Source organism: Halalkalibacter alkaliphilus, assembly GCF_023555415.1.
GTDB classification, from domain to species: domain Bacteria; phylum Bacillota; class Bacilli; order Bacillales; family Bacillaceae_D; genus Halalkalibacter; species Halalkalibacter alkaliphilus.
Window position 1 is genome coordinate 115344 of sequence record NZ_JAKRYL010000008.1, and the last position, 57671, is coordinate 173014.

Annotated in this window: 61 protein-coding genes and 1 riboswitch (1 of these 62 only partly in view); of the genes, 42 read left to right on the top strand and 19 right to left on the bottom strand. The window is 36.9% G+C overall.

The annotated features are described in order from the left end of the window. The first annotated feature begins 32 nt into the window (after positions 1-32). The 8 genes from MF646_RS09685 to MF646_RS09720 all read left to right on the top strand — a co-directional run bounded on the left by MF646_RS09685 (position 33) and on the right by MF646_RS09720 (position 7078). Positions 33-962 carry a DMT family transporter gene (locus tag MF646_RS09685; protein WP_250096295.1) on the top strand — a complete coding sequence of 310 codons (930 nt, stop codon included), beginning with the start codon at positions 33-35 and terminating at the stop codon, positions 960-962. Between the two features lie 117 nt (positions 963-1079). Next, positions 1080-3416: an AAA family ATPase gene (locus tag MF646_RS09690; RefSeq protein WP_250096296.1), complete on the top strand. Its 2337-nt coding sequence runs from the start codon at positions 1080-1082 to the stop codon at positions 3414-3416. Between the two features lie 25 nt (positions 3417-3441). Further along, complete coding sequence (locus MF646_RS09695; protein WP_250096297.1) at positions 3442-3861, top strand: acyl-CoA thioesterase; 420 nt, start codon at positions 3442-3444, stop codon at positions 3859-3861. Between the two features lie 72 nt (positions 3862-3933). Further along, entirely contained in the window at positions 3934-4170 is a 237-nt protein-coding gene (tlp, locus tag MF646_RS09700; RefSeq protein WP_250096298.1) for a small acid-soluble spore protein Tlp, read from the top strand. A gap of 275 nt (positions 4171-4445) precedes the next feature. Continuing rightward, the gene (locus tag MF646_RS09705; protein WP_250096299.1) at positions 4446-4757 is read left to right on the top strand and encodes a hypothetical protein; all 312 of its coding nucleotides are present in this window, start codon (positions 4446-4448) and stop codon (positions 4755-4757) included. Between the two features lie 46 nt (positions 4758-4803). Further along, entirely contained in the window at positions 4804-5634 is an 831-nt protein-coding gene (nadE, locus tag MF646_RS09710) for an ammonia-dependent NAD(+) synthetase (protein ID WP_250096300.1), read from the top strand. 85 nt (positions 5635-5719) lie between these two features. Continuing rightward, positions 5720-6211, top strand: a complete 492-nt coding sequence (locus tag MF646_RS09715) for a DUF4352 domain-containing protein (RefSeq protein ID WP_250096301.1) — start codon at positions 5720-5722, stop codon at positions 6209-6211. A gap of 3 nt (positions 6212-6214) precedes the next feature. Next, a complete protein-coding gene (locus MF646_RS09720) occupies positions 6215-7078 on the top strand; it encodes a PHP domain-containing protein (protein WP_250096302.1) in 864 nt (287 codons plus the stop codon). A 155-nt stretch (positions 7079-7233) separates the two neighbouring features. Here MF646_RS09720 and MF646_RS09725 read toward each other — a convergent pair whose 3' ends face one another. Beyond that, positions 7234-7893 carry a reverse transcriptase-like protein gene (locus MF646_RS09725; RefSeq protein ID WP_250096303.1) on the bottom strand — a complete coding sequence of 220 codons (660 nt, stop codon included), beginning with the start codon at positions 7891-7893 and terminating at the stop codon, positions 7234-7236. Between the two features lie 181 nt (positions 7894-8074). Here MF646_RS09725 and metA point away from each other — a divergent pair, with 181 nt between their 5' ends. The 4 genes from metA to MF646_RS09745 all read left to right on the top strand — a co-directional run bounded on the left by metA (position 8075) and on the right by MF646_RS09745 (position 12070). Continuing rightward, a complete protein-coding gene (metA, locus tag MF646_RS09730; RefSeq protein ID WP_250096304.1) occupies positions 8075-8986 on the top strand; it encodes a homoserine O-acetyltransferase MetA in 912 nt (303 codons plus the stop codon). 237 nt (positions 8987-9223) lie between these two features. Next, positions 9224-10441 (top strand): EAL domain-containing protein, encoded by a 1218-nt coding sequence (locus MF646_RS09735; protein WP_250096305.1) that lies wholly within the window; start codon positions 9224-9226, stop codon positions 10439-10441. A 112-nt stretch (positions 10442-10553) separates the two neighbouring features. Beyond that, entirely contained in the window at positions 10554-11720 is a 1167-nt protein-coding gene (locus tag MF646_RS09740) for an MFS transporter (RefSeq protein WP_250096306.1), read from the top strand. Between the two features lie 146 nt (positions 11721-11866). Next, on the top strand, positions 11867-12070 hold the full coding sequence (locus MF646_RS09745) for a hypothetical protein (protein ID WP_250096307.1): 204 nt from the start codon (positions 11867-11869) through the stop codon (positions 12068-12070). Position 12071: 1 nt separating this feature from the next. On the opposite strand, the gene MF646_RS09750 is transcribed toward MF646_RS09745, so the two are convergent. After that, positions 12072-12455, bottom strand: a complete 384-nt coding sequence (locus MF646_RS09750; protein ID WP_250096308.1) for a YppG family protein — start codon at positions 12453-12455, stop codon at positions 12072-12074. Positions 12456-12470: 15 nt separating this feature from the next. Further along, on the bottom strand, positions 12471-12905 hold the full coding sequence (locus MF646_RS09755; RefSeq protein WP_250096309.1) for an Hsp20/alpha crystallin family protein: 435 nt from the start codon (positions 12903-12905) through the stop codon (positions 12471-12473). 89 nt (positions 12906-12994) lie between these two features. Between MF646_RS09755 and MF646_RS09760 the strand changes: the two genes are divergently transcribed. The 5 genes from MF646_RS09760 to MF646_RS09775 all read left to right on the top strand — a co-directional run bounded on the left by MF646_RS09760 (position 12995) and on the right by MF646_RS09775 (position 17122). Then, a complete protein-coding gene (locus tag MF646_RS09760) occupies positions 12995-13930 on the top strand; it encodes a dipeptidase (RefSeq protein ID WP_275980267.1) in 936 nt (311 codons plus the stop codon). A gap of 59 nt (positions 13931-13989) precedes the next feature. Continuing rightward, positions 13990-14274, top strand: a complete 285-nt coding sequence (locus MF646_RS23560; protein ID WP_476729804.1) for an iron-sulfur cluster assembly accessory protein — start codon at positions 13990-13992, stop codon at positions 14272-14274. A 295-nt stretch (positions 14275-14569) separates the two neighbouring features. Further along, positions 14570-15301 carry a SurA N-terminal domain-containing protein gene (locus MF646_RS09765; RefSeq protein ID WP_250096310.1) on the top strand — a complete coding sequence of 244 codons (732 nt, stop codon included), beginning with the start codon at positions 14570-14572 and terminating at the stop codon, positions 15299-15301. A 178-nt stretch (positions 15302-15479) separates the two neighbouring features. Next, entirely contained in the window at positions 15480-16391 is a 912-nt protein-coding gene (locus MF646_RS09770; RefSeq protein WP_250096311.1) for a chemotaxis protein, read from the top strand. A 431-nt stretch (positions 16392-16822) separates the two neighbouring features. After that, entirely contained in the window at positions 16823-17122 is a 300-nt protein-coding gene (locus MF646_RS09775) for a HesB/YadR/YfhF family protein (protein WP_250096312.1), read from the top strand. Between the two features lie 152 nt (positions 17123-17274). Here the strand turns inward: MF646_RS09775 and MF646_RS09780 are convergent, their stop codons facing one another. After that, on the bottom strand, positions 17275-17538 hold the full coding sequence (locus tag MF646_RS09780) for a YuzF family protein (protein WP_250096313.1): 264 nt from the start codon (positions 17536-17538) through the stop codon (positions 17275-17277). Between the two features lie 256 nt (positions 17539-17794). On the opposite strand from MF646_RS09780, the gene msrA reads away from it, so the two are divergent. Beyond that, complete coding sequence (gene msrA / locus MF646_RS09785) at positions 17795-18325, top strand: peptide-methionine (S)-S-oxide reductase MsrA (RefSeq protein ID WP_250096314.1); 531 nt, start codon at positions 17795-17797, stop codon at positions 18323-18325. 204 nt (positions 18326-18529) lie between these two features. Beyond that, positions 18530-19693, top strand: coding sequence for an alpha/beta hydrolase (locus MF646_RS09790; protein ID WP_250096315.1), 1164 nt, complete (start codon positions 18530-18532; stop codon positions 19691-19693). A 25-nt stretch (positions 19694-19718) separates the two neighbouring features. Here the strand turns inward: MF646_RS09790 and MF646_RS09795 are convergent, their stop codons facing one another. Further along, positions 19719-19964, bottom strand: coding sequence for a DNA alkylation repair protein (locus tag MF646_RS09795; RefSeq protein WP_250096316.1), 246 nt, complete (start codon positions 19962-19964; stop codon positions 19719-19721). 419 nt (positions 19965-20383) lie between these two features. Further along, positions 20384-21616, bottom strand: coding sequence for an aminopeptidase (locus MF646_RS09800; protein WP_250096317.1), 1233 nt, complete (start codon positions 21614-21616; stop codon positions 20384-20386). 123 nt (positions 21617-21739) lie between these two features. Further along, positions 21740-21783, top strand: a riboswitch (PreQ1 riboswitch). Positions 21784-21996: 213 nt separating this feature from the next. Between MF646_RS09800 and queC the strand changes: the two genes are divergently transcribed. The 5 genes from queC to MF646_RS09825 all read left to right on the top strand — a co-directional run bounded on the left by queC (position 21997) and on the right by MF646_RS09825 (position 25301). After that, positions 21997-22665 (top strand): 7-cyano-7-deazaguanine synthase QueC, encoded by a 669-nt coding sequence (queC, locus tag MF646_RS09805; protein WP_250096318.1) that lies wholly within the window; start codon positions 21997-21999, stop codon positions 22663-22665. After that, positions 22662-23087, top strand: a complete 426-nt coding sequence (queD, locus tag MF646_RS09810; RefSeq protein ID WP_250096319.1) for a 6-carboxytetrahydropterin synthase QueD — start codon at positions 22662-22664, stop codon at positions 23085-23087. Before queC ends, queD begins: the two co-directional genes overlap by 4 nt. Further along, positions 23084-23791 carry a 7-carboxy-7-deazaguanine synthase QueE gene (gene queE, locus MF646_RS09815; RefSeq protein WP_250096320.1) on the top strand — a complete coding sequence of 236 codons (708 nt, stop codon included), beginning with the start codon at positions 23084-23086 and terminating at the stop codon, positions 23789-23791. Before queD ends, queE begins: the two co-directional genes overlap by 4 nt. Positions 23792-23809: 18 nt before the next feature. Continuing rightward, positions 23810-24307 (top strand): preQ(1) synthase, encoded by a 498-nt coding sequence (gene queF / locus MF646_RS09820; protein WP_250096321.1) that lies wholly within the window; start codon positions 23810-23812, stop codon positions 24305-24307. A gap of 439 nt (positions 24308-24746) precedes the next feature. After that, positions 24747-25301: a DUF3231 family protein gene (locus tag MF646_RS09825; RefSeq protein ID WP_250096322.1), complete on the top strand. Its 555-nt coding sequence runs from the start codon at positions 24747-24749 to the stop codon at positions 25299-25301. 153 nt (positions 25302-25454) lie between these two features. Here MF646_RS09825 and MF646_RS09830 read toward each other — a convergent pair whose 3' ends face one another. After that, positions 25455-26273 (bottom strand): UTP--glucose-1-phosphate uridylyltransferase, encoded by an 819-nt coding sequence (locus MF646_RS09830; RefSeq protein WP_250096323.1) that lies wholly within the window; start codon positions 26271-26273, stop codon positions 25455-25457. A gap of 261 nt (positions 26274-26534) precedes the next feature. Between MF646_RS09830 and MF646_RS09835 the strand changes: the two genes are divergently transcribed. Both MF646_RS09835 and MF646_RS09840 read left to right on the top strand, forming a co-directional pair. Continuing rightward, positions 26535-27815, top strand: a complete 1281-nt coding sequence (locus MF646_RS09835; RefSeq protein WP_250096324.1) for a UDP-glucose dehydrogenase family protein — start codon at positions 26535-26537, stop codon at positions 27813-27815. Then, positions 27812-28762: an NAD-dependent epimerase/dehydratase family protein gene (locus MF646_RS09840; protein WP_250096325.1), complete on the top strand. Its 951-nt coding sequence runs from the start codon at positions 27812-27814 to the stop codon at positions 28760-28762. Before MF646_RS09835 ends, MF646_RS09840 begins: the two co-directional genes overlap by 4 nt. A gap of 71 nt (positions 28763-28833) precedes the next feature. On the opposite strand, the gene MF646_RS09845 is transcribed toward MF646_RS09840, so the two are convergent. The 4 genes from MF646_RS09845 to MF646_RS09860 form a co-directional block, all read right to left on the bottom strand. Beyond that, on the bottom strand, positions 28834-30783 hold the full coding sequence (locus MF646_RS09845; protein ID WP_250096326.1) for a glycosyltransferase: 1950 nt from the start codon (positions 30781-30783) through the stop codon (positions 28834-28836). Beyond that, a complete protein-coding gene (locus MF646_RS09850; protein WP_250096327.1) occupies positions 30780-31877 on the bottom strand; it encodes a CotS family spore coat protein in 1098 nt (365 codons plus the stop codon). The genes MF646_RS09845 and MF646_RS09850 overlap by 4 nt, the downstream gene beginning before the upstream one ends. 113 nt (positions 31878-31990) lie before the next feature. Then, positions 31991-33940 carry a glycosyltransferase family 4 protein gene (locus MF646_RS09855; protein ID WP_250096328.1) on the bottom strand — a complete coding sequence of 650 codons (1950 nt, stop codon included), beginning with the start codon at positions 33938-33940 and terminating at the stop codon, positions 31991-31993. Next, positions 33937-35037, bottom strand: a complete 1101-nt coding sequence (locus MF646_RS09860; protein WP_250096329.1) for a CotS family spore coat protein — start codon at positions 35035-35037, stop codon at positions 33937-33939. Before MF646_RS09860 ends, MF646_RS09855 begins: the two co-directional genes overlap by 4 nt. Positions 35038-35334: 297 nt before the next feature. On the opposite strand from MF646_RS09860, the gene MF646_RS09865 reads away from it, so the two are divergent. The 3 genes from MF646_RS09865 (at position 35335) to MF646_RS09875 (ending at position 37082) form a co-directional block, all read left to right on the top strand. After that, a complete protein-coding gene (locus MF646_RS09865; protein WP_250096330.1) occupies positions 35335-36336 on the top strand; it encodes an AimR family lysis-lysogeny pheromone receptor in 1002 nt (333 codons plus the stop codon). Next, the gene (locus MF646_RS09870; RefSeq protein ID WP_250096331.1) at positions 36333-36500 is read left to right on the top strand and encodes a hypothetical protein; all 168 of its coding nucleotides are present in this window, start codon (positions 36333-36335) and stop codon (positions 36498-36500) included. Before MF646_RS09865 ends, MF646_RS09870 begins: the two co-directional genes overlap by 4 nt. 330 nt (positions 36501-36830) lie before the next feature. Next, positions 36831-37082, top strand: a complete 252-nt coding sequence (locus MF646_RS09875) for a hypothetical protein (RefSeq protein WP_250096332.1) — start codon at positions 36831-36833, stop codon at positions 37080-37082. 164 nt (positions 37083-37246) lie between these two features. Here MF646_RS09875 and MF646_RS09880 read toward each other — a convergent pair whose 3' ends face one another. The 3 genes from MF646_RS09880 to MF646_RS09890 all read right to left on the bottom strand — a co-directional run bounded on the left by MF646_RS09880 (position 37247) and on the right by MF646_RS09890 (position 39513). Continuing rightward, positions 37247-38530 carry an ATP-binding protein gene (locus MF646_RS09880; protein WP_250096333.1) on the bottom strand — a complete coding sequence of 428 codons (1284 nt, stop codon included), beginning with the start codon at positions 38528-38530 and terminating at the stop codon, positions 37247-37249. 135 nt (positions 38531-38665) lie between these two features. Further along, a complete protein-coding gene (locus MF646_RS09885) occupies positions 38666-39181 on the bottom strand; it encodes a manganese efflux pump (protein WP_250096334.1) in 516 nt (171 codons plus the stop codon). Positions 39182-39276: 95 nt separating this feature from the next. After that, entirely contained in the window at positions 39277-39513 is a 237-nt protein-coding gene (locus tag MF646_RS09890; protein WP_420842494.1) for a hypothetical protein, read from the bottom strand. Between the two features lie 119 nt (positions 39514-39632). Between MF646_RS09890 and MF646_RS09895 the strand changes: the two genes are divergently transcribed. The 3 genes from MF646_RS09895 (at position 39633) to MF646_RS09905 (ending at position 41850) form a co-directional block, all read left to right on the top strand. Then, complete coding sequence (locus tag MF646_RS09895; protein WP_250096335.1) at positions 39633-40754, top strand: cysteine desulfurase family protein; 1122 nt, start codon at positions 39633-39635, stop codon at positions 40752-40754. 69 nt (positions 40755-40823) lie between these two features. Continuing rightward, a complete protein-coding gene (locus MF646_RS09900; protein ID WP_250096336.1) occupies positions 40824-41474 on the top strand; it encodes a nitroreductase family protein in 651 nt (216 codons plus the stop codon). Between the two features lie 85 nt (positions 41475-41559). Beyond that, positions 41560-41850 (top strand): hypothetical protein, encoded by a 291-nt coding sequence (locus MF646_RS09905; protein WP_250096337.1) that lies wholly within the window; start codon positions 41560-41562, stop codon positions 41848-41850. A 52-nt stretch (positions 41851-41902) separates the two neighbouring features. Here the strand turns inward: MF646_RS09905 and MF646_RS09910 are convergent, their stop codons facing one another. Then, positions 41903-42490, bottom strand: a complete 588-nt coding sequence (locus MF646_RS09910) for a hypothetical protein (RefSeq protein WP_250096338.1) — start codon at positions 42488-42490, stop codon at positions 41903-41905. A 293-nt stretch (positions 42491-42783) separates the two neighbouring features. Here MF646_RS09910 and MF646_RS09915 point away from each other — a divergent pair, with 293 nt between their 5' ends. The 4 genes from MF646_RS09915 to MF646_RS09930 all read left to right on the top strand — a co-directional run bounded on the left by MF646_RS09915 (position 42784) and on the right by MF646_RS09930 (position 47909). Further along, a complete protein-coding gene (locus MF646_RS09915) occupies positions 42784-45621 on the top strand; it encodes a 2-oxoglutarate dehydrogenase E1 component (RefSeq protein ID WP_250096339.1) in 2838 nt (945 codons plus the stop codon). A 15-nt stretch (positions 45622-45636) separates the two neighbouring features. Beyond that, positions 45637-46896: a 2-oxoglutarate dehydrogenase complex dihydrolipoyllysine-residue succinyltransferase gene (gene odhB / locus MF646_RS09920; protein ID WP_250096340.1), complete on the top strand. Its 1260-nt coding sequence runs from the start codon at positions 45637-45639 to the stop codon at positions 46894-46896. Between the two features lie 149 nt (positions 46897-47045). Beyond that, positions 47046-47246: a DUF6501 family protein gene (locus MF646_RS09925; protein WP_250096341.1), complete on the top strand. Its 201-nt coding sequence runs from the start codon at positions 47046-47048 to the stop codon at positions 47244-47246. Positions 47247-47306: 60 nt separating this feature from the next. Continuing rightward, a complete protein-coding gene (locus MF646_RS09930; RefSeq protein ID WP_250096342.1) occupies positions 47307-47909 on the top strand; it encodes a DedA family protein in 603 nt (200 codons plus the stop codon). A gap of 162 nt (positions 47910-48071) precedes the next feature. Here the strand turns inward: MF646_RS09930 and MF646_RS09935 are convergent, their stop codons facing one another. After that, positions 48072-49664 carry an ABC-F family ATP-binding cassette domain-containing protein gene (locus MF646_RS09935; protein WP_250096343.1) on the bottom strand — a complete coding sequence of 531 codons (1593 nt, stop codon included), beginning with the start codon at positions 49662-49664 and terminating at the stop codon, positions 48072-48074. 148 nt (positions 49665-49812) lie between these two features. Then, a complete protein-coding gene (locus MF646_RS09940) occupies positions 49813-50070 on the bottom strand; it encodes a hypothetical protein (RefSeq protein ID WP_250096344.1) in 258 nt (85 codons plus the stop codon). 87 nt (positions 50071-50157) lie between these two features. On the opposite strand from MF646_RS09940, the gene recQ reads away from it, so the two are divergent. From recQ to ytxJ, 3 genes are all read left to right on the top strand, one after another. Beyond that, complete coding sequence (gene recQ / locus MF646_RS09945; RefSeq protein WP_250096345.1) at positions 50158-52269, top strand: DNA helicase RecQ; 2112 nt, start codon at positions 50158-50160, stop codon at positions 52267-52269. A 101-nt stretch (positions 52270-52370) separates the two neighbouring features. Continuing rightward, a complete protein-coding gene (locus MF646_RS09950) occupies positions 52371-53216 on the top strand; it encodes a DegV family protein (RefSeq protein ID WP_250096346.1) in 846 nt (281 codons plus the stop codon). A 31-nt stretch (positions 53217-53247) separates the two neighbouring features. Next, on the top strand, positions 53248-53586 hold the full coding sequence (gene ytxJ / locus MF646_RS09955) for a bacillithiol system redox-active protein YtxJ (RefSeq protein WP_250096347.1): 339 nt from the start codon (positions 53248-53250) through the stop codon (positions 53584-53586). 389 nt (positions 53587-53975) lie between these two features. On the opposite strand, the gene MF646_RS09960 is transcribed toward ytxJ, so the two are convergent. Then, the gene (locus tag MF646_RS09960; RefSeq protein ID WP_250096348.1) at positions 53976-55514 is read right to left on the bottom strand and encodes a hypothetical protein; all 1539 of its coding nucleotides are present in this window, start codon (positions 55512-55514) and stop codon (positions 53976-53978) included. A gap of 167 nt (positions 55515-55681) precedes the next feature. Here MF646_RS09960 and MF646_RS09965 point away from each other — a divergent pair, with 167 nt between their 5' ends. Both MF646_RS09965 and MF646_RS09970 read left to right on the top strand, forming a co-directional pair. Then, complete coding sequence (locus MF646_RS09965; RefSeq protein ID WP_250096349.1) at positions 55682-56569, top strand: DUF4349 domain-containing protein; 888 nt, start codon at positions 55682-55684, stop codon at positions 56567-56569. Positions 56570-56645: 76 nt separating this feature from the next. Next, entirely contained in the window at positions 56646-57104 is a 459-nt protein-coding gene (locus MF646_RS09970; protein WP_250096350.1) for a divergent PAP2 family protein, read from the top strand. A gap of 104 nt (positions 57105-57208) precedes the next feature. Here the strand turns inward: MF646_RS09970 and MF646_RS23265 are convergent, their stop codons facing one another. Continuing rightward, entirely contained in the window at positions 57209-57331 is a 123-nt protein-coding gene (locus MF646_RS23265; RefSeq protein WP_275980269.1) for a hypothetical protein, read from the bottom strand. Between the two features lie 250 nt (positions 57332-57581). Here MF646_RS23265 and MF646_RS09975 point away from each other — a divergent pair, with 250 nt between their 5' ends. Further along, positions 57582-57671, top strand: the beginning of a protein-coding gene (locus MF646_RS09975; protein ID WP_250096351.1) for a hypothetical protein. The gene runs 105 nt beyond the window's last position; 90 of the gene's 195 nt are visible here — the first part of the coding sequence; its start codon is at positions 57582-57584; its stop codon lies beyond the right edge, outside the window.

A 57671-nucleotide genomic window follows, 5' to 3' on the forward strand; every position in this document is an offset into this window, starting at 1 on the left:
TACAATGGAAAATAAAAAAAGGAGAAGAGAAAATGGAGAGAAAAAAGCAGTGGATGGTCTATGGAATGTTAACCGTTGCGACAAGTACGTGGGGAAGTGCTTTTATTGCTGGGAAAATTGCTATTGAAAGTTTTGAACCTGCAACCATATCCTTTTTACGTTTCTTTGGAGCAGCGTTGCTTTTGTTTCCAATTATGTGGCTAGTGGAAAAGGATATTCCGAAACCAACGAGAAAAGACTGGGGAATGTTTGCATTGCTCGGACTAACTGGAATTGCCATTTATAATATATGTTTCTTTTTAGCGAGTAAGCATGCGCCAGTGATTAAAAGCTCCTTATTCATTGCAGCAAACCCCATGCTTATTATGCTCTTATCAGGAATCGTGTTAAAAGAGACAATCACGAAAAGAAACATCATTGGACTTTTGCTTGCATTTGCTGGAGTTGTGACGATTATTACAGAAGGAAATATCATGGCATTGGTTCGTTTTCAATTTGAACCTATTGATTTCATCTTGTTAGGAGCAGTAATAACATGGGCATTGTATAGTGTGCTTGGTCGGATTGTTCTTAGAAAGTACAGTTCGATAGTCTCAACGACGTATGCAGTAGGATTTGGCACGTTGTTTTTGCTTCCTTTTTCATTGTTTGAGAAACCATGGGAGCATGTTGCAGCAAGTACATGGGAAGCTTGGTTAGCAATTGCGCATATGAGTGTATTTGTGACAGTTCTAGGTTTCATTCTCTATTACTACGGAATTCAAAAAATCGGTGCAGCGAAAGCCTCAATCTTTATCAATGTTATGCCTGTATCTGCTGTGTTAATGGCTACAATCTTCTTAGGTGAAAAGTTAACTGTAGCGACAATAATAGGAGCTTTCTTTGTTCTATCAGGAGTATACGTTGGAACATCTGTGAAACGTAGAAAGGAAGGTCACATCAAACATGCAAAGACCGGATAATAATGATAAAATTGAAGAATGTGATTTTTGGGGCAAACCCTTAGTAGTCGAAAATTACTGAAATAGGTTGGGACTTTATCTATTTTAGTGCTTCGTTTTTAAGAAAGTGGTGTAAATATGTTACGAGATCGCTGGACGAACGAACAAATAGAAATGTGGCTTGACCGAATGGAACAGGGAAAGGAAGTGTTCCATGAAGGAAAAGTTTGGGAAATTCTTGAACAATTTGATCACACAAATGGTGAAGGTGACGAAAAGACGAAACAGTACAGGTCAAAATTGCTTGCGCTGCTGGCTCATACTAGGTACAAACGAGTGCAGAAGGTTGACCACTTAGTAGAACGTTGGGTGAGGGAGGCATTGGAGCTTGATCACACGAATGCGTTAGCCCATCAGTTAAACGTTGAGACATTCTATGAGTTTTTATATCGTATTCCGATTCCTAACAAATTCCCGCCTATTCGGGAAACCGACCATGGATCTGCTAAGAAAAAGACAGCATATGAATACCATAAAATTGCTGAAACTTTTTTTCAATATGTAGATCAGTACAAGGACCAATGGCAGGTTGTTAAAACGTCCCTTACTTATCTCGAGGACCCAGGTCGTTTGCGCGAAATTGAGCAGGTTATTCGCTTTTTTGATCATTTACAAAAACCGTTCCAAACGATACAATCTGCTACAGCTGAATATGCAAACTCGTTAACTGGCGTGTATTATTCAGCTGCACAATTTAAACAAATTCTTCAAGCAACAAAAGAGATTGAACAAGTTAAGGAAGCATGGACAGAGCTTTTTCCTTCAAAAAAGGTAGTTCAAGAACAAGAGACAGCGTTAGATGAATTACACCGATTGATAGGTTTAAATGATGTGAAGGATAGAGTGAAACAGCTTTACAAATTTTTGCATTATCAAAAAGAACGTCTGCGTCAAGGGTTTCAATCAAAAGATGGTATAAACTTACATATGATCCTTTCGGGAAATCCAGGGACAGGAAAAACGCACTTGGCAAGATTGATGGCTAAAATATATTATGAACTTGGCTTATTAGAGCGGGATGAAGTGTACGAAGTAGACCGTACTCAACTCGTAGGAGCTTATGTTGGTCAAACGGAAGAAAATACAAACAGAGCGATTGAGCGTGCTGCAGGCGGAGTCTTATTTATTGATGAAGCATATAGCTTAAAAAGAGCTGGAGCAGCCGGCAATGATTATGGTCAGACGGCCATTGACACACTCGTCTCAGCTATGACAAGTGGAAAGTATGCGGGAACCTTTGCCGTCATTTTAGCGGGCTATCCAGATGAAATGCGAACCTTTTTACGTTCAAATCCAGGTTTGAGAAGTCGATTTCCTGATCAAAATCAAATAGAAATAGAGAATTACACAATAACAGAACTGCTTCAAATTGCTGAAAAAATAGCTACAGATAATGATTATATTTTAACGAGTGGAGCAAAGCAGGAGTGTCGGAAACGAATTGAAAAAGCACAAGTTGATGAATCATTTGGTAATGCAAGAGCAGTGAAAAATATTATTTTAGATGCTATTTTTCAAAAGGGATCTACGATGTCTTTAGAACACCCACAAACGGAAGACTTTATTCTTCTGCAGGCAGGCGATTTTAAAGAAGAAACCGATCAATCAAGTGGTCAATCAGCTAAAAACGAGTTAAATCAACTTATTGGTCTTGAGCAAGTAAAAAAAGAAATGACACAGCTTACTTCATTTGTACAAATTCAACAGATGCGAAGAGAAAATGGTCTTCAAGCATTACCCCTTCAGGTACATTCTGTCTTTACTGGGAACCCAGGAACAGGGAAGACGACAGTAGCAAAGCTATATGCTAAGTCGTTAAAGGAAATCGGTTTGTTGAAACGAGGACATGTCGTAATCGTGTCTCGCGCTGATTTGGTCGCAGGATATGTTGGACAAACTGCGCAAAAAACAAAAGAAATTATCAAGGATGCTTTAGGCGGAGTCTTATTTATCGATGAAGCTTATTCACTATTAGCTGAGGGGCAAGGCGACTTTGGAAAAGAAGTAGTAAATACACTTGTGCAAGAAATGACAGAACATGAAGAAAACCTTGTTGTCGTGTTAGCAGGATATGGGAATGAAATGCAACGTCTCCTAGATAGCAACCCTGGACTTCGTTCACGTTTTAAGAAGCATATTCATTTTGATGACTATTCCAAATCAGAGTTAGTTCAAATGATCGAAAGGCGTGCTGACCAAACGGGTTATCATCTGACAAATGAAGCAAGAGATCTGTTAAAAGAACAATTGACTGAAGAGGGGCACCCTGGAAATGGCCGCTATGCTATGGATTTGTTTGACCGACTCGTCCAAATTCAATCATTACGCCTCGTTGGCTTTGATCGGGTGAACATGGAGCAGTTAACTGCAATTGAGCAAGAAGACGTAGAGAGGCTTAGAAAAGAAGGAGTATAAAACAGTATTTTGGGGAGGGATACATTTGTTTATATCTACAAGGGAAATTCAAGTGCTATACGCTGATACGGACATGATGGGGGTGATCTATCACGCAAATTATTTAAAGTATTTTGAGCTTGGTCGTGGTGGCTTAATAGAGGATGTGGGCTATAGCTATGTAGGGATGGAGGAACTGGGTTTTTTTGCACCGGTATACGACGTAACCGCTACGTACAAAAAGCCAATTCGTTATGGTGATCGAGCGTTCGTAAACACATGGGTCGAGTTAAATGATGGCTTAAAAACAGTCTACGGATACTCTATTGTTAATGAACAAGATGAAATTTGTGTAGAAGGTTCAACGACTCATATCATTGTAAAGAAAGAAACGTTCAAGCCGACTGCTTTTAAGAAGGCTTTTCCAGACTGGTTTCAAAAATATGAAGAAATTAAGAAAAAATAAAACAAGGTGAATAAGCCTACAGTCGTTATCCATACTAAGCTTGCAAGTTATTTCAATAAAAGGGGTAATGACATGGCTAAACCAGATAACCGTAATGACAACGTAGAAAAGCTTCAACAAATGAAAGAAAACACGGAGCATAATATTGAGGCAGCTGAGGAATCTGTTGCTCATACAGATATGACAGAGGCTCAGAAAAAATCTGTGAGAGAGAAGAATGAACGCCGTAAGGAAAGCATTCAAGGATTTGAAGCTGAAATGGCTGATGAAATGCAAGCAAGACAAAACGGCTATCAAGACGAGCAATAATGGCATGGAGAAATCGCTTGGGAATACTTTTCCAAGCGATTTTCTTGTATGTTAATAGCAGATAAGGGTAACAGAAAGCAAAGAGTCAAAAGCTACTTAATTTATAATGTCAATTTATCTAACAAGAAATATTTTTAAATGGCGAAATTTGGTCTAACTTCGGAAGTTAAGACTAATTTGCCTCACAAGTCCAATTTGATAAAGAGGTTGATCGATGTAAAGAGGGGAAATGGTGTGCTATAATCAACCCAAACAATTCTAAAAGGTGATTATGTATGGCTTTTGGATTAAAAAGAAGAACTCTAATAGAGTGGAAGCGGCTAGCTGAGCAAGGGGAGATTGCTTTTTTAACTCACTTCTGGATAGACGAACGTTTTCCAGGTTGTACGTCTGTTACAAAAGTAGCTTGTGCCGATATTTCTAAGCTTGAAAGTTGGGGAGCTCGGTATGGGTTAAAGCCGGAATGGATTCATCGCAGGGACAAGTATCCGCATTTTGATTTACTTGGAGAAAGGCAAAAAGAGATTTTAAGAAAAGAAGGCTTGGAAGAACAATTATCCAATCTAGGGCACGACTTCCAACAATAGCAATTTCATTGTTATAATAAGATATAAGTTGATAGGAGGATATAATATGGTAACGCAACAGACAATTATTAGTGATTTACAAACAACGTCATCGATTGATCCAAAAGAACAAATCCGTACAAGAGTAGATTTCTTAAAAAGTTATTTATTACATACTGGAGCAAATGGATACGTGCTCGGAATTTCTGGAGGACAAGATTCTACGTTGGCAGGGAAGTTAGCCCAAACAGCGATTAATGAGCTTAATGACGAACATCCGGATAAAACATATTCGTTCTATGCTGTTAGACTTCCATATGGTGAACAACAGGATGAGCAAGATGCACAAGATGCCATTCGCTTTATTGAACCAACAAAGGCGATTACGGTAAATATAAAGGCTGCTGTGGATGCATCTGTAGAAGCATTTAAGGCTGCTACAGATGGAGAACAGCTTTCAGACTTTAACAAAGGAAACACGAAAGCCCGTGAACGTATGAAGGCCCAGTATGATTTAGCAGCCCATTACGGCTGTCTAGTTATTGGGACAGACCACGCTGCTGAGGCAATTACTGGGTTCTTCACAAAGCACGGCGATGGCGCGTGTGATATCGCACCATTATTTGGGCTAACAAAAAGGCAAGGAAAAGCTTTGCTTATGGAACTAGGAGCACCTGAACATTTATACAAAAAAGCTCCAACGGCTGATTTAGAAGATAATAAGCCTGGTTTACCTGATGAGGTAGCATTAGGAATGACATACGAAAATTTAGATGATTATTTGGAAAACAAAGAAGTAGAACAAGACATTGCCTCAAAGATTGAATCCCGTTACGAGAAGACGGAGCATAAACGTCAGCTACCTGTTACAATTTACGATTCTTGGTGGAAATCATAAGTCATAATTAATCATTGTCGATCATAACTTAATTCGAGTGTCTTTATAATGTTTTTTTAGGATAATCGGTTAAGGAGAGAGATTGATGAAAAGGAAAGTTGTATTGTTATTTGGATTATGTGCGTGTTTAGTGTCTCTTGTTGGAGTATATAATTTCTTAGATTTTGGCACAGAGGCATCTCAAGCTCAAACAATCGTTCAACAGTCAAACGATGAAGAAGCTGCCCGTGAAGTGAATGGTGTAAAAATAATGTTAAATGGCATTCGTACAGAAGAATCGTCGCAGTTAGATAGCCATTACGTTATTATAGATTTAGAATTATTCAATAACAGAGAGACAGTTTATGAATTTTCAACATTTAAAATAACATTAGTTGATGAAGAGAATTTTGCACATGGTGTAACTACACAGGTTGAAACAAAGGGAATACTTGGCGGACAATTACATCCTGGAAGAACAAACCGAGGAGAAGTGGCATTTCTAGTTCCAAAGGCAGAAGAGTATGAGCTTGTTTATACAGATCATTTGCGAACAGGACAAGTTACGTGGAAAGTAAATGTTAATGAGGATGAGTAAAAAATGAATGGACCAAAAAATAGTGACCTACATATGCATTCAACTGCATCAGATGGAGGATATACACCAGCCAAATTAATGGAGAAATGTAAAAAGGCTGACTTAGAAATTGTTTCTTTAACGGATCATGATAGTGTTGAGGGCATTGATGAAGCAATTAGAGTAGGGAAAGATCTTGGGATGCAAGTCATTCCAGGTATTGAATTCTCGACAAAGTACAAAGGGAAAAGTGTCCATATTTTAGGATATCAATTCGATTGGAATGATCAAAATTTACGATCATTACTCTCTAATCAGAAGCAGCTGCGAAGGGAGCGGCTTGATACGATCATTCAACGTTTAGAGGCTGTTGGTTTACATATTCAAGCGCAGGATGTGTTAAAGCATGTTGATGGAGGCAGTATAGGAAGGCCGCATGTTGCAAAAGCGTTAATCGCAGCTGGATATGTTTCAGACGTTGCTGAGGCTTTTGAACGTTATTTAGCAGAGGGCAAACCATGTTACGTGGAGAAATCACAAGAAATGACAGTTCAAGAGGCGATTGATTGGATTCATCGAACTGGAGGAGTCGCTGTTGTCGCACACCCTGACTATTATGGAGTTGATCACGATTTGATCGACTGGGTTAGAAACTGGGGGTTAGACGGAATTGAGGTGTATCATCGTGATCATGACAAAGATGCTGTAATACGTTACGAGAAGCTTTGTGATGAAATTGATGAACAGCTAGGAATAACACTACTACGAACAGGTGGTTCTGACTTCCATCATGAAGACTATGGAAGGGTCCCGGAACCTTTAGGTTTAACAAGACTAGACAATCATTTTGCTGAAATATTATTACAAAGAAATAAAATTAATAATTAATTTTCTCGGGAAAAAGGTGACGATTGCTCCGTTTGTGACATATCGCGAGTGTAATCCACGCCCCTCAAGGCTTTTAAAGAATATACCGACTCCGCTCATGGCTTAGGGGGTCCCAAAAGGTTATTGACCTTTTGGGACCCCTTTTCATGAGTGAATCATACTTTTTCAATGACGCTCTCAATTTTTGTCCCTTGAAGTGCTTGAGTAGCCAGTTGATCTGCTTCTTTATTTAAACTTCTATCAATCAATTCATATTCTAACGTTAAGCCAAGCTTTGAAGATAGTTCTTCAATTCGGTCTAACCATTTACTATAATGTTCTTCATAGCAAGGCCATTCACCTGATGCTTGGTTCACAACAATCATGGAATCAGAATGAATGTGAACTGTTTGGTGATGAACATCCATCTCTTCTAACTGTCTAAGTAATCGATAAAGAGCTGCATACTCAGCTTCATTGTTATCTTCTAGAAGGTCAAACGTATCATTGAACCTCACTCGCCAGTTTTTATTATTTTGTTTATAGTATATGGCGAGGCCGATTCCGGCATCTCGAGTGTTAACGTCGAATCCACCATCAATGTATGCATGAACATCATGAGGTTCTGTCTCAAATTGCTTCAAAAATTTCGTTAAATCTTTTTTCGTCCAGGTTGTATCATGATCATCTAAATACTCAATGCTTTTTAACCGTCCCGTTTTTTCTAGATCATCACCTACCATTAAGGCAGATGCAACAGTCATCCAGTCAGACTTCATAAAAAAAGACTGTTTTGTTTTTGCGGGCGAGTAGTACCATTCTAATCGAATTTTCATGAAATTCACCTCATTTAGGTAGAGTTAGATAATTGCAGAATTTCTTTTTTCGTGATAAGTTAAATTATCGAAATGTTACGTTATTTCACATGGTTCTATGATTTTATCATGAATACGAACAATTAAAACAATGTTTTTCTATACAAGTAGTATACGCATTCGAAAAAGGAGTTCATGCATTATGCCAATTAAAATCCCAGATCATTTACCTGCAAAAGAAATCTTAAATGAAGAAAATATTTTTGTAATGGATGAGAGTCGTGCGTACTCTCAGGATATTCGCCCATTAAAAATTGTTATTCTTAATTTAATGCCAATAAAAGAGACAACAGAAACTCAATTGTTACGGTTACTTGGGAACAGTCCTTTGCAAGTGGAAGTTTCTTTTCTCTATCCGACTACGCATGTTTCAAAAAATACGTCTCACGAGCATCTCTATGAATTTTATAAAACATTTGATGAAATAAAAACAAAGAAATTTGATGGTATGATCATTACGGGTGCTCCTATTGAAATGTTAGATTTTGAAGTCGTTGATTATTGGGAAGAGCTGCAAGAAATTATGAATTGGAGTGTCAACAATGTCACCTCAACTCTACATATTTGTTGGGGGGCACAAGCTGGTCTTTATCATCATTATGGAGTGAATAAGTATCCATTAGAAGCAAAGAAGTTCGGAGTATTTTACCATTCGATTGAGAAGCAAAATGTTAAATTGCTACGTGGATTTGATGATGAATATTTAGCACCTCATTCAAGGCACACCGAAGTTCGAAAGGAAGACATTGAACAAGTAAATGACCTTGAGGTCTTAAGTATGTCAGATGAAGCAGGAGTTTATATTGTTGCTTCAAAAAATGGAAAGCAAATTTTTGTAATGGGTCATTCTGAATATGATGTCTGTACATTACAAGAAGAATATGAGAGGGATAAGGAAAAAGGGTTAAATATCGATATGCCTTATAATTACTTCCCAAATGATAATGATCAAAAACTTCCTCGTTTACGTTGGCGGGCTCATTCCAATTTGCTTTTCTCAAATTGGTTAAACTATTACGTGTACCAAGAAACTCCATACGACTTAGGAAAATAGTTCACAGAAGGGGGTGTCTCAAAAGGTCAAAAACCTTTTGAGACATCCCCTTACTTACTTAGAGTGAAAACGGATAAGACAAAAACTCTTATTAATTTTTATTGGTTGTCTGTTCTCACTTATATATCTAAGCTATGATATAATAAATTTGCTATTATGATCGGGTATATATATAAGGTTAGGGAAACGAAAGGCTGTACTTAAAAGGAACATGTCTTTTGAGTGGAGGTGTGTGGAATGGATCCTTTAGATATTATGATGAATAAAGAACGGGTAATTCCTTATTATCAGCCAATCTTTAGTGCTGATAAACAACTTGTAGTTGGATATGAGGTCTTAGCAAGACTTCAAACAAATGAAGACGATAAAAGTTTAGGATGGTTTTTTCAAGATAAGAATATTCCAGATGAATATCGATTAGAATTAGATGATCACATCCAAAGGCTAGCTCTTGATCAATTTATTACAACGGATCAGAAATCATATTTGTTTCTTAATTATGATACGTCAATACTATTAAAAGATAATGGTGAGACGTTTATTAAATGTTTGGAAGCCTATCAGCAAAAAGGCTTAAAACTAGAGCAAATTGTCTTGGAGTTAAAAGAGGATGACGTTGCTGAGTATTTCTATGACAATAAGCATTTTTTTTATTATATTCAAAGTTTTGGATTTAGGCTTGCTCTCGATGACGTCGGTCATAATGGCAGCAATTTGGATCTAATAGCTATGTTAAAACCGAACATTATTAAGGTCGATGTGGCATTTATGGAAGATGAAGAATTCCCGCATTTGTATTCTGAAGTTCATCAATCGCTTTCCATGCTTTCTCGAAAAATAGGTGCAACGTTGCTCTTTGAAGGAATTTCGAATTTTAATCAACTTAATTATTCATGGCGCAATGGTGGTCGTTATTATCAAGGATACTATTTGAGATCACCGAACGCTACATTTATTGAACCTGATTGTTGCAGAGAGAAAATGCAAAAGGAATTTCAACATTTTATTGTTTATGAACGCAAAAAAATGCAATCGCAGTTTACTTTAACAAATAAGTTAACGATGCAGTTGAAACAGACGATGAAAACCATCAGTCCCGATGACACGTATGATGAACTGATAACAAAAGTGGCAAATGATTGTGATCGCTATGCATTCCGTATTTATGTGTGTGATGCAGAAGGGTTCCAACAGTCGTCTAATGCAGAAAAAAATAATGAAAATAAGTGGGTTTTAATTGAAGAAGGGCGCTTTAAAAACTGGAGCTGGCGACCTTACTTTCTTGAAAATATTGTTCGGATGAATATTGAAAAAAGAGGCTTTTTATCAGATCTATATACGGATATTGAGCGTGATGAGAGAATTCGTACTTACTCATATCCGATTACAGATAACTTATTTTTATTTCTTGATATTCCATATACGTATTTATTTGAACAAGAAGGATTACTTTGAGAGTTAGTCTGATTTAGTTGGAATTCACAACTAGATCAGACTTTATTATTGTCAATGATCACTATATGAACTCTATGAAACTATTGGTGTATCATTGTTAAGGAGGGCTTGTATGAATCACCGCTCGGTTTACCGTTTAATGGCTTATCTCTTTTTTGCTCATTCTACGATTACAATTATTAATGGCTATATCCCGGTATTCTTTAAATCGCAAGGGCTTACAGGTTCACAGGTTGGTTTACTGATGGCAATTGGCCCATGTGCAACGATTATTGCACAACCTATGTGGGGATATTTAAGTGACAAGTATAAGAGTATTAAGAAGATGATATTAATTGCCTTAATTGGATTAAGTGTTACCACGATTACGTTTATGTTTGTGAACACGTATGCAGGATATTTAGTCATGATGTTTATCTTGTTTTTCTTTGTTTCACCAACGACTGCATTGGGTGATTCCCTTGCTCAAAAGACATCGGTTCAGAAAAAAGTTAGCTTTGGACGAATTCGGTTATGGGGGTCGTTAGGATTTGCGATTACTTCGCTTGTTGTTGGCTATGTGTTAACATGGATAGGTGTCGAAAAAATAATGTTACCAATGTTATTCATGGCTTTAACAGCATTAGCAGTAGCTTTCTCTATTAAGGATGTACCAGGAACCAATAAACCTGTAACCGTATTAGATGCTGTGAAATTAACAACAAAACCTTCGCTCTTTTTGTTCTTGCTTTTGGCATTTTTCATCTCTGTGTCACATCGAGCGAACGACATTTATCTTGGACTTTATATAGTAGAACTTGGCGGACCTGAAGCTATGATTGGCTGGGCATGGTTTGTCGGTGTAATAGCTGAAGCACTAATATTTGCTACAACTGCTTATTGGTTTAGAAAATGGTCTCCATTAACATTTGTCATTCTTGCAGGTGTACTTTACGGTGCACGTTGGATATTGATGGCATTCGTTGAAAACCCATGGTGGATCCTCCCAATCCAATTGTTACATGGATTAACGTTTGCTGTATTTTATATTGCTGCCTTTCAAATTATTAATAAATTAATACCTGAACATTTACTAGCAACAGGTCATGTCCTTTTTATTACCGTTATCTTTGGACTCGCGGGAATTATTGGTTCTTTGTTTGGAGGTTTCGTTATTGAAGCCACTTCAATCCCGACACTTTATTTAATTGGTGCAGGGAGTGCTTTTATTGGTTCGATCGGTCTTGTTATTTTTCAAAAAAAAGCAAGTTCCAATCATAAAAATGAGGTGTCTTTTTAATAAGACACCTCCTACTTTAGAAAATGAAAGGATGAGTTAGTTTGAAGATTATTCTAACGGAACGCGCAATTGATTTTTTTAATAATACGGATGTTCATGAAAAAGCCATTCGTGTTAGAGCCTATGATACGTTTGAGTGAAGTACGATGGTTGCGTACGACCTCACTCTGGATGAGTCGAGGCTTAATGATTCACAAAAGGAGTTAGAAGGACTCACTTTTGTTTACGATGACAAAACAATTGAAGAAATTGGTGCATTTGTAAAAATTGATTACGTTCCTTCGCAAGGGCTTAAAATGATTAATGCTAATCAAACGCTAGCTTATGCTTTGCAACTAAAAACATTGTAACTTACTTCTTAGCAAAGAGGCTTCCAATTGTCTTAACTATAGGTGAAGCTTGATGAACTGTTTTGACAACTTGGTCAACGGTGCTTACCGTTTTGCCCATATCAAATTTCCCGCTTTCATTCGTAAATGCGGATTTGAAGAAAGAAGGCTTATTTGGTTTATAGCCAGGGTGTTTGCCCATTCCCATACCAGGTGGAAACGGTGGTCTCGGTCGGCCCGGACCTTGCTGCATTGGTTGTATAAATCCATTCATCTGATGTGGTGGTTGATGATGAAATGGTTGTTGGCCAAATGGAGAGAATGGCTGTTGATATTGTGATGGATTGTGAAATTGTGGTGGCCTTTGCCCCATTGGACGCTGATGATTTTGATTAGGTTGAAACATTCCTAATCTACCTCCTTATTCAATTGGTATTTGTTTACGTTTGTTAGGAATAATGATTTGTAATAGACCATTTTTATAAGTGGCTTTAACCTCTTGTTCATTAATGAAAAAAGGCACAGGAATGACTCGCTGTCTCGTTTGTGTTTGGTTGACTCGCTCTGTTATTCCACTTTTATCATCTATATATTCAGAGCGTTCGTCCTGTGTGACCTGAATTCTGACTGCTTGGCGGTAAATATCTAGGTTAATTTGGCTTTTGCTAACACCAGGAAGTTCAGCTTCAATGATTAAAGAATCATTCGATTCGAAAACAGTAGTAGGAATAGGTGGCAAAAATAACGGATTATCATTAATATGCTGCATCGTATTTTGAAAAAAGCCATCTATAGTCTTTAAAATGTCTTGGTAGTTTTGAGGAAGTTTTTTTGACCAAGGTTGTTGATCTGACATCTTTGTCACCCCTTCTTAAGAGATTATTAGTATATATATATGAGAGAAAAAAGTAATGGTGCAGGCAGAATAATTAAAGGAGGGATTATATGAGAATAAGAATTATTGATTCCCATTGTGATGCGTTGTTAAAATTGTGGGAGCATCCAGAGCGCAATTACTTGACTGATGTTGATATTGATGCAAATGTCGAAAGGCTAAAAGCAGGCAATGTTCATGTTCAACTATATGCTATATTTGTTGAACCGTTTATTAAACAAGATCAGAAGTTTCAGGTTGTAATGGAGCAAATAGAAATCTTTTATGAAAAGGTTTTGAAATCTAGTTCTAGTATACGTCATATCAAAGAATGGTCAGATTTATCCTCTTTAAAAGAAGATGAAATTGGAGCAATCTTGACGCTTGAAGGTGTAGATGCAATTGGTGATGATTTAACAAAGCTTTCTATCCTATATCAATTAGGTGTTCTATCAGTAGGATTAACATGGAATCAAGCAAACCTTTGTGCTGATGGTGTAGGTGAACCCCGTGGAGCAGGTCTCTCTACTTTGGGGAAAGAACTTGTATGTTTGAACAATGCAAACAAAGTGCTGACCGATGTTTCTCATTTAAGTATTAATGGTTTTTGGGATGTGATGGAATTAGCCAAATATCCGGTTGCCTCTCATTCTAATGCTCGTTATATTTGTGATCATCCAAGAAATTTATATGATGAACAAATTCAAGCACTCGTACAAAAACAAGGGTACATTGGACTCGTGTTCTGTCCAGACTTTGTAACTAGCAATGAATATGCAACAATTAAGGATCTTCTGTTGCATGTAGATCATATGTGCAGTCTAGGTGCAGAAAATTATATTGGGTTTGGCTCTGATTTTGACGGAATTAGTAACAAAATAATCGATTTAGAGCATAGCGGGGTATATGGAAACTTAATAGAGGAATTAATAAAACATTATTCCGCTTCTCAAGTTCAAAAATTTGTAAGAGGTAACTTTGAGCAATTAATAACTCGAATTGTATGATTTTCTTACAAGCTTTTAGTATACTTAATCTTAAGTAGTAGAAATGGGGTGAAACAAAGGTGAAAATTACAGATCGAGCAAAGGATTTTCTTGTAGAAACAATGAATGAACATGGATTAAATACAGTTCGTGTTGTTTTTGCTGGCATGGATTGAGGAGGTCCTAAATTAGGCCTGGCTCTGGATGAACCAGCAGAATCGGATCAACAAGAAGTGATCAATGGAATAAATGTAGCTATTGAAAAAGACATAGTACAACAAGTAGCAGACTTGACTCTTGATTATCAAGAATCAGAAAGTGGAGCTGGTCTTGTTATGCTTGGCGGTGACCAAGACTGTTGTTAATGATGGGAGAGGTGTCGCTTTGGCCCTCTTCTTTTAGTGAGAGCAAAAAGTTAGTATTTTTTAGTCCCTTCTTTAGGTACGTTTTTTTTTACATAGTTTTTCAAATAACTTAGAGCTGGAATAGATGGACCTTGTCATAACGAGTGTGAATGTGTTCAGCAATTTCATAAGTTCTCATAATTGCCTTCGATTTTGGTGATGCCAATAGGTAATTAGAAGGACTCACACTGAAATTGAATTATTTTTATGTTACAATAACCAAAGGTTTTCGAGATGAGGAAGGAGTTTGATTGAATTGAAAAAATTTATAAGAGGAATTGGTATTTGTGCACTAGCATTTGGACTAGCTGCCTGTGGAGGAGATGAGGAAGCTGCACCAGAGGAGCCAGTTGCTTCTGAAGAGCCTGTTGAAGGCGAACAAGAAATGGATTCATTTATCGATACATCGGACATCCCTGATGTAATTGCAATTGTAAATGGGGAAGAGGTAGACAGAGAGATTTATGTCTCTACGTTAGAGCAAGAAGCGATGCAGCTTGCTATGCAAGGAATTGATGTTGACAGTGAGGAAGGTGCTGCCTATTTAGATCAAGTGAAAGATCAAGTTCTAGATAGAATTATTAACTCTATTCTAGTTACCCATGCTGCAAATGAAGAAGGAATTGAAGCAACAGAAGAAGAAATTGACATGGGTGTAACAGACTTAATGGCACAGTTTGGTCTTGAATCTGAGGAACAGCTCCAAGAACTATTAGAAGCACAAGGTGTTGATATGGAAGAGCTTCGTGCTGATGTTGCTGAAAACGTGAAGAGCAATAAGTACGTAGAGCAAAAGGTTGCAGAAATTGAAGTTTCTGAAGATGAAATTCAAGCCTTCTATGATGAAGCTATTGCAGCTATGCCGGAAACAGAAGAAGCAGAACTTCCAGGTTTAGATGAAGTGCGTGGAGAAATTGAACAACAGTTGCAAATGGAAAAGCTTCTTTCTAATTTGAGAGAAGAAAGTGACGTAACTGTTAACGTGTAGAACCAAAAACAGAAGACTCGAACGAAGCAGCTGATTTTAATTGGCTATCGTTCGAGTCTTTTTCTTATTGTAAGGATTTCTTCTAAATTTTTCTTGCGACAAGACGGTTCCTCTTATAAAATATAGGTAATTCGTCTTGGTTCTCGTAGGAGAAGTGGGTATATGGGGGATGTATAAAATGATTTATAGTAATAAGCAAGGTATTTTACTAGAAAGTGGTACAAATGAGTTGGAGATAGTAATGTTCCAAATAGGAAGAAGTACATTTGGGATAAATGTATTAAAGGTCAGAGAAATCATTAATCCTCTCCCTATTACGGATACACCGAATAATCATGAGCATGTGGAAGGTGTCATCTGCCTGCGACAAGAAGTCATTCCGGTTGTTAATTTAGCAAAGGTGTTACATTTGCCAGAATCAAAACAGCCAGAACAAGATAAATTTATCATCACAGAATTGAATAAAATGAAAGTTGCTTTTCATGTTCATAGCGTTTCTAGAATTCACCGAATTTCGTGGGAACAAATAGAAAAACCGAGTGAACTATCTCAAGGAAGTTCAGGTCATACGATTGGAATTGTGAAAATGGAAGAGATGATGGCATTGCTTTTAGACTTTGAGAAGATTGTGGTAGATATAAATCCTGATGCGGGGTTAAGTGTTGATCGAGTGAAGGCGTTAGGTGATCGACAGCGTTCTTCTAAGCGTATTGTCATCGCTGAAGATTCAACTACTTTACGTAAATTATTACAAGATACATTATCGGCAGCAGGGTATGAATGCCTTCAGTTTTTTGAAAATGGAAAAAGTGCATGGGACTACCTTTCTTCACTTTCAAAAGATGAAATTAAAAGCAAGGTAGATGTAATTATTACAGACATTGAAATGCCATTAATGGATGGACACCATTTAACGTTGAAGATTAAAGAAAATCCACTTCTTTCTCATGTCCCAGTCGTGATTTTTTCTTCGCTTATTACTACAGACCTTTATCATAAGGGTGAAAAAGTAGGAGCTAATGCCCAAATTAGTAAGCCGGAAATTGTTCAGCTCGTAGAAAGATTAGATGAATTAGTGGAACGTAATTAAAAGTAAGGAAAACCGTCTCAGGAAGCCAAGAACAGAAATGGCAAAGGCCGTTCGCAACGCTTCCTAGGTACGGGCTTTTAAAAGGTGCAGCGACTCTGTAAATTGTTACGGGGGTAGCCCAAAAGGTTAAAATCGTACCTTTTGGGCTAGCCCCCTTGTTTTTTTTGTAAGGATTTCTCCAACTGCTTTTTTTGTTCTTCTGTAAGCAGACCCATTTTATTAAACAAATGAGCATAATACAATGTGCGTTTCGTTATACTCATTTTCATTCCTCCTTTTATTATATATTATGCACACTTATAAAAAAGTTGACAGTGAGAAACTTTTTTTGTGAAGGTAAATAGCTAGAGAGGTCTTTCATAGACAAGGCATGAAATATATTGATATGATGTGTAAGAAGAAGTATGGTGTGTAAATAGGGAGTGACGTAAATGAATATTCAAATTACAAAACCGGCATTGCAATGGTTTAAAGAAGAGCTTAATTTAAAAGGTGAAGGGGAATATGTACGTTTTTTTGCAAGGTATGGAGGGTGTGGGTCCATTCAAAGTGGATTTTCATTAGGTATTAATCAAGAAACACCTTCTGTCATTGGTGCAAAAGAAGAGGTTGATGGAATCACTTTCTTTATCGAGGAAGAGGATCTTTGGTATTTTAAAGGTCATGATTTAAAAGTGAAATATAGCCGAAAGAATGAAGAGATCGACTTTGTATATGAGGTACAAGAATAAACTCACATATAAAAGAGGAAAGCATGTCCATTGATTTTGAAGGTGTCCAAAAGGTCCACATGACCTTTTAGGACACCTTCTTGTATATGCATACAATAACTGCTCTATTAGTTTTGTTATTTATTTAGTATACGGCTGCATTGTGTTTTTGATTATTCTTCGTCTCTATAAATTGAAGGCTTAACCCATACAATTTGCTGGATCCGAACAAAAAATGGGCAATTTTTCACATCAATGACAACATGGTCTGCCTTTACATCAGCAACCACTCCGCGAACAAGCCCTTCTGTTGTTTGAATAACGACATTCGTACGTAATAGAGATTGGAACGTTTGAATCATGAAAGGATCTACTCCTGCTACCATTTGTGGACGGTTATGCTCTGTAGACTGAGGGGTAACGTTTTGATAATGCATGAAAAATGTCCTCCTTTAACTTTAAAATCCACTGTTATCCTATGCAGGTGCCCTCACATTGTTTAGGCTTCTGCCTAATAATGAAAGATTAAATGGAATGTACCGAATGCAATTCAAAAAGGAAGGAAAAAGTACAAGAAAGGAGCTATTCTTGTGCAAATAGGTTACCTATGTAGTAGTTGAAGTGAAAAAGAAAAGATAAAGTAACAATTGAATGATAAAATTACCAATAATAATAAAAAAGAAGGGGAATAGTATGAGTGAATTAACGTATGAGAAGGCGACATTTGCAGGGGGCTGCTTTTGGTGCATGGTACAACCATTTGATGAATTACCTGGTATCATAAAAGTAGAATCAGGATTTATGGGAGGCCATGTTGATCAACCTACATATGAACAAGTCAAATCAGGGAAGAGTGGACACTACGAAGTGGTTCAAATTACATATGATCCGAAACGCTTCTCCTACGAGAAATTGCTTTCTCTTTATTGGCCGCAAATAGATCCTACTGACCCTGAAGGTCAATTTCATGATCGAGGACCGCAATACCGGACGGCTATCTTTTATCATAATCAAAGTCAAAAGGAAAAGGCCATAAATTCAAAAGTTGAATTGAAGAATAGCAAACGTTTTGCAAAACCTATTGTGACAGAGATTTTAGAAGCTTCGACTTTTTATGCTGCAGAAGAGAAGCACCAGCATTTTTATAAAAAAAGCTCATCTGAATATAAAGAAGATCGGAGGAAATCAGGCCGTAATGAATTTATCAAATCGCACTGGGAGTAACACTTCCATAAAAAATTAACCAGATAGTAGCATCTGGTTAATTTTTTATGAAGAACAGAAAAAGCGTATTTATCACAATCTAAAAAAACTTGCGTAAAATGTGTAAAAATGTATAAAAAATTGTGATAATGTCTTATCGAAAAAACCTTTTTCTGATATAATAAAAGTATAGAAATAGTCTGATTTTTTAACGGGGGTGACGCTGTGAAAATAGTATTTGAGAAATTAGGCATATGGATGATGATTGCGTCACTAGGGTTTGTAGTTAGCTCCCTTTTTGTTATCCTTTTTGTTCATTATTGGTCACATACAGAGGCAGGAAAAGTACCTCCAAAAACAGCTGTTTTGCTTCATGCTGTTCATCATAACCTTGTTACACCAGATATGAGAGCGCCAAGATTTCTATCTAGTAGCGGGACACCTAGATTTACGAATGAAATGATCGAGATTCCAGTCTCTGATGGAACAACAGTCGAAGGTAGGATGTATCGGCCAATTGAAGAAGGTCCTCATCCAATTATTATGTATTATCACGGTGGCGCCTTTATGGAAGGATACGGTAGTATTCATACCCATGATAATATTGTTCGCGCGTTAGCAGCGAGAACGAATAGTATTGTCATTGCTGTAGGTTATCGTGTAGCGCCGAAGCATCCATTCCCGGCAGCAATAGAGGATAGCTACGATGCTCTTGTTTGGGCACATCAATATGCAGAAGAACTTGGTGGCGACCCTGCTAACATTGCTGTTGCTGGGGATAGTGCAGGAGGAAACATTGCAACGGTTGTTTCTCTTATGGCCAGAGACCGTAATGGTCCAGACATTAAAGCACAAGCTCTTCTCTATCCACTAACCACTTTTCAGGACATAGAGTTTGACTCTAGAACGACTTATGATAGTGGGTATTATTTGCTTTCTAGGAGTGTGATGTTACGGGCACGTGATACGTATACACCGGATGAGTCGTTATGGATTCATGCCTACACTTCGCCATTAGATGCAGAAGATCTCTATAATTTACCACCTGCTATAGTCATTACGGCAGAATTTGATCCTCTTCGCGATGAAGGGGAAGCTTATGCAAAGCGCCTTGCAGAACATGGCGTTCCAGTACAAACGATTCGTTATAATGGTGTGATGCATGGATTCATATCTTTCTATGAAGTGATGTATCGTGGCAATCATGGCCTTAATCAAACGTCGAGATTTTTACGAACAGCATTTGAAGAGGAGCCGACATATAAGCCATATCAACTATATGTTTATGAGGGAACAACAACGAGATCGATGAAAGTGAGAGATCAAGCAGAAGCTTACGCGATAGGAAGTTTTCTATTAGGAAAGCAAGCGTTATCAATATTTGATTAAAGTAATAGGAGCCTATTGTTGGCTCCTATTGTTGTTGTTGTGCTCTTTTTACAAACATTCTTTCTTCCTCAATCAAACCACAGGTTGCACATTGAACCCGCAATTCCGGACCACGGTAGGTCATGTGCAATGGCCCTGCATTATTGTTTTCATATTGTTCAATAATATCGCCACTCTTTGCGTCCATTTTTACAGGTGTCGCCACTTGTTGAATTAAATTAAAGCGTGAACGATTTGTTTTACAGTTTGGGCATAAATATGGATTAGTCATAACTATCCCTCCTTTACGGTTAGTCTTTCCAAATAACAAAGTGAAAGGAGAGGTAAGTTTAGGTAAAAAGGCAAAGAGGCCCTTCAAATTTGATAGCGGATGGATCCTGATTCCGCTAAAAGAGAGAAAAACGATTCTAAAAGGGTAAAGTGGATCCTGGTTCCTTTAAAGTCATTAAATCATTGGGAATGTAGATCGAAACAGGGGAATAACGGAACGAGGATCCGAAACCTTACTTAAAACAAGGGTTTTAAAGGAAATAGCGGAACGAGGATCAGTCAAAAACAGCGAAGCGGATTCTGATTCCGCTATTAAAATAGGAATTCAATGTTAATGGGTTTTATCCTGAAAAGTTGCAAAAACACGGGGGTGTCTCAAAAACAGACTTTGAGACACCCCCGTTATTGATTAATTATTTTTTAAAACGCCCAATTCCCATCGCGGAAGATCGGCTCACGCTTTCCGTCTTCGTACACTCCATCGATGTTCATATCTGCTGAACCGATCATGAAGTCAACGTGTGTTAGGCTTGTGTTTAAGCCGTTTTGTTCGAGTTCTTCTTTGTTCATGTCTTTTCCACCTTCAATGCAAAAAGCATAGGCTGAGCCGATTGCTAAGTGGTTTGATGCGTTTTCATCAAATAGCGTATTGTAGAAAAGGATATTCGTATCAGAAATCGGTGATTTATGAGGTACGAGGGCTACTTCTCCGATAAAACGTGCACCTTCATCCGTGTCTAGTAAACGCTTCAATGTTTCATATCCTTCTTCTGCTTTAAAATCAATGACTTTTCCGTCTTTAAACGTAAGAGAGAAGTTATTAATAAGTGTTCCGCCGTAATTTAATGGCTTCGTACTTGATACCGTTCCGTTTACCCCCGTTTTCTTAGCTGATGTGAAAACCTCTTCTGTTGGCATATTTGCAACAAATTGCACACCATCCTTATTCACACTTCCTCCGCTTACCCATAAGTGAGTTTCAGGTAATTCAATCACTAAATCCGTACCCTCAGACGTGTAGTGGAGTGCATGGTAATGCTTTTCATTTAATGCATTCATTTTATCATCAAGTAAGGACAAGTGCTCCTGCCATGCTGAAACCGGATCTGCTTGATTAATGCGAGTAGCTGAAAAGATTGCTTCCCACAGTTTTTCAACGGCGTTCTCTTCTGAGTCTTCAGGAAAAACTTTTTTTGCCCATCCGGCTGAAGGAACTGCAACGATAGACCAACTAATTTTGTCAGACATAATGTATGAGCGGAAGCCTTCCATTGCTTTGCCGCTTGCTTTGTTTGCATTGGATACTCGTTCAGGGTCTGCATCTTTAAGTAAGTCTGGATTGGAACCGGTAATGCTTAAGAAAGCAGCTCCATTTTCGGCCATTTCTTCATAGCCTTTTGCCACCCATTCTGGAAATTCATGAAACGCTTCATCTGGGGCTAGCTCATATTTTGTCTTTGTTAGCTCTTCATCGCTCCATTCAACATGAACATTTTTTGCGCCAGCTTCATATGCCTTTCTTGCTACGGCACGCACGTATTCTGCAGCATTTAAAGGAGTTCTAACGACAAGTGTTTGTCCTGGCTGAATATTTACCCCGACTTTTACCGCAAGTTCGGCATATTTTTCTAAATTTTCTTGAAAGGTTGACATATCATCAGTCCTCTTTTCTATTATGTATAAATTTACCTGCGTTATCTATTTTATCAATTTTGCAATAAAGTGAAAAGAATAGCGACCTAGAATACTTTTGTGCTATTATATATAGTGGAAAAAAGACAAGAGGTTCGCAAACTCCCTCTATAAAAAACTAAGGTGTTAACTGTACAGCCAAAAGAGTACAGTTTTCTTGTCGTTATTTAAAGACAATATTTTGTTCATTTTCAGGTCTACTCATTAATGTTCCCTAATAGCTAGACAATATGAGTGGAAAAGAACAAATATACCCGTTTGGAGTTATCGAATGCTCTTTCTTCAAGGAGAGTTTAAGTTGAAGTTCGACTGTAAACTTTTAAAAAAAGGAGAAATGAGACATGAGAAATGAAAAAGCGGTCGTTGTTTTTAGTGGTGGTCAAGATAGTACTACATGTTTATTGTGGGCTCTTGATCAATTTAAAGAAGTAGCAACAGTTACTTTTGACTATGGACAACGCCATCATGATGAAATAGAATGTGCACGTGAGATTGCCGAAGAATTAGGTGTTTCTTTTCATGTGTTAGATATGACATTAATTAATCAATTATCAGCTAATGCTCTTACTAGACATGATATCGAGGTAAAAGAAGGGGAGAACGGAGAACTACCATCTACATTTGTTCCTGGTCGTAACCACTTATTCTTATCATTTGCCGCAGTATACGCACAAGCTATTGGTGCACGTCATATTATTACTGGTGTATGTGAAACAGATTTCAGCGGATATCCTGATTGTCGAGATAGTTTTGTCAAATCTTTAAATGTCACGCTAAATCTAGCAATGGATGAGCAATTTGTCATTCATACACCGCTTATGTGGTTAAATAAAGCTGAAACATGGAAGTTAGCTGACCAATTAAATGCGCTTGATTTCATTAGAGAAAAAACATTAACTTGCTATCATGGTATACGTGGTGATGGATGCGGAAACTGTCCATCGTGTAATTTGCGCAAGAATGGGTTAGAAACCTACCTTTTGGAAAAACAAGGGGGGATTGACGTATGATGCAGCAATTCTACCCTCAGGTGCCTCACACGTATCGCTATGAGTTAAATAAAGATATGCATGTAGCAGCTGCTCACTTTATCCCAAATGATGCAGCGGGTCAATGCAAAAATATGCACGGACACACATATTTTATTAATATTACAATTGGTGGAGATACTCTAGATGAATTAGGGTTTCTCATTAATTTCAAACGAATTAAGGACATCGTTCATAAACGCTTTGATCATACTGTTTTAAATGATCATCCTGAATTTAAAGAAGTGTTTCCGACAACGGAAAGGGTAGCTGAGCAAATTTGGAAGGCTGTTCAAACCGAGTTGCAAACTCAGGTTAACAAACCGAATTGCCTGCAAGTTGTCGTTCGCGAAACACCGACTAGTTACGTCGTTTATCGGCCGAAACCGGAGGAGTTAGCATGAAGATTCCGGTAATGGAAGTGTTTGGTCCAACGATACAAGGGGAAGGGATGGTCATTGGTCAAAAGACGATGTTTGTTAGAACTGGTGGCTGTGATTATTCCTGTTCCTGGTGTGACTCTAGCTTTACATGGGACGGATCTTCCAGAAGTGAGCTATTGGAAGCAGAGTCAATTATTGAGCAATTAAAAAAAATCGGTGGTGATTTATTCTCGCATGTAACGATTTCAGGAGGAAATCCTGCACTTCATAAAGGTATTGCAGAACTTGTGGACCTTTGTCATGAACAAGGCTGGAAAGTGGCAATTGAAACGCAAGGATCTATTTGGCAAGATTGGATGAAGAAAATTGACGATATCACCATATCACCGAAGCCACCAAGTTCGTTGATGGAAACTGACTATGAAAAGCTTGATTATTATATAAAACAGCTAGAACAAAGCAATATGAGTTTAAAAGTCGTTGTCTTTGATGATAAAGATTTTTATTTTGCAGAAAACATTCATACACGCTACCCGCAAGTACCGTTTTATTTGCAAATCGGCAATGAAGATATCGCTACGACAGATGATCGTGCTTTATTAGCAACATTATTAAAACGTTATGAATGGTTAATTGAAAAAGCGACAAAATCGCTAGTTATGAATGATGCTAAGGTATTGCCACAGCTTCATACCCTGATTTGGGGAAACAAACGTGGCGTGTAAAGAAGGAGAGAAAAAACAATGAGTGGAAGAAAAAAAGAAGAACTAGAAGGGGTAACGTTACTTGGAAATCAAGGAACAGCCTATGACTTTTCCTATAACCCTTCTGTCTTAGAAGTGTTTGAAAATAAACATCAAAATCGCGATTACTTTGTAAAATTTAATTGTCCTGAGTTCACTTCATTATGCCCGATGACGAATCAACCAGACTTCGCTACAATCTATATTAGCTATATTCCTGATGTGAAGATGGTTGAAAGTAAGTCATTAAAACTATATTTGTTTAGTTTCCGTAATCATGGTGATTTTCATGAGGACTGTATGAACATCATTATGAATGACCTCATTGAGCTAATGGACCCTCGATATATTGAAGTATGGGGCAAATTTACTCCCCGTGGTGGAATTAGCATAGACCCATACACGAATTACGGTAAGCCTGGAACGAAGTATGAAAAAATGGCAGAGCATCGAATGATGAATCATGATTTGTATCCAGAGACGGTTGATAATAGATAAATGCATAATGTCTTCTAAGCCAAGAAATAACCAATTGGGTAACTACCCATAATTAGAGTGCCTTTTACTATAAAAGGTGCTTTTTTTTATCTTTTTTATCTTGTTTATGATGGAGGTGTCTCAAACGGTTAAAAACAACCTTTTTGAGACATCCCTATTTGATTTATTATTGATATCGTAAAACTTTTAGGAGGTACGAAAGGCTAATTAAATTTAAATTTATCTGGTCAATAAATCGCTTTAAACTTAATATTAATGTTTTCAAAAGACATAACATTTTAACCGCCCCCTTATAAAAAATTATGGCCTAGAAAGTCTAAATTTATTATAGAAAGTTAATAGGAGATAATGTTTTTGGTGAAAATTATTGATAAGGGAATTAAATTTGGATTGTGGCTTAAAACTAAGCTTAGATTTAATTAAGGAGTAGGTGAAAAGTTTGTCAAACCCATTTGAGGCTATTTGGAATATCGTGAATAAAGAAATAGACAATACGAACGAAAAAAAAGCACCATTACATATTGGTGAGGCAATGGATTGTTGGACTTATTTGACTTCATTAGCGGAGTTTATAAGGTTTGAAGAGGCTGGGTTAAATACATCAACAGATGATGAAGTAATAGAAATGTTAAATGATGCTATAAGAATGTGTGAGAATCAATCTCAGAAATTAAGTGGTTTTATGAAAAAAGAGGGAGTTCCTTTACCAGAAACTTCTCCACCAAAGCCTAAATCAGAACCTAATGCAATTCCATTAGGAGTAAAATTGTCAGATGAAGAAATCACAAATGGAATTACTTTAAAACTTACTGCGTGTCTCATGATGTCTGCAAAAGGAGAAGTCAATTCTATACGTACAGATATAGGTATAATGTGGTATAAATTTCATACAGAGATGCTTACTTTTGGAGTGTCGTTAAAGGCATTAATGATTAAACGTGGTTGGTTAAAAGTACCACCTTATTATTATCCACCTGGACAACCATCTAATTAATTAAAAAGATTCTTTAAGATTAATCTGGTGAATACAAAGTTATATTAAACTAGTATTAATCAGATTATCTTTTTATTGAAGTGACTAATTAGTTCTAGCCAATAAAAAATTGATAGGCGACATATATGTGATTGGATATATGCCGCAACTTATTCAGCCCTCGTGATTCTTCATCATCCTCATTTGCATTAATAAATTGTAATAGTCATCTCCAGAACCGATATCGTATCGTTCTCCTTTTATCTCATAGCCATAACTCTTACTTGTTTCGAGCATCTCTTTCAGAGCGTCAGTTAACTGTATTTCACCGCCACTTCCTGGTTTTGTTTTAGATAAATACATAAACACACTTGGGTCTAGTACGTAACGACCAATAACAGCTAAGTTTGATGGTGGAGATGTTTCTGGTTTTTCAACGAGGTCGTTTATCTCATGTAACTGATTTTTGAAAGGTGTTCCACCAATAACTCCATAGTTTTTTAATGATTCCTCGTGAACTTCTTTTACTCCAATTACATTTGACTGAACTTCAAGATAGGCGTTCATTAATTGTCCAATGACAGGCTTTTCTTCTATGAAGATATCATCGGGTAGAAGAACAGCGAAAGGTTCATCGTTAACAAATGGTTTCCCTAAGCGAATGGCATCCCCCAGCCCTCTTGCGACCTGTTGACGAACAAATTGAATATGGACATCTGGAACAGAAATCGATTTTATTAAATGACTTTTATTGTTTCTTTCCAAAAAAGTTTCAAGTTCAAGAGATCTGTCAAAATAATCTATGATCATATTTTTGTTTCTTGAAACAATAATCAATATCTCCTCGATGCCTGAAGAAATAGCTTCTTCAACTATATAATGGATAGCTGGTTTACCATCAATAGGGAACATTTCTTTTGGAACCACTTTTGTAATTGGGAGGCTTCTCGTACCGTATCCTGCTGCTGGAATAATAGCCTTCTTTACTTTCATTTATTTCCCCCCTATACTTATGACTTTTTTATACTATTCGGCCAAGCAAGGAAGAGAAAGTTGTCTTACAAAATTAAAATTATTAACATAGGATTTTTATTTATAGAATTGGGTCTTTTCAAAAGAAGTCCGTAAACATAATTTGAAAATAACAAATGAAGTAGACTAACGTTTATTTTCCTATAACTAATTCACTACTTAGGCCCTTTTTCAATAATATATATAAGATCAATTTAATTTCTGTTAAGAGGAGTCGACGTTATGGATGTATGTGTGATTGGGGCAGGATATGTAGGTTTGACAACCTCTACCGTATTGGCGAATTACGGACATCAGGTCTATTGTGTAGATAAGCAAAAAGAAAGAGTAGAAATGCTAAGAAGAGGCGAGATACCTATTTATGAACCAGGGCTAGAAGAAATGCTTGTGAAAAATACAAAGAAAGGTAATTTGTTATTTACGACAGATTTAGAAACAGCTGTAAATAAAAGTGATTTAATCTTTATTGCAGTTGGAACACCACAGGACAATGATGGGAGAACGGACCTTCGTTTTTTTGAAGGGGTTACAAACGAGCTAGCTCCATTAATAGATACGTATAAACTCGTTATTACGAAAAGTACTGTACCTCTTGGGACGAATGAAGAGTTGGAGCGAAAACTAATTGAAAAAGGTGTATTAAAAGAAAACTTTGACGTTGTTTCTAATCCGGAATTTCTTCGTGAAGGTACAGCTATCCACGATATGCTTTATCCAGATAAAATTGTTATAGGAGTTAAAGAATATAGGGCTGTACAAACATTACAAAAGCTGTATCGCTTTATTGATGCCCCGTATATTGTTACTAGTCTAAGTGGGGCGGAAATGATTAAATATGCCTCTAATGCTTTTTTAGCAGTGAAAATATCATTCATAAACGAACTTGCAAAAATTGCAGATGTTTATAATGTAGATATTACAGATGTAGCACTAGGAATTGGTATGGACCCAAGAATAGGTCATCATTTCTTACAAGCAGGGTTAGGCTACGGCGGCTCATGCCTACCAAAAGATTTGTCTTCCCTAGAACATCAATCAATTAAAAAAAATATTACCCCTCATCTCTTACAAGCTGCCCAAACAGTAAATGACAGTATCATAGACCATTACATTGCTAAACTCAAAAAAGAAATTCCCGACTACCAAAATAAAAAAATCACTGTATGGGGTGCCACATTTAAGCCGAATACAGATGATTTAAGGCATTCTCAAGCACTTAAATTAATCGACCGACTTGTAAAAGATGGCTCTCAAATTCGTTTATATGATCCGATCGTATCTCCGAACATTCACAATACGATCACATACAAGGATATGTATGACTCGATTAAAGATGCCGATATCTTAATTATCGCAACGGAATGGAAGCAATTTATTGAGGCCGATTGGAATAAAGTAAGTGAACGAATGCGTGGTGACATAGTAGTAGATTGTCGAAATTGTCTACAACCATATACGCTGAAAAAAAATGGATTAATATATTTGGGGGTTGCAAGACCATGAATATACTAGTGACTGGTGCTGCAGGCTTTGTTGGGTCAAATCTAGTGGAGAGGTTACTTGAGGATCAAAATGTGAAGGTGATTGGTATCGATTCATTTATCGGTCCTACTCCAGAAAACATTACGAGACAAAATCTAAAGTCGTTATTAAATCACCCGCGTTTTACCTTTTATGAAGAAGATCTTTTAAATGTAAATTGGAGGTCATATCTAACTGGTGTAGATTATGTGTTTCATTTAGCTGGGATGCCTGGGGTTCGTTCCAGTTGGGGTCCTGATTTCCAAAGCTATGTTACTAATAATATCGATGTAACTCAAAGGTTGCTTGAAGCAAGCAAGCATGTTCCTATAAAGAAATTTATTTATTCATCAACCTCTTCCGTCTATGGAGAAAAAACAGGGAAGGTGTCTGAAGATGCAATTTTAGAACCAATGTCTCCTTATGGAATAACCAAATTAACGGGAGAATATCTATGTCATGTTTATCGTAAAAGTTTTGGGGTTCCTACTGTCATATTAAGATATTTCACAGTCTATGGTCCAAGGCAAAGAAGTGATATGGCCTTTCATAGATTTATTAAAAATATCATGACAGATAAACCGATTACCATCTATGGAGATGGCAAACAAACTCGCGATTTTACTTTTATACGAGATTGTGTCGTTGCAACAGCATCTGTTTTACACGCAAAAGGAGTCATAGGAGAAACGATAAATATCGGTGGAAAAGAACGAGCATCGGTATTAGATATTATTAAGGAATTGGAAAAGTTATTAAATAAAAAAGCAACCTTACATTTCGTAGATGCAGCAATCGGAGAGCCAAAGCATACGTGGGCAGATATAAAAAGAGCGGAACAACTGTTACAATATAGACCAAAAGTTGATTTGAAGACAGGATTAAAAGAAGAGATTAAATATGTTAAAGGAATATATTTTAATAGTTAAAAATAGTCAGCGTTGAGGGCACTGTAGGTTTACCTTTTCAGTGCCCTCGTTTGCTAGCTGGCTTCTTAGATCTATAGACCTCTTCTGCGCCGTTGATTACGTTGTTTTTTAGATTCTAACTTTTGGAAAAGTTTAGCTGTAGTAATGTCATTTACTGTTTCTATAAATTCTTTTTTCTTCTCTGTTGGAGAATGTTTGGACATAAGAAGGCTATAGATATCCGTCATGACGGCATTCACAGCATCTTTTTCATGTTCTGTATCATCATTTTTTTCTATTTCTGTTTTTTGCTGAACCCTTGATAATAGGATATCTAACAAATCTTCTTGTTTCGGCAGTTCGGATAAGAATAGTTTCCGCAATCGTTTCTTTCTTGGAATAGGCTTCTCTAAGAGTTCATTAGCTATCGACTCTGAAGAATTCTCTTCATCTGAAGCGACTTGTTCATTAAGATCTTCAATGACGTCTTCAATCGAAGTAGCCTCTCCATCGGATGAAAAAGCAACTGAGGTATCCTCGAAAGAATCCTCTTCATCTGAAGCGACTTGTTCATTAAGATCTTCAATGACGTCTTCAATTGAAGTAGTCTTTTCATCGGATGAAAAAGCAATTGAGGCCTCCTCGATAGAAGTCTCGTCATCTGAAGCGACTTGTTCATTAAGGTCTTCAATGACATCTTCAATCGGAGTAGTCTTTTCATCAGAGGAGAACGACATTGCACCATTCTCGAAAGAACCTTCGCCATCTGAAGCAACTTGCTTATTTAAGTCTTCAATTACTTCTTCTAATTCCGACGATTGAACAGAGTTCACTTCTGTTCTTTGATCGACTTCATTCACTTGATCTACTTCCTTAACCGCAATTCCTTGTTTGATTCTATTTTCAACTTCATCCCACACACTTTGAATTTCATTAATTACTCGATCCCATGTGTAGTGTTTTTCAGCTAGCTTACGACCGTTAGAGCCTAGCTTTTCACAAAGAGAAGGGTTAGAAAGCAAAGAAGTAAGGTGTTCCACAAATGGGTCAGGTTGTTCAGGATAATCGATAACAAACCCATTTTCATTTTGGTTGATAACTTCTGCATTCCCACCTCGATTGGTCGTAATGATAGGCAGACCTGAAGCCATAGCCTCATAATGAACGCGTGCTAGAGGCTCTTGCCATTGAGAGGTACAAACAAAAACATCTGAAGCGGCAAACCATTCTTGAATTTTAGTAGGGTGAACAAATCCAGTATTTATGACTGGGATAGGTAAACGTGCTGCAAGGGCACGGACGTAGCCAATATAGTCCGTTACTTCATTCACACTGAACCATTTACTCCCAACAATAACTAGAGCTGCATCAGGATGTTTTTTAGCTACATCAGGCATTGCACGAATAAGAACATCCACACCTTTATTTGGAGAAAGTCTACCGGCAAATAAAATCACTTTTTTGTTTTCGAGATTGTGTTCTTTACGAATCTTTTGGCGCATTTCTTTTGCTTGATCTGATTTCGGTGGAACGAATTGGGAGATATCAACTCCGGAATAGATTGTTTTTAATTTGGCTTTTGCCTTTGGGAACCGATCTGAAATGGTGCGACCGATATAATCACTGACTGTAATAATTTTATCTAGTTCTTCAACCACTGAGGCAGCTTCTTCTTGATCTATTTTTTCAGGCTTGAACATATCATTATGCATACTCAATATAATTCTAGCATTCGGTGCCGATTCTCGTACTGGGAGGACAAGTCTCGGTCTATTAAAGATATGAATCACATCAAACGTATTATCATTAAGGAATTCTTTGACTCCTTCACGGTATACTTCAATGAGTCCACCAGGTTTTCTAACATACCGAATGTTGTTAACTGTTTCGTCTTCGGGAAGAGAGGAATCTGTTGTTCCTAAGATGGTTAGGTCGTGTTTATTTTTTAAATGAGAAGAGACGCCGTCGATATAGGTTTGGATCGCTCCCCCCCTAACAGCTGGAACCGGAAGCTTTTCAGTACAGATTAATAGTATCTTCATTCCGTAAATGCTCCTTTCCATTCTTTCAGCTCTTCTAACACAGGCCATTTTGATTGATCGAGTTCAATAATATTCTTAACGATAGTATTTACTTCTTCATCTAGAAAAACGGTAGGGTCATAAACCATATCTTTTACTTGTAAATAAAATTCATTTGGTAGGCACATGTCGATCCAAAGAATATGGTAAAGATCTTTATCAATTGGATTTGTTTCATGATATGCTTCAATCATGCCTTTTATCCATTCTAAGTCCCAAGCTCCAAGCTCTTCCATTTGATTTGTAATTAACTTGCGTAAGTCCCTTATCGGAAGGTCATACGCAACACCGTCTAAGTCAATTAGCCAAACTCCGTCAGGTCCAAGCTGGCCATTTGCCCAACCGTAATCTTGATGGACCAATCCCCATTCTTTATTACCTTTTTTTACTAACTTTTTATAATTAGAACTTTCTAATTGACTTAAAGCTTTTTTTGCTTGATCTTCAAACATGTCTAACACAGAAAGAATGGTTGAACTAGCTGGCATTTCTGGATAGGCGGTTGTGATATCCCGAAACCAGTTCATTTTCTTAATCATCTTTTCATATTTCTTCGGCCAACGATAAAGTCGGGATGGTTTTTCTGCTCCATAAGGAGGCTCATATCCTTTTGAAAGGCGGTGAAAATCTCCAAGGCCAGCACAAAGTAATTTTGCTCCTTCTAAATCTTCCGAGGCTTCAGTGAGGTCAATCCATTCGGCTATAAACCAAAGCTTTCCACCCATTTCAACATAGTCGTCTCCAGTTTTTGTCTTGAAAATAGGAGGGACTCTAGCACTCTTTTCTTCAACTAAATAAGCCTGTGCGCCAAGACTAAACAAACTTCTTGTTGGGCGCCGATGTAAGACCTTCAAACTAAATGGTCCACGGTTTGTTTCTATCTTCCAAATAAGCCCCCCCTTATCGGCTTTTGTTGCAATAACCTCAAGGTTTCTAACAGTGAGATCGTAATGTGTCAACACTTGATATGCCATCTCTTCAATATAGGAAGGTACATAGGAGTCGTCATTTAATGTACCGTCTACATCCCAAGGAGTGATGAGTTTTTCGGACATTTTTTTCCCTCCATTCCTTTTATCATTACTAAGGTATTCATCTATAGGAAAAACGTATAGATAAGCACCTACTTTAATAAAAGAAAGGAGGGATTTTAACTATTTTTGTACATTTATGAGGAGGAGTTTCTTCTTTTGTGCAATTTACTTAGCAATTTCGCTGTTGTTAACGCGTTTATTTGATCGAATAGCTCATTTGAATTTTCTTTAGGTTGAGGTAACGAATGATTGTGAAGTAGATTATAAACTTGGCTGAATCGATCTTTGTTTGCTGATTTTTTGCTTCGTTGTTGTTCATGATTATTAAAAGCTGTTAACTGAGCAGCATTTCGTTTTGTTACTAGCTTAGATTTTGGCTTAAGGCGATGCGTTCTTTTTCTAGTTCTTTTTCTTCTTTTATTAAGTTTCTCTGATACTGCTTTTATATCTAGCATGTTGTTGAATGTCTTATCATCTGAATATTGTTCTTTGGACATGTTATTTACTAAGTCAAGTACATCTTGTACAGTCGTTTCTTCATCGTTGTTTGTTAAATCAATTTCTTCTTCTAGATTATCTAGGAAACTAGACTGTTTATCTGTTGCGTAATCTTCAATTTCGTCTTCAAAGGAATTGTTGTCAGAAGCGATTTCTGTAGTAGTGCTTTCTTCATAAGTAGCTTCAGAACCGAATTCTTCTTCTGAATCCTCTAGGTTTTCTAAAGTAGAAACCTCTTCAACAGCCTCTTCGTTTTCAAATACATTTTCTTCATTTATTACTTGCAGATGCTCTACTGTAGAGCTGTCCTCAAGAGTGGAAGTGTTAACTATTGCCACTTCTTCTTCGGATTCTGCAACATGTTGCTCTACAGGATCGGCGTTGCTCTCACTTTTGCTTTGTTCCTCTGGGGTTACAGGAATATTGTTTTCGATCTTATTTTTAATGTCATCCCAGACACCGGAAATATCGGATATCACTCGATCCCATGTAAACTTTTCTTCAACTAATTTTCTACCGTTCAACCCGAGCTTTTTCGAAAGTTTAGGGTCTGAGAGAAGAGGAATGATGAGCTCTGCAAAGGCTTTTGGATCTTCAGGTTGTTCAACAACAAAGCCATTTTCATTCGGTGTAATGACTTCAGGATTTCCTCCTCGTTTTGTCGTTATAACAGGTAGTCCCGAAGCCATTGCTTCATAATGAACTCTAGCTAGTGGTTCTTGCCATTGAGAGGGACAAACAAAGACATCGGCGGCTGCAAACCATTTTTGGATTTCACTAGGGGCTACAAAGCCTGTATTCACAACTGGAATTGGAAGTCTAGAAGCGAGCGCACGCACATAGGCAACATAATCACTGACTTCATTCACACTAAACCATTTACTTCCAACGATAACTAGTGCTGCATCAGGATGTTTTTTTATAACCTCTGGCATTGCTTGAACCAGGACATCTGCTCCTTTATTTTTTGAAAGTCTTCCGGCAAATAAGATAACTTTTTTTCCTTCAAGATTGTGCTCTTTTCTAATTTCTTGTCGCATGTCTCGAGCATCTTTTGAATGAGGGGGAGCAAATCGATTTATATCAACCCCTGAGTAAATGGTCTGGATCTTTGGTGCGGCTTGGGGAAATAAATCAGTAATTGCTGTACCAATATAATTACTAATTGTAATAATTTTATCGAGTTGTTCTATCGCAGCTGCGGCTTCCTCTGGTTCAATTTTTTCCCTTTTAAACATGTCATTGTGCATACTTAACACAATACGAGCATTTGGTGCACATTCGCGAACGGCAAGGACCAATCTAGGTCTATTAAATATATGGATTAGATCAAAAGAGTCTGGTTCGCTTTGTAAAAATTGTCTTACACCATCTCGATAATCCTCAAGTAAGCCTCCAGGAGTACGGACATAGCGAACATTGTTTACTTTCTCATCCATTGGCAATGAAGGGTCAGAAGAACCGAGAATGGTAAGTTCATGTTTTTTACTTAAACTTGAGGATACACCATCAATATATGTTTGAATCGCCCCGCCTTTAACTGCAGGTACAGGCAGCTTTTCTGTACAAATCATTAATATCTTCATGTTGATTTAACTCCTTTCCACTCCCTTAATTCTTCAATTGCTGGCCATTTTGATTTGTCTGTTTCGGCAATAGTATTGCAAAGGGTCTCAACTTCAGTGTCTAGAAAGAGAGTAGGCTCATAGACCATTTCCTTTACATTTTTGTAAAACTCATTTGGTAGAGACATGTCTATGAGAAGTATTTCATATAGTGCATCTTCAATTGGATTTGCTTCATGGTAGGATTCAATCATACCTTTCATCCAATTGACATCCCAGTATCCCATATCATCCATCTGTCCGGTAATAAGTTTTCGTAAATCCCTTATTGGAAGGTCATACGCGACACCGTCTAAGTCGATAATCCACATCCCATCCGGTCCCATTTGGCCGTTTGACCAACCATAATCTTGATGGACTAAACCCCAAGCTGTATTTCCTCGTGCAGCTAACTCATAATATGAAGAGTGTTGTAATTGTTCATAAGCTTTTTTTGCTTGTTCTTCAAACATATCAACATGGGCTAAAATTGCTTTACTAGCTGTCATCTCTGGATAAACGTTGGCGATGTTTCGGAACCAATCCATCTTCTTTATTGTCTTTTCATAAGATTTAGGCCAGCGATGAATTCGCGAAGGGTTTTCAGATCCTTTTGGAGGGACATAGCCTTTTGATAAGCGGTGAAATTCTCCTAGCGCATGACAGAGTAATTTTGCTCCTTCTAAGTCATTGCCAACTGGGTAAAGTGGTTCGACCCATTCAGCAACAAACCAAAGCTTTCCGCCCATTTCAACGTAATTTTCTCCCGATTTTGTTTTGTACAGGGGAGGCACTCTAGCGCCTTTTTCCTTCACTAAATACTCTTGAGCTCCAAGACTAAAACGACTTCTTCCAGGACGGCGGTGTAAAATTTTTAAGCTAAATGGGCCTTTATCTGTATCCATTTTCCAAATAAGGCCCCCTTTGTCCGCTTTTGTTGTAATAACTTCAAGATTACTTACTTTCAGATCGTAATGAGTTAAGACAACTTCAGACATATCCCAAATATATTGCGGTACAAAAAAGTCATCTTCCAGAGTACCATCAATATCCCAAGGCACGATAAGTTGTTCTGACATAATAATCCCTCCAGTTTCAATTAAGGTCACTAGTACCATATTCATAAAAAGAGACAATCGTATAGATAAGCACCTAACTATGTAGAAAAAGGATGATTTTTGTGGAAATTAAAGGTAGGAAATTAGTTGAATAAATTACTAGACTATTCAATTAAATAGGGATAAAATGTTAATTAAATAATAAATAAGTTCTGAATTTTTGAAGAAGATTAATAATTTCTCAAGCCTTAATTGACTAAAGTAGGTAAGGTAGCATATATTTGGATTAATAAATACAAAATAAAGGTATGATAGCTAATGGTTATGAAACAGATTACTGCAGAAACTTTTAGTGAAATTGACAATCTAGAAGAGTATGTAAACAACGTAGATCCTAACTCTTATTTAGCTAGAGTATCACTGGAATACTTAGTCATTAATAGCAAATCCGATTTAGTAGAAACGTTAATTGGTAGATTACTAGATAGCTCTAGTGAGGAGAGTAGGGAATGGGCAGAGGTTTATAAGATTGATCATCTCGTCTACAAACAAGAGATGAATCTAATCGAAGCTATTCAGCAGTTAACGTATACAACCGTAAGAGCTCCAGAACTCTCAACATTAATTAAAGTCTTTCAGCTATATAATTATTCAAGTCAGAAAGAATTCGAAATGATTGCTTCATTAAGCGAATTAGTAAATGCAGAGATCAGCAGGTTAGAGGAAGGGTTTATGAAGACATCGTTGTTGTGCCGTTATATGGTTACAATGCAAAGTGTCTATTTACATTTAAACGATGTTGAGAAGTCGAGAGAATGTGGTATTGATATATTAAAGATCGCTCTAACTCAAACAATGAAAGTTGTTGCTCTTACAGGGCTAGGTAACTCTTTTATCTTGTCTAATAAAGAAAAAGCTTTAGAGTATTTTAATAAATCATTAACATTAGCAGTTCAAATGGGACATGAAATGTTAACGATAGAGGCGCAAAGAAGTTCTAATTTCACTTATTGTTATTGGGAGCAGCCAGAAAAAGTAATCATAAACGAGAAGTCCTCAAATAGTTTAGCTGGAAAATTAGAAGAGATTTTTCACTTAATAAAGAGTAATGAAAAAGAAAAAGCTTTATTTTTATTAGATCAAATAAAATTTAAGATTGATAATGATTATTTTAAAGCCTTTGATCAATATTATCGTGGGTTAATAAATAGAGAATCAAAGTACTTTGAGAAATCTATAAAATATTTTGAAAAAGCAGGAGATTATTATTATAGGAAAATCCCCCTTAAAGAGCTGAACTATAAGGAGGTGAAGACATGAAAAAAATCATATTTACTCTTTTGGTATTTACAGGTTTAGTAGTAGGTGGTTCACTATCTAGTCTATCTGTACCTAGTGATAATATTCGAATTAATAGTGAACCTACAGAGCTAGCTGTTCCTAGTGATAATATTAGAATCAATACTATCGACACTGTGTATTAATCTTAAAAGAAATAGTAATACATATAATCTGTCTATATTAATTAGACAGATTTTTTGATGATTTATGCTATTTTCTTAAAGATTGTTGCTGTGAAGAAACGTTTTTTCTCGTAGTGAAATGGAGCGGAAGTCACTCGACACCTCCCCGCGGAAAGCGAGTGGCTGGAGCGCAATGGAACGAACATGTGGAGAACACGTACCCATAAAAACAACAAAGTATGAAAACAGCCTAATTTTAAAAACAACTATTGATGAATATTTCCCTCCTTGATTCCTCCTATCTAAACTATTATGATTATAGTAAATTTAGTATGGAAGAAGGTAAGGTCGATGAATATCCCTAAATATCCGATGGATTTTAATGACAGCATAAGAAGTAAGAAAACGAGTGAGGAAGACCTTAATCATAAAATTAACGCTGAAATAGAAAAGATGATCGGATTTATGAATGAGAATCATACAAACAATCATTCTGTGGCTTTTGAGGATGTATTAATTATTATTGATCGAATATATGAGGATGATGACAGTTATTTTGAGATCTCTGTTGCAAAACAACATAGTAGAGGTATTGTTAGATAAAAAAGTTGACTAGAATGTAACAGAAAAAACAAGTGAAAGTCTCATTGGGCTTCCACTTGTTTCTTTTTGTAAGGAACAGGTAATAACATTGATATTTCCGAGGCAAGCGCAGGAAGTGATAAAAATAGACAAAACATTCTGCCATTTTGTCGATTGCTCTGTTTTTAACTGTATGGTGCATGTAAGGGCAATTCAATGGTAAATGTTGTCCCAGTTCCTTCCTGGCTTTCAACTGTTAGTGAGCCCTCATGTGATTCAATGATCTTCTGACATACTAACAAGCCAAGGCCAGTTCCTTTTGGTTTCGTTGTGTAAAAAGGCTCTCCTAATTTCTTTAAGTTTTCTTTAGAAATTCCGGGACCTTCGTCCTTTACAGAAAGAATGACACGCGAGTCTGCTTTTTCTACTGTAATCGTGATTGTACCTTGATTCATTACTTCAATTGCGTTTTTTATTAAATTAATTAGAACTTGCTTAATTTTGGTGTCCTCACAATAGATATAGAGGTTATTCGTTTTGAATTCAGTAATAATGGAAATGTTCTTTAAAATAGCTTGAGTTTCTAATAACATTTTCACATCATTTATAAGCGGCAGAATTTCATGCGAATGCCGCAAGTCTGAATGAGGTTTGGCTAAAATAAGCATTTCATTAGAGACTTGTTCAATTTTATCAAGTTCTTCTTCAATAATCTTGTAATATATCTCTTTGTTAGTAGATTCTTTAATAAGCTGAAAGAATCCTTTGATTGACGTTAAAGGATTTCGTATCTCATGAGCTATACCAGCTGCAAATTGACCTGCCATTGAAAGTTTTTCAGAACGGATCATCAAATCTTCTGTCTTTTTCTCACGTTTGATTTGCTCATAGATAGAAGGGAAGGCAACCGATTTTTGATCTCGATTATAGAGATTAGATGGTACTAACGATGTATCCGTCATAAAGTATTCATGGAAATATAACATATCTTCAAGCATGGAAGCGGATAATTTTTGACCATCATACGCACAAACCATTAATGTGTTATTCATCTTCTCTACGAATTCGTTACAAGTGCATTCATACGCTTTAAGTATATCAGCTTGAACATCGTATTTACTATTAACATTTCCCCATATTCGTATAGGTTTTGTAGATTGCAAGAAAGGCTTTATATACTGTCGGTAGTTCCGAATGGTTTGCTCAATACCATCTTGAAAACAATAAAAATGATCTGCATTCAAAAAAAGTATTTGCTCGGAGAGTTGCTTTGTTTCTAACAAAGGAATCAATTTATTCATATGTTCTTTTGAATCAATAAATACGACATGTTGGTCCTTATCTAGACCTTCTTGAATAAAACTGACAGCATTATTTACGTATGCATCTAATTGACTATAACTATAAAGTATATGACAACCTGAAGATAGACGTAAGGTTGAGGTGAATTCAAAATCTCGTGAAGACATACGAAAATTATTCCTTTCCATTTAAGCCTTTTTATTAATAGTAATAGTTAGTGAGAGAATTGTCTAACTAATCTTATGAAAGAGGTTACCTCACAAGGTATCGTTTTAACCTATTTGGGATAACTCCTAAATCTGTTAAAAAAGTAGCTTGCTTATGCCAAGCAAAAGGAAAAGGATACTCGGGATATAGGCCATATATCGAATAATAAATCGACTTTTTATTTCGTGACCATGGATGACGCCGATAATAAATGCGAAAAAGATGATCATTCCTGCCATTGGTGCAAACCAAAATGAACGATCCGACAATCCGGCTTGAATACCGTATCCAAAACTATCAACATTCATTAATAGTGCGATCATCACGAAATATGAACGTCGATAAAGAGGTATTTCATAGATAAGATTAAACACGGCTATTCCAATAAGAAGTATTCCTGCCATCGTTTGAATAATCGAAGTAGGAACTAAATCACCGATAAATCGCCCAATGCCCATGGAAAAGAAAACGACAAAAGCTGAAAAAAGGGCTATCATTGCCACGACTAGTAAAGGAATACGGATTTTCTTTAGTCCAAATAAAAATCCAATTGCGAAGGCGTCAATGCTAACAAGCATGGAGAGAAGAAGAAGCAAAATAAAAGCAAGCATATACTCACCCCGATGAAAGTCGTTCAAGTAAATATATGCTTGCCTGTCTTGTTTAGAAGCGTGTGGGAAAAATAGGTAATAAAATTGGAAACTGGCTATTTGTAGCCGTTTTGCAATTCTTGAGCAACTGCATGTAAAAGTTGTTGATATTCGGAAGGGTTTTGAAACTGTATCGGCTCCCAGTTTTTCTTTACCCAAGCAAGAAGTTCATGGCCATTTTGAAAGATACGGTCACTTGTATCAAAAGTCTGTAGCTTAAAGATGCCGTCTTTTGGTTCAACAGTAACGTAACATGGAACCTTACTTTCGTTTGATTCTAATTTCATCTCCACATAAATCAACTCCTATTTTGAGTTTTCTTTAGAGTGTTTCGAAAACGAATAGTTATACATGATGTACCTCGAGCTGATACACTGTGGTTATGAAAAAGAAAGCGGAGGTTTAATAACAAATGAAACAAATTTATTTAGATTACAACGCTAGTACCCCTCTTATTCCAGAAGTGGTTGAGGCTATGACTCCTTTTTTAAGCGAGCACTATGGAAATCCATCTACGAGTCATTTTGCTGCAGTAGAAGCAAAAAAAGTAATTGAAAAGGCAAGGGAACAAGTAGCAAGTCTAATTGGAGCTCAAAAGGAAGAGATTATCTTTACTAGTGGTGGTAGTGAATCAAATAATCACGTAATTAAGAATGTCTTTGAAAAGTATCAAAGTAAAGGAAGGCATATGATTACGACAACAATTGAACACCCGGCTGTACGTGAACCATTACGGTATCTTGAGAAATTTGGGGCTGAGGTCACTTATGTGGATGTAAATCAATTTGGACAAGTTTCTGTAAAAGAGATAGAGAAGGCCATTCGTCCAGATACGATTCTGATCACAGTTATGCATGCAAATAATGAAGTCGGGACGTTACAACCGATTGAAGAGATTGGGGAAATTGCTCGTGAAAGAGGGATACTATTCCATACAGATGCAGCACAATCTATAGGGAAAGTTCCTGTCGATGTAAATCAGCTACATGTTGACTTTTTATCAATAGCTGGACATAAGTTGTATGCACCAAAAGGTGTAGGTGCACTTTATATACGTAAGGGTGTGAAGCTTGATCCGTATATTCATGGAGCGGGTCATGAGAACGGTATGAGGGCAGGTACAGAAAATGTTCTCTTACTCGCAGGACTAGGAGCTGCTAGTGAAAGTGCAAGTCGTTATTTAGAGGAAGGGACAGATATCCTTAAGCAAAAAAAATATTTCCTTTCATTGCTTAAGCAAGCTTTTCCTCATCAAATTCGAGTGAATGGTCATCCCGACGAATGTTTGCCAAACACTTTAAATGTGAGTTTTGCAAATAGGATCGGTCAGGATATATTGGATGCAGTTCCAGAAGTTGCTGCTTCAACAGGATCAGCTTGTCATTCAGGTGAGGTGACATTATCACCTGTTTTAAAAGCAATGGGCGTAAAACCAGAGGATGGAAAAGGAACAATCCGTTTTAGTCTTGGCAGGAATACGACAAAACAACAGTTAGAAGAGACGGTTAAGTTACTTCAATATCGATTAGGTTAAGCATTTAATTTTACAGAAAACGTATTGCTTCGATAAGATACAGGTACAAGAAAAAAGGAGTGTCCCATCATGTCTATAAGCTTACGTCAACAAGAAAAAAATGTTTTGTACAATATAATGGAAGAACGTCATTCGGTAAAACATTACGAGTCTAATTATAAGATCTCAAAAGCAGAGCTTGAGGAAATGCTCACAGCTGCGATTACCGCACCATCTGCTTGGAACTTACAACATTGGCGGTTCTTAGTTATAGAAGATCAAAAGAAACAAGAGGAGCTACTCCCTATTGCATATTACCAACAGCAAATTGTAGATGCATCTGCTGTAGTTGCCGTGTTGGGAGATTTAGAAGCAAACAAAGAAGCTGAGGGAGTCTACCAAGAAGCTGTCAAAAAGGGATTCATGTCTGAAGAAATAAAAAATACACTCGTTGATCAAATCAACGGAGCGTATAAAAGAGGGGGTAGCTTTGCTCGAGATGCGGCATTTCTAAATGCATCGTTAGCAGCAATGCAGTTTATGCTAGCAGCAAAATCAAAGGGCTATGATACTTGTCCAATTGGTGGCTTTAAACAACAGGAATTTATTAATAAATTTCATGTACCGGATCGTTTTACACCAATTATGCTAATTACGGTTGGGAAAGCAGCAAAAGATGCTTATCCATCTTCAAGAAAAGCATTGGATAAAGTTGTTACGTATAATTCATTTCAAAGGTAGTTCAGAGGTTGGCTAGTTCATAGAGAACCAGCCAACCTCTAAATAGTTTAATTTAGAATAAAAGTTAGAAAGTGAGAAAATGATAATGATTGATTTGACGTTTGAAAAGTATTCAGAATGTACGTTTTCTAATTTGCGAATAATTGACTCATACAATGTCGGGCAATGGAAACATTATATTGTTACATTTGAAGGGGAAATCCCTGAGGAATTACAGGAGCCAGAAGCGCTTGTTATTGTAGGGCAGACAAATGATATTTTACAAATTATTTTACGAGAAGAGGGGTGTGATTCTCCGTTATTTCAATTTACAGAGAATGAAAAGAATCAAATTTCAAATTGGTTTCAAGCGCATCGGAATCATCAACCTAAATAAAGAGGGGGGTGTCTCAAGAGGTCAAAAAACAAACCTTTTGAAACACCCTCTTCTAATTTTGTAAAGTTTTGAAATAGTGGACAACTGCTGAGGGATTTGACTGCAAATTTACACCCAATTTCTTTAACGATTCTTCATGCGTTCGTTGAAAAAGAGATTCTTCATGTTTAATCAGATGCGTCCAAGACTGAAGCGATTCTTTTTCCTTCTTGTTTAAGTGAGCTTCAATTGAAAGGCAAATAAATGAACGACAAACGGAGTTCTTAAATGAAGGGTCAAGTGAACACCCTTTTTCATATTTGAAAAATTGACAAACCGAATAAGAATGTCGCAGGTCATCTGCTGCTAATTTTGAGAGCGACTCTTTGTTTGCAATGTGTGTATAGTCAGGATGAACTTGTGCTTGAACTGTTATATGAAATGGCGAGATATGAGCTTTTGGATGTTGTAATATACAATTTTGAAAAAAGGCTTCATCTTTGTTTATCATTTTAGCAATTTCAAGCAAGTAAAATGTTGGACTATAAGAACAACATCCGACTTTTGGAATGTTGTTACTAGGTGGTTGAAAAAATTCATCCTCACATTGTAAGCATGCAGAAGAAAGGATTTGTTTGTTGATATTGTCGAACTGAATCATTAATTTCATTCCTTTTTTTAAAAACTAAATAAAAAAGTGAAAAAATTTCCTTTTTTTATGGAAAAACTAGATTTTCTTTAAAAAAAGATTTACACTTTTTAGTGTAGAGTACATCTTAATTACTACTCTCTATATTGTAACGTTCTTTGTCAATGAGTGAATGAAATAAATCTATGAATAAGTAGATATATTCTTTAACAAATGTGACAATTATGTTAAGATGGTAATGAAAGCGTTACAATTATAAAAATTCATAGATTTAACTTGAAGTTAAACTAGGAGGTAATCATCTTATGTCAAGCAAGGGGCACAAAGCGGAAGAGCCATGGCAAGGGTTTCATGGTCCAAATCTTGGCGTAGCAATTGAGCTTTACGAAGAGTATTCCAAAAATCCAGAAGCTGTAGAAGAAGATTTGCGAGAATTATTTGATATTTGGGGTCCACCACCTTCAGAAAATGATAGTAAACCAAGTGCTACCCCAGATGTTTCTGCTGCCTCACCTAATATGGTTAGGAATTTTGTCAGTGCAGTTAAATTAGCGGATATGATTCGAAGAAAAGGGCATTTAGTTTCAGACATTAACCCGATTTTTAAACAATCAGAATATCCTCAAATTTTAGAGTTAAGTCACTATAATTTAACTGAAGAATTCTTAAAGCAAGTACCTGTTGATATGATCTGTGATTATGCACCAGCACATGTGAAAAATGGGTTAGATGCAATTAACTACTTAAAAGAAGTTTATACAAAAACCACTGCATTTGAATTTAACCATGTTCATGATATGGAAGAGAGAGAGTGGTTAATTAAAATGGTTGAGTCTGGTATGTATGTACCAAACTTAACAAAGCAACAACGTCTTAACCTTCTGACAAGATTAACGCAAGTAGAAGGTTTTGAAAAGTTTGTACATCGTACGTTCGTAGGTGCAAAGCGCTTCTCAATCGAAGGATTAGATATGTTAGTACCAATGCTTGATGAAGCTGTTCGCGAAGTTGTTCATGAAGGAACGCAAAATGTTCTTATTGGAATGGCGCACCGTGGACGATTAAATGTGTTAGCTCATACGTTAAGCAAACCATACAAGATGATCTTCTCTGAATTCTTACATGCACCAAGTAAAAATTTAGACCCAGCTGGGGTATCAGCAGGAATAAATGGTTGGACAGGAGATGTAAAGTACCACTTAGGGGCTGATCGTCAAATTAGGGAAGAAAATACAGCTGAAGCTACTGTATCACTAGCAAATAACCCAAGTCACCTTGAATTTGTTAGTCCGATTGTTGAAGGGTATGCAAGAGCAGCTCAAGAAGTAAGAACTTCAAAAGGGTTCCCTGAACAATCAGTAACAAAAGCGTATTCTGTCTTAATCCATGGAGATGCAGCGTTTCCTGGTCAAGGAATTGTTACGGAAACATTAAACCTTAGCCGATTGAATGGTTATCAGACTGGCGGGTCTCTTCATATAATAGCAAATAACAACATTGGATTTACAACTGAGACATATGATTCGCGTTCTACTACATATGCCAGTGATCCAGCGAAAGGGTTCGAAATTCCAATTGTCCACGTCAATGCGGATGATCCAGAAGCTTGCTTAGCTGCGATCCATTTAGCTGTTCAATATCGCAAGCGTTTCAAAAAGGATTTCCTCATCGATTTAATTGGCTATCGCCGCTTTGGTCACAATGAAATGGATGAACCAGCTGTGACACAACCGGCAACATATAACATTATTCGTAAGCATCCAACAGTACGTTCAATTTATGCAAATCAGCTTACAGAAAAGTCAGTTATTGATAATGGGTATGGAGATAAGTTAGATAAAGAAACTCAAGATTACTTACAATCTCAATATGATGATGTGATTGCCAACAAATCAAATCAACCAAAAGAGATGTCTCCACCTGATTATGTCGTCAATGGCTTACCTAGAGTGAAAACGAGCGTTCCATATAATACACTTAAGGAAATTAATGAAGATTTGTTAGCTTGGCCAGAGACATTTAATGCTAATGTTAAGCTTGAGAAAATTTTAAAGCGTCGTCTTCAAGCATTTGAAGAAAATGCAAAAATCGATTGGGCGTTAGCAGAGACGTTAGCGTTTGCTACGATCTTACATGATGGTACTCCAATCAGGTTAACAGGGCAAGATTCAGAGCGTGGGACGTTTGCTCACCGTCATTTAGTTTTACATGATCGTGAAACAAATGAAGTGCATACCCCATTACAGACGTTTGAAAAAGCTAATGCATCATTTGCTGTATACAATAGCCCGCTTTCAGAACAAGCGGTAGTCGGTTTTGAGTACGGTTATAATGTGCAAGCTCCAGAAACGCTTGTTCTATGGGAAGCTCAGTTTGGAGATTTTGCAAACGGAGCACAAGTTATGTTTGACCAGTGGATTTCAGCAGGTCGTGCTAAGTGGGGACAAAAATCAGGTCTTGTTGTTTTATTACCGCATGGATACGAAGGTCAAGGACCAGAACATTCAAGTGGTCGTGTAGAACGATTCCTTGTTCTAGCAGCTGAAAATAACTGGACGATTGCTAACTGTACGTCAGCAGCACAGTATTTTCATATTTTAAGAAGACAGGCAAAAATTCTTGAAAAAGATTCCGTTCGTCCACTTATTATTATGACGCCAAAAAGCTTGCTCCGGAATCAAGTTGTTGCTTCAACTCATGCTGAATTTACTGAAGGCGAGTTTAAACCTGTATTTGAGCAACAAGGACTTGGTCAAAAAGCAGATAAAGTAGAGCGAATTATTTTATGTAGCGGGAAAGTCTCGATTGACCTATCTGATCGTATCGAGAAGAATAACAATCAAAACTGGGATTGGCTGCACATTGCTCGTGTAGAAGAGTTGTATCCATTCCCGAAAAAGCCAATTAGAGAATTGTTCGCTCGCTTCAAAAATGTAAAAGAAATCGTTTGGGTGCAAGAAGAACCAAAAAATATGGGGGCTTGGCCATATATCGAATCTCGTATTCGTGAAATTACACCTGAAGGAACAGCCGTAAGTTACATCGGAAGAACGCATCGTTCTAGTCCAGCAGAAGGTGACCCAGTCGCACATAAAAAAGAGCAAGAACGTATTGTAACAGAGTCTTTGACACGTAAACAATAAGAGGAGGCCTTTTCCGTGATTGAGATTAAAGTACCAGAACTTGCAGAGTCGATTACAGAAGGAACCATTGCTCAATGGTTAAAACAAGTTGGAGAGCACATTAACCAAGGTGAATATATTGCTGAACTTGAAACAGATAAAGTTAATATTGAAATTGTAGCGGAGCACTCTGGTGTTATCAAAGAATTTAAAAGAGAGCCAGGTGACACAGTTGAAGTTGGTGAAGTAATTGCAGTCATCGACGAAAGTGGTAGTGCTGCAGGTGAAACGAAAACCGAAGCTGTTCAAGAAGAGCCTAAAAAAGAAACGGTACCAGCAGCAAAAGCAAAAGCAGAAGTAGAAGCAAGTACACCATCTTCTACTGACCGGCCGCTTGCATCTCCTGCAGCTAGGAAGTTAGCGCGTGAGAAAGGCATCGATTTAAGTACTGTATCAACTGGTGACCCGTTAGGTCGTGTCCGTAAGCAAGACGTGGAATCTCATGGAACAAAGGCTCAGGCGACACAGTCTGCACCTGCTCCATCAGCACCTAAAAAGAGTCCGGCAGCACCTGTTGCGTCTGATGACCCAGCTAAGCCAGTAGAACGAGTGAAAATGACTCGTCGTCGTCAAACGATTGCAAAACGTTTAGTTGAATCACAGCAAACAGCAGCGATGTTAACAACTTTTAATGAAGTTGATATGACAGCAGTGATGGATGTTCGTAATCGCCGTAAAGATGCATTTGTTGAGAAAAATGGTGTGAAGCTTGGCTTTATGTCCTTCTTTACAAAAGCAGTAGTAGGCGCGTTGAAGGAGTTCCCATTACTAAATGCTGAAATTCAAGGCGATGAGCTATTAATTAAAAAATACTATGATATTGGCTGTGCCGTATCAACAGATGAAGGCTTAGTAGTTCCTGTCCTTCGTGATGCAGATCGCTTAAGCTTTGCAGGAATCGAAAAAGGAATTGGTGAATTAGGTAAGAAAGCACGTGATAATAAATTATCTATTGCTGATTTACAAGGTGGTACATTTACGATCACAAATGGTGGAGTATTCGGATCACTAATGTCTACACCGATCTTAAATGCTCCTCAAGTTGGAATTTTAGGAATGCATAAAATTCAATGGCGTCCTGTAGCTCTTGATAAGGAACGTTTTGAAAATCGTCCAATGATGTATATTGCTCTATCATACGATCACCGTATTGTTGATGGAAAAGAAGCTGTAGGATTCCTTGTAAAAGTTAAGGAGCTTTTAGAAGACCCTGAATCACTTTTACTTGAAGGTTAAATAGAGGAAAGAGGCTGACTTAGGTCGGCCTCTTATTTTGATTAAATATTAAAGTTTCGTAACAGCTACGTAAATAAGTTGGCAATTTTTTATGATAGTCAGTATAATGGAAGCATACATATAGAATAGTGGAAAGAGAGTTGAGTTTTTTGTTACATCAAACATGGTCTAATAAAGAAACGATCCGCACGATTGAGTGCGTTCATACAGATGCGAAAAAATATATGGTTAACCGTGCATTAACCAAAGGGAAGTCTTACGAATTAAAGAATGAAACAGACGAGTTTTATTTTGTAATTGATAATACTGGGAAAATTGGCGGTTATTATAAAGATTACTTCAAAGGATAAGGCAGCGGTTGCTGCCTTTCTTTTTCTTAATAAGACAAGAAAACAAGGAGGAGGTGTTTGATGGATACATTGATTTTTATTGATTTTATTAAACAATATGGCTACATTGCATTGTTTTTTACTGTAGCAATTGGCTTGTTTTTCTTTCCTGTACCAAATGAAGTATTGTTAATGAGTGCTGGCTTACTAGCAACAACTAAACTATTAGATCCTGTTCCTACGTTTCTTGTCATTTTTAGTAGTATTATCTTACATGGAACGATCCTGTATGTAATAGGAAATGCAGTGTACCAACATTCGAATTTTGAAAAGAAAAATCAATCAATCTGGCATTCTCGTGCAGAAAAAGGAAGAGAGTTACTAGATCAATATGGTCTCAAAGCCGCTAGCTTTAGTTATTTCTTTCCTTTTATTCGTCATGCAGTCCCCTTTAGTATTGGGATGTCAGGCATTTCGTATCGCCTTTTCGCTATGATTGGTTTTAGTTCTGCATTTATATGGTTATCAATCTATTTCTTCATTGGTTATTATTATGGATCTTCAATCAGAGATTGGAACAGCTTTATTCAAAACCTAATTTATACATTATTTGCCCTATTAGCCATTGTTATTGTTGTGCAAGTAATAAAAAGACGAAAACAGCGACAGCGCCGTATGCTTTAGTATAAAGCGTGAGCGATAGCTGTTTTCTTTTTATCTAATTTGGTATGAAATGGCTCAGTTAGAAGAAAATCAATGATACAATAACAAAGAAAATCTTAAAATCAAAGTATTACTTTTTAGATACAATAAAAAGGATGACTCCAAGCCATCCTTTAGAAAACCTTATTTCTTTGTTGTTTCTAAGTATTCATTAAATGTCATTTGCTTATCAGTGACACCATCAGACGTTAATTCAATAACGCGATTTGCAATTGTTTCATTAAACTGATGGTCATGAGAAGTGAAAATCATCGCACCTTTGTAATTAATGAGTCCGTTGTTCACCGCTGTAATGGATTCTAGGTCTAAGTGGTTGGTTGGTTCGTCAAGAAGAAGAACATTTGCACCGCTTAGCATCATTTTTGATAACATACAGCGAACTTTTTCTCCTCCAGATAAGACGTTTGCTTTTTTCTTTACTTCTTCTCCAGAGAAGAGCATACGCCCTAGGAACCCACGTAGGAATGTGTCACTGTCATCTTCAGGTGAATATTGACGTAGCCAATCAACTAAGTTTAAGTCACTTCCTTCAAAATAAGCAGAGTTATCTTTCGGGAAGTATGCTTGAGACGTTGTGACGCCCCATTTATACGTTCCACTATCTGGTTCCATTTCCCCAGTTAAAATTTTGAAAAGAGTGGTTTTGGCAATTTCATTATCACCGACAAGGGTAATTTTATCTTCTTTATCCATCGTAAAGCTAACATTGTTAAGAACTTTTTCACCATCAATTGTTTTTGTAATTCCTTCCACTCGTAATACATCATTTCCAATTTCGCGTCCAAGAGAAAAATGAACATATGGGTATTTACGTGATGATGGTTTAATGTCATCTAGTTCTATCTTATCAAGCAATTTTTTTCTTGAAGTTGCTTGTTTAGATTTTGATGCATTTGCACTAAAGCGGGCAATGAAGCTTTGAAGTTCCTTAATCTTTTCTTCTTTTTTCTTATTTTGGTCTTGCGCCATTTTTTGAGCAAGTTGACTTGACTCATACCAGAAGTCATAGTTCCCAACATAGATTTGGATTTTGCCGAAATCTAAATCAGCAATATGTGTACAAACCTTGTTAAGGAAGTGACGGTCGTGTGAAACGACGATAACCGTATTCTCAAAGTTAATAAGAAATTCTTCTAACCATTCGATCGCTTTAATGTCTAAGTGGTTGGTCGGCTCATCTAATAGAAGCACATCTGGTTCTCCGAATAATGCTTGAGCAAGAAGCACCTTTACTTTTTCAGAACCTGTTAAGTCAGCCATCTTCTTTGAATGAAGCTCTTCCGAAATGCCAAGCCCTTTAAGAAGAATAGCAGCTTCAGATTCTGCTTCCCAACCATTCATTTCTGCAAATTCACCTTCAAGCTCTGCGGCCTTAATACCATCTTCATCAGAGAATTCTTCCTTCATATAAATCGCATCTTTTTCTTGCATGACTTGATACAGGCGAGCATGTCCCATAATTACTGTTGTTAAAACTTCTACTTCTTCGTATTCGAAGTGGTTTTGCTTTAACACAGCAAGTCTTTGTCCAGGCTTCATATGAACATCACCTTGCTGTGGTTCAATTTCACCTGAAAGAATTTTAATAAAAGTTGATTTTCCAGCACCATTTGCGCCAATTAATCCGTAGCAGTTTCCTGGTGTGAACTTAATATTTACCTCATCAAATAATTTGCGGTCGCCGTATTGTAATCCAACATTTGTAACGGTAATCATAAATATGTATGCCTCCAATGTCCATAATCGAATGAATTATACCATTCATTGTGGACAAGGGGCTAGTATTCTAACGATTTTTTTGAAATAAACCTACTTTTGTCTTTACTCGACCGATGATTTGGATCATGGTACGATGGAAAGTGTGTTATATATACCAGAAAAAATAAACGGCTAAACCAGCTATTGTTGCGAGCATCGTAATGGTTAGCAGTTTTGTGGAACGCATTGTGTAGTTCACAATAATGGCTCCTAAAAGTACAGCAAAATAAAGTGAAAAGTCTAAAGGGAACAAGCGAATCGCTGTTACGAATCGTTCACCTGTAAATAACATGATGAAAATAGGTGCAAACATAATTAAGGAAACAATGATTAAACAGAATGTATTTTTTTGTTTTAATGTCATGTTCATGATATCACCTCAGAAGTGTTATTCATTTATAAAGTGTCCAACGATCACTTTCTCATTCAAAATAGAAAAGAGGAACTGTTGATGGAGAAAAATAAACTGCAGTTAGCGCAGGAAAAGTTGAAATCGATATATGGCTATGATCAATTTAGAGATGGACAAAGAGTCATAATCGAACAAGTGTTAGAAGGCATTGATACAATTGGAATCATGCCGACAGGAGGTGGAAAATCACTATGTTATCAAATTCCTGCTTTAGTTTTGCCTGGAGTAACGCTTGTGATCTCCCCGCTTATTTCATTAATGAAAGATCAGGTTGATGCCTTAAATGAGTTGAATATACCTGCTACGTATTTAAATAGTACATTAAGTGCAAGTGAAGAGAGCACCCGTCAATCGCGTATTAAGGAAGGTCATTACAAACTTGTCTATGTGGCTCCTGAGAGGTTGAATCATCCATCTTTTCAACATCTGCTTGAGCACATTTCACTCTCATTAGTTGCCATTGATGAAGCGCACTGTATGTCTCAATGGGGGCATGATTTCAGGCCTAGTTATTTATCTGTTTCATCATGGCTTGATGAGTTATCTCAAAAAGTTACAGTCTTGGCATTAACGGCAACGGCGACAAAGCAAGTTTGTTTTGACTTACAACAATTTTTACATATTGATCAACAAAATGTGATAACAACTGGTTTTGAACGAACGAATTTAACATTCCAAGTAAAAAAAGGAGTAAGTAAACAAAAATTCATGTCTTCTTTCTTAGCAGCAAGAAAGAATGAGTCGGGGATTATCTATGCTTCAACAAGAAAAGAAGTCGAGCAAATTTTTGACGAACTGGCATCAAAAGGCTTTGATGTTGCTTGTTATCATGGAGGGATGTCTGAGAGTCAGCGCTCAGCTAATCAAGAGGCTTTCATACATGATGAAGCTAAAATAATTGTAGCAACGAATGCGTTTGGAATGGGTATAGATAAGTCGAATGTGCGGTATATTCTTCATTACAATTTACCGAGGACGATTGAGGCTTACTATCAAGAAGCTGGAAGAGCAGGGCGTGATGGAGAAGCGAGTGATTGTGTTCTATTATTTAGCCCGCAAGATGTTAGAACCCAATCCTTCTTAATTGAACAATCTGATCGTACGGATGATAGAATGGAAATGGAATATAAAAAATTGCAGCAAATGACTGGATTTTGCCATACGGAACGTTGTTTGCAACAATATATTTTACACTATTTTGGTGAAGATACTAATAAGACTTGTGGAAAGTGTTCGAACTGTGTTCAAGCAGGTGAGAAGGTAGATCGAACGAAAGAAGCACAGATGGTTTTTTCAACAGTTAAACGAGTGAGGGAACGTTTCGGAAAAACGATGATTGCTCAAATTTTAGTTGGATCATCAAATCAAAAAATTAAACAATTACAGTTAAACGATGTTTCAACATATGGCTTAATGAAGGATTGGACTCAAAAAGATGTGGCTGAATTTATTGATATTTTAATGGCAGAAGAATATTTACGAGCAACAGGAACGTCATACCCAACGATTCAATTAACAGAGAAAACATTGCCAGTATTAAAAGGCGAGGAACAACTTTTTATAACTGAAACGTTAGCACCAGCAGAGCCACAAGAACAAGATGATGTTTTTGAAGCATTACGACAATTGCGTAAGCAACTCTCTACCGATAGCAATATACCTCCATATATGGTTTTTTCAGACCGCACCCTAAAAGAAATGAGTCGATATATTCCTGTAACGATGGATGAGTTGTCTGAAATTTCCGGTGTCGGTGAACAAAAAAAAGAAAAGTATGGACAAGCTTTTTTAGAGGTATTAATACAATTTAAAAATAATCAGCCTGTATTGAGTGAAAGACAATCAAAAAAAAGTAGCGGCTTCTCAAAGAAAGGGCAGTATTTAGAAACTGCAAAACGTTTTAAAGAAGGTGCATCAATCGAGCAATTAGTTGAAGCCTTTTCTTTAACGGAGCAGACGATTGTCAAACACTTAATTCGTGCAGAACAAGAAGGAATAGAGTTACAATTAGCTCAATTTGTAAAGGAGGAACATCGCCTCCTTATAAATGAAGTAGCAAAAGAGGTAGGAACAGATTTTCTTAAGCCAATTAAAGAAAAACTCCCAGACCATATCACGTATCAGGAAATCCGCTTCACTTTAGGAAAGTAATAACGGATAGGTACAAAATTTTATGATATGATGAGTCAGAATAGGCAATTTAATGCAATTTTTTCATAGACGTGATGAAGCTATAAAAGGGGAATGTAGAAATGACAATTAAGATCGTAACAGATTCAACTTCTGATTTAACGAAAGATCTTATTCAAACTTATGGGATTGAGGTTGTCCCATTATCTATTTCAGTGAATGGACAAACTTATTTAGATGGGATCGATATAACAAAAAGTGATTTTGTGAAATTATTAACCTCATCCGAAGAGCTTCCAAAAAGTTCGCAACCTTCTGTTGGTTATTTTGAGGAGACATATCTTCGGTTATTAGCCGAACCTGATACAACACACATCATTTCAATACATCTTACGGAAGGAATGAGTGGTACATTTAATTCTGCACGAACGGCAGCGGATATGATCGGAGAAAATGTAACGGTTATTAATTCACAGTTCATCTCCCATGCACTGGCTTTCCAAGTGATTGAAGCAGCAAAGATGGCTAGAGATGGACATAGTGTTGAAGAAATTGTTGCCAGGTTAGAAAAAGTTCGTGAGCATACTTCTTTATATTTAATGGTGGATACGTTAGAATATTTAGTAAAAGGTGGTAGAATTGGAAGAGGCAAAGCATTGCTTGGATCCATTCTGAAAATCAAGCCAATTGCCTCTCTGGCTGATGGCGTGTATACACCTGTGAACAAAGTGCGTACTCATATGCAAATGATTGAGTATTTTAAGAAACAATTCATCGAAGAGACATCCTCATTAAAGGTCAAGGCAGTCGGGATTGCTCATATTGAGGCGGAATCACTTGCCAATAAATTGAAAGATGCATTACAACTGAAACAAATCCCAGTGACAATTACGGAAACGTCTCCTATTATAAGTACACATACAGGACCTGGAGCAATTGCACTTATGTATTATTCAGAAAAAGAATAAATATTATAATTGGAAAGGATCGAACAAAGTTATGAGTATTCGTGAACTAATCAGTATTGACGACTGGAAAGAGCTCAATCAATCATCAGGAGAAAAGCCTGTTTTATTGTTGAAGCATAGTACAACTTGTCCTATTAGTGCTGAAGCATTTAAAGAATTTCAAGCCTTTCAAAAAGGAGCAGAGAATGAATTTAATTATGCTTTAGTAAAAGTGATTGAACAACGTCCTGTATCTAATGCCATTGCAGAAGAAACAGGAGTGAAACATGAATCACCTCAATGTTTCCTCATAAAAGAACAAGAGGTAACGTGGGTTGATTCACATTGGTCGATTACAAAGAGAGCGATTGAAAAAGCTATAAATCAATAAGGAAAAAGAGTGACAACATAGGTAAAGCTATGAGTCACTCTTGTTTTTTTGACTTGTTTTAGCCATTTGAATATAAGTAAAAATTAAACAACCAGTTCCAAGAAACGTGCAAACATATTGCAAAATTCTCATCGTATCCAAACAAAACACCTCCCATGGTATCACTGGAACGAAAAAGAGAATAACTCCCATTTTCTGCTCTTTCTCCATGGTTTTACTTTTTCTAGAATAAATCGATCTTATTCGCTAAAACAAAAAGGAATCGCTTATTAGCGAATAAAGAGTAAGGAAAAAAAGATAGGATTGGCATTAAAGCTACAAGAAATTGTACGAGTGTATCAAACAGTATAAAAAATAAGAGACGAACAGCTGTCGTCTCTTATTTTTTATTAAGCAAATAGTAATGCGTAAGATACACCAACAACACCAATAATCGCTAAAATATAAACAGGCTTAATTGGCATCTCTCCATCTTTTTCCATAGCTTTTCCGAACATATAGAATACAAGTGGGTGTACTAAAAATGGCATGGAAAAGATAAAAGGAATGAGTAAAGCTGCATCCGTACCAAACATTTCACCTTGAATGGCGGCGAATAAACCAAAATGGGAAATAGCTGATGTTTGCGCCATAGCAGTATATTCAAAAGACATTGTACTAAAGCTTAAAAGCGCTAATCCCCCAAACACGGCACAAATTTGCCAACCAAATGAAAATTGCATTAGAGCTTTTACTTCTTTTCGATCATCCCCATTGGCTTTACGTAAATTTAAGAGAGCCAAAATCGTAAGTCCGATTCCAATTGCTACAATAATGGAAGAGGGCCCAATCCAAAGAGAACCGCGCTCAGCACTGATTGCAAGTATTGAAAATACAAACACATGACCAAAGAATGGAATATTAATCATAATTGGTGCACGTTGAGCCGCAACTTTTCCAAAATCTCCTGCAGTACAAGCTCCTGTTAAACCAGAATGAGAAAGAGAACCAGCCATACCAGGTGCTAAGTTTCGCGTATTTGCTGTTTTAGCAATCAGCATAATTAAGGCAATTCCCCCAAACATCCAAAAAAGCTGTCCGAAAAATCCGTACGCTAATACAGAATTCATTCCTTGAATTTCAAAGGCATCACCAATTCGAGATCCTCCAACCATAAAGTTCGCAGCAAGTACAACTGGAATCCCGGCAAAAAGCAGGGCACGTATAGTTGGACCAAATGTCCAATTGTGGAAAACCGCACCGAGGGCAGCTGAAATCATCATAGCGAAAAAGATTTGCGGTAATGCAATAATGGAAGCAAATGATTGAGCAATATAAAAGGAAATAAGCAGAACGACTATGATTAACCCAAGTTCTAGCAAACCTTTCCGAATATACAAATGCTTATTTCTTATGGTAGCTTTATTATCGATTAATATTACAGCGATAATGAGACCTATATAAGCAATAAGAGGATTATAGACAGCCAGTCCTTCAGCAGCCTGTCCCTGTAAAATCATTCTGGTAAATCCTTCGATCCCTAGCAATAAGAAAAATGCACGAACAATGTAAAAGAATTGAGTGCGTGTTGTTCCAAGAATTGTTTCTTCATCTGATGGAACGACAATGTCAGAGACTTCAAGTTCCTTCTTGCTTAGAATCTTTCGTAACTCCTGTCCTCCAACAAAGAATGATACCGTTAAAGCAATAATGGTTGTACGAGCCATTAAATCAACAAATGGAAACTCAACTAATCCTGGTGTAGCGATTCCGACAGAAACTAAAAGAAAGCCAAGTAATAAGCCGAAGATAACAATAATAAGAACAGGTGAAAACCTTGTACCGGCTACAATTGTTCTTGATATTAGTACCATAGGAACGAGGAAAAAGAGCAAAATCCAAAATTGATTTAAAACTTGTAAATGAGTAATTTGATCAACAATTTCCATGATAGTAACTCCTTATTTATTTTTGCTTTTAAAGCTTACCTTATAACGATGCAGGGAGTAAACTTTTGTAAGCCTATACATGAATTTAACAGAATAGTAAATTAACCAAGTTGAAACCATCTAGCAGGTCCAGTCGTCTCATGTGTAGATTCTGGAGGTGTGTAGAAATGGAAAAAATAAAAGGTTTCCTTGGGATTGTTTTTTTAGTATTGGTTATTAGTGCTTGTAGTAGTCAGGAAGAGGTAAATGAATTGGCTGTAAGTGACCAAGTATTTGAAGAAGCAGAAGTTGCAACTCCTTCCAAAAGCATAGATATGGATAGAGAAATACTGAATCAAGTAAGTACAAAAGCAGAAGAGCGCATGGTCATTTATCAAGGGTATTTGACTCTAGAAGTGAAAGACTTCTACCTAGCAAGGGACAAGATCCAAGAAAGGACTGGCCAGGTAGGCGGCTATGTTGTTGAATCACATCATCATGAAGGGGCCGACGGCAAGCTATTTGGGACGGTTGTTCTTCGTGTTCCGAAGCAAGATTTTGAGCCGTTTATCGAATATATAGGCACGACAGATGTTAAAATCGTTGAACAAAGCACACATGGCAATGACGTAACCGAAGAGTATGTTGATTTAGAATCCCGGTTAAAAGCTAAGCGAGTTGTGGAAGAACGACTGTTAGGCTTTATGGAACAGGCAGATAATACGGAAAATTTATTAAAGATCTCAAACGATTTAGCGAAGGTTCAAGAAGAAATCGAGCATATGACTGGAAGAAAGCAATTCTTAGAAAATCAAGTTGAACTTTCGACAATTACCATTACAATTAATGAGGTTTCGATTGGAACATCAAGCATTCAAGGAGACGAATTGAATACATGGGATCGCTCAAAAAAACTGTTTATTGATACAATTAATGTAGCCTTACTAGCAAGTTCAACCATTGTTGTCTTTTTGATTGGTTTAAGCCCAGTTTTTGTACCAAGTATGATTCTTATTTTAATCATCATCACATATTACAAAAGGAAAAGGAAGAAGTACGATCAAACGTTAGATTAAAAAACAAGATTGTTGCAGGTTGCCAAGTGTATACTTTTCGCTTCAATTCAAACGATATAGATGAGGTGAAATAGAGATGAATCGACCAATGGTAACTGCTCTAACAACAATCGGAATTGCCCAATCATTAAAAATACCTATACACAAAGCAAAAACAGGGAACTGGGATACAGGTTTGTTATTTGAAACAGGCGGGATGCCGAGTTCCCATTCAGCGGGGGTAACGGCATTAGCTACTTTTGTTGCCCTTGAACGTGGGATTTCTTCAGTTGACTTTGCTTTGTCTACTGTGTTTGGTTTAATTGTGATGTATGATGCCCAAGGGATTCGCAGACAAACAGGTGAATTAACAATAAAAGTAAATGATATGAGTGAAGAAGTAAACCGTTTAACAGGATTGCACGACCCCCACAAAAGCAGGGATCAGAGTAAAAAGTTAAGAGAGCGTCTTGGGCATATGCCTGAAGAGGTACTAGGGGGAGCGCTTTTAGGTATCGTAACCGGTACGCTAGGGTATATGTTAACTGGAAAATAAGCGATAAAGTTATAATGTTTTTAAAATTACTCGGTTCCTCCGTTTGAGACAGGCGAAAAAAGAAGGCACTGATAAATTCATTTATAGTGCCTTCTTTTCCTGTATTAAGGTACCATCATATTATGAGCGAGCCAAGATAAATAAAAAACCGTAACGATCCCTACCAACCCAATAATGCTATATTTATCAAACATTGGGATATTGTCTTTTTGGTTTTTCCCATACATAATTTTCACCTTTTTATGAGCCGTTTATTTTAACTTTCTTACTTATGTTTTAACTTAAACGTAAGGTGTATACGTATTTGAAAATAATTGCAGCTGTACACGAAAACAGGAGAGTGTACAGCTACTATAAAATTAGTAGAATAATTTCCAGTTTGGTGGGAATCCATTTTTGGTTGTTTTTTCATATTTATAAAGGAGGAAACTGTCTCCTTATGCCGAATTAAGTTAGGTAAAGGGGGATGATACATAAATGTGTACTATTAATTTTTACATTGACGATAACTTAGTTAGGACAGCAAGTGGCGAAGAACTAGAAAAGGAAATGCCCAACTGGGATGGT

What these genes read in the sequence shown, in the direction of transcription:
- MF646_RS09855 (WP_250096328.1), bottom strand. Translation starts at nt 33,940, where the DNA reads ATGAAGATATTAATGATTTGTACAGAAAAGCTGCCTGTACCTGCAGTT.
- queE (WP_250096320.1), top strand. Translation starts at nt 23,084, where the DNA reads ATGAAGATTCCGGTAATGGAAGTGTTTGGTCCAACGATACAAGGGGAA.
- MF646_RS09965 (WP_250096349.1), top strand. Translation starts at nt 55,682, where the DNA reads ATGGAAAAAATAAAAGGTTTCCTTGGGATTGTTTTTTTAGTATTGGTT.
- ytxJ (WP_250096347.1), top strand. Translation starts at nt 53,248, where the DNA reads ATGAGTATTCGTGAACTAATCAGTATTGACGACTGGAAAGAGCTCAAT.
- MF646_RS09725 (WP_250096303.1), bottom strand. Translation starts at nt 7,893, where the DNA reads ATGAAAATTCGATTAGAATGGTACTACTCGCCCGCAAAAACAAAACAG.
- MF646_RS09960 (WP_250096348.1), bottom strand. Translation starts at nt 55,514, where the DNA reads ATGGAAATTGTTGATCAAATTACTCATTTACAAGTTTTAAATCAATTT.
- queC (WP_250096318.1), top strand. Translation starts at nt 21,997, where the DNA reads ATGAGAAATGAAAAAGCGGTCGTTGTTTTTAGTGGTGGTCAAGATAGT.
- MF646_RS09935 (WP_250096343.1), bottom strand. Translation starts at nt 49,664, where the DNA reads ATGATTACCGTTACAAATGTTGGATTACAATACGGCGACCGCAAATTA.
- MF646_RS09685 (WP_250096295.1), top strand. Translation starts at nt 33, where the DNA reads ATGGAGAGAAAAAAGCAGTGGATGGTCTATGGAATGTTAACCGTTGCG.
- MF646_RS09800 (WP_250096317.1), bottom strand. Translation starts at nt 21,616, where the DNA reads ATGTCAACCTTTCAAGAAAATTTAGAAAAATATGCCGAACTTGCGGTA.
- MF646_RS09705 (WP_250096299.1), top strand. Translation starts at nt 4,446, where the DNA reads ATGGCTTTTGGATTAAAAAGAAGAACTCTAATAGAGTGGAAGCGGCTA.
- MF646_RS09970 (WP_250096350.1), top strand. Translation starts at nt 56,646, where the DNA reads ATGAATCGACCAATGGTAACTGCTCTAACAACAATCGGAATTGCCCAA.
- MF646_RS09940 (WP_250096344.1), bottom strand. Translation starts at nt 50,070, where the DNA reads ATGACATTAAAACAAAAAAATACATTCTGTTTAATCATTGTTTCCTTA.
- MF646_RS09910 (WP_250096338.1), bottom strand. Translation starts at nt 42,490, where the DNA reads ATGATTCAGTTCGACAATATCAACAAACAAATCCTTTCTTCTGCATGC.
- queD (WP_250096319.1), top strand. Translation starts at nt 22,662, where the DNA reads ATGATGCAGCAATTCTACCCTCAGGTGCCTCACACGTATCGCTATGAG.
- MF646_RS09830 (WP_250096323.1), bottom strand. Translation starts at nt 26,273, where the DNA reads ATGAAAGTAAAGAAGGCTATTATTCCAGCAGCAGGATACGGTACGAGA.
- MF646_RS09745 (WP_250096307.1), top strand. Translation starts at nt 11,867, where the DNA reads ATGGTTGCGTACGACCTCACTCTGGATGAGTCGAGGCTTAATGATTCA.
- MF646_RS09780 (WP_250096313.1), bottom strand. Translation starts at nt 17,538, where the DNA reads ATGCATTATCAAAACGTTACCCCTCAGTCTACAGAGCATAACCGTCCA.
- MF646_RS09845 (WP_250096326.1), bottom strand. Translation starts at nt 30,783, where the DNA reads ATGAAGATACTATTAATCTGTACTGAAAAGCTTCCGGTTCCAGCTGTT.
- MF646_RS09865 (WP_250096330.1), top strand. Translation starts at nt 35,335, where the DNA reads ATGGTTATGAAACAGATTACTGCAGAAACTTTTAGTGAAATTGACAAT.
- MF646_RS09875 (WP_250096332.1), top strand. Translation starts at nt 36,831, where the DNA reads ATGAATATCCCTAAATATCCGATGGATTTTAATGACAGCATAAGAAGT.
- MF646_RS09690 (WP_250096296.1), top strand. Translation starts at nt 1,080, where the DNA reads ATGTTACGAGATCGCTGGACGAACGAACAAATAGAAATGTGGCTTGAC.
- MF646_RS09775 (WP_250096312.1), top strand. Translation starts at nt 16,823, where the DNA reads ATGAATATTCAAATTACAAAACCGGCATTGCAATGGTTTAAAGAAGAG.
- MF646_RS09880 (WP_250096333.1), bottom strand. Translation starts at nt 38,530, where the DNA reads ATGTCTTCACGAGATTTTGAATTCACCTCAACCTTACGTCTATCTTCA.
- MF646_RS09770 (WP_250096311.1), top strand. Translation starts at nt 15,480, where the DNA reads ATGATTTATAGTAATAAGCAAGGTATTTTACTAGAAAGTGGTACAAAT.
- MF646_RS09870 (WP_250096331.1), top strand. Translation starts at nt 36,333, where the DNA reads ATGAAAAAAATCATATTTACTCTTTTGGTATTTACAGGTTTAGTAGTA.
- tlp (WP_250096298.1), top strand. Translation starts at nt 3,934, where the DNA reads ATGGCTAAACCAGATAACCGTAATGACAACGTAGAAAAGCTTCAACAA.
- MF646_RS09740 (WP_250096306.1), top strand. Translation starts at nt 10,554, where the DNA reads ATGAATCACCGCTCGGTTTACCGTTTAATGGCTTATCTCTTTTTTGCT.
- MF646_RS09760 (WP_275980267.1), top strand. Translation starts at nt 12,995, where the DNA reads ATGAGAATAAGAATTATTGATTCCCATTGTGATGCGTTGTTAAAATTG.
- MF646_RS09850 (WP_250096327.1), bottom strand. Translation starts at nt 31,877, where the DNA reads ATGTCCGAAAAACTCATCACTCCTTGGGATGTAGACGGTACATTAAAT.
- MF646_RS23265 (WP_275980269.1), bottom strand. Translation starts at nt 57,331, where the DNA reads ATGTATGGGAAAAACCAAAAAGACAATATCCCAATGTTTGATAAATAT.
- MF646_RS09950 (WP_250096346.1), top strand. Translation starts at nt 52,371, where the DNA reads ATGACAATTAAGATCGTAACAGATTCAACTTCTGATTTAACGAAAGAT.
- MF646_RS09835 (WP_250096324.1), top strand. Translation starts at nt 26,535, where the DNA reads ATGGATGTATGTGTGATTGGGGCAGGATATGTAGGTTTGACAACCTCT.
- MF646_RS09795 (WP_250096316.1), bottom strand. Translation starts at nt 19,964, where the DNA reads ATGACTAATCCATATTTATGCCCAAACTGTAAAACAAATCGTTCACGC.
- metA (WP_250096304.1), top strand. Translation starts at nt 8,075, where the DNA reads ATGCCAATTAAAATCCCAGATCATTTACCTGCAAAAGAAATCTTAAAT.
- msrA (WP_250096314.1), top strand. Translation starts at nt 17,795, where the DNA reads ATGAGTGAATTAACGTATGAGAAGGCGACATTTGCAGGGGGCTGCTTT.
- MF646_RS09860 (WP_250096329.1), bottom strand. Translation starts at nt 35,037, where the DNA reads ATGTCAGAACAACTTATCGTGCCTTGGGATATTGATGGTACTCTGGAA.
- nadE (WP_250096300.1), top strand. Translation starts at nt 4,804, where the DNA reads ATGGTAACGCAACAGACAATTATTAGTGATTTACAAACAACGTCATCG.
- MF646_RS09715 (WP_250096301.1), top strand. Translation starts at nt 5,720, where the DNA reads ATGAAAAGGAAAGTTGTATTGTTATTTGGATTATGTGCGTGTTTAGTG.
- MF646_RS09750 (WP_250096308.1), bottom strand. Translation starts at nt 12,455, where the DNA reads ATGTTTCAACCTAATCAAAATCATCAGCGTCCAATGGGGCAAAGGCCA.
- MF646_RS09915 (WP_250096339.1), top strand. Translation starts at nt 42,784, where the DNA reads ATGTCAAGCAAGGGGCACAAAGCGGAAGAGCCATGGCAAGGGTTTCAT.
- MF646_RS09755 (WP_250096309.1), bottom strand. Translation starts at nt 12,905, where the DNA reads ATGTCAGATCAACAACCTTGGTCAAAAAAACTTCCTCAAAACTACCAA.
- queF (WP_250096321.1), top strand. Translation starts at nt 23,810, where the DNA reads ATGAGTGGAAGAAAAAAAGAAGAACTAGAAGGGGTAACGTTACTTGGA.
- MF646_RS09840 (WP_250096325.1), top strand. Translation starts at nt 27,812, where the DNA reads ATGAATATACTAGTGACTGGTGCTGCAGGCTTTGTTGGGTCAAATCTA.
- MF646_RS09930 (WP_250096342.1), top strand. Translation starts at nt 47,307, where the DNA reads ATGGATACATTGATTTTTATTGATTTTATTAAACAATATGGCTACATT.
- MF646_RS09735 (WP_250096305.1), top strand. Translation starts at nt 9,224, where the DNA reads ATGGATCCTTTAGATATTATGATGAATAAAGAACGGGTAATTCCTTAT.
- MF646_RS09900 (WP_250096336.1), top strand. Translation starts at nt 40,824, where the DNA reads ATGTCTATAAGCTTACGTCAACAAGAAAAAAATGTTTTGTACAATATA.
- MF646_RS09895 (WP_250096335.1), top strand. Translation starts at nt 39,633, where the DNA reads ATGAAACAAATTTATTTAGATTACAACGCTAGTACCCCTCTTATTCCA.
- MF646_RS09720 (WP_250096302.1), top strand. Translation starts at nt 6,215, where the DNA reads ATGAATGGACCAAAAAATAGTGACCTACATATGCATTCAACTGCATCA.
- MF646_RS09905 (WP_250096337.1), top strand. Translation starts at nt 41,560, where the DNA reads ATGATTGATTTGACGTTTGAAAAGTATTCAGAATGTACGTTTTCTAAT.
- recQ (WP_250096345.1), top strand. Translation starts at nt 50,158, where the DNA reads ATGGAGAAAAATAAACTGCAGTTAGCGCAGGAAAAGTTGAAATCGATA.
- MF646_RS09885 (WP_250096334.1), bottom strand. Translation starts at nt 39,181, where the DNA reads ATGCTTGCTTTTATTTTGCTTCTTCTTCTCTCCATGCTTGTTAGCATT.